The organism is Nonomuraea sp. NPDC047529 (genome assembly GCF_040642995.1).
In the GTDB taxonomy this organism is placed as follows: Bacteria; Actinomycetota; Actinomycetes; order Streptosporangiales; family Streptosporangiaceae; genus Nonomuraea.
In genome coordinates this window covers 57,672-115,209 of record NZ_JBEYTJ010000033.1, presented here as the reverse complement: position 1 = coordinate 115,209, position 57,538 = coordinate 57,672, and the positions used below count along the sequence as shown (strand labels likewise).

Annotated in this window: 49 protein-coding genes and 1 pseudogene (2 of these 50 only partly in view); 30 read left to right on the top strand and 20 right to left on the bottom strand. The window is 69.7% G+C overall.

Annotated elements, in window-relative coordinates; genetic code table 11:
* From ABZ815_RS38475 to ABZ815_RS38465, 3 genes and pseudogenes are all read left to right on the top strand, one after another.
* Positions 1-202: the 3' end of a methyltransferase domain-containing protein gene (locus tag ABZ815_RS38475; protein ID WP_357706133.1), read on the top strand. 683 nt of this gene lie to the left of the window's left edge; the window shows 202 of its 885 coding nt (coding positions 684-885); its start codon lies off the left edge, out of view; its stop codon occupies positions 200-202.
* Positions 199-777: pseudogene (locus ABZ815_RS38470) on the top strand (aromatic prenyltransferase); the annotation flags it as partial. The gene ABZ815_RS38475 and the pseudogene ABZ815_RS38470, both read left to right, overlap by 4 nt.
* 73 nt (positions 778-850) lie before the next feature.
* A complete protein-coding gene (locus ABZ815_RS38465; protein WP_357706145.1) occupies positions 851-1,141 on the top strand; it encodes an aromatic prenyltransferase in 291 nt (96 codons plus the stop codon).
* Positions 1,142-1,559: 418 nt separating this feature from the next.
* On the opposite strand, the gene ABZ815_RS38460 is transcribed toward ABZ815_RS38465, so the two are convergent.
* Positions 1,560-1,928 carry a hypothetical protein gene (locus ABZ815_RS38460; protein ID WP_357706132.1) on the bottom strand — a complete coding sequence of 123 codons (369 nt, stop codon included), beginning with the start codon at positions 1,926-1,928 and terminating at the stop codon, positions 1,560-1,562.
* A gap of 751 nt (positions 1,929-2,679) precedes the next feature.
* Here ABZ815_RS38460 and ABZ815_RS38455 point away from each other — a divergent pair.
* The 5 genes from ABZ815_RS38455 (at position 2,680) to ABZ815_RS38435 (ending at position 11,117) form a co-directional block, all read left to right on the top strand.
* Positions 2,680-4,875, top strand: a complete 2,196-nt coding sequence (locus ABZ815_RS38455; protein ID WP_357706131.1) for a TerB N-terminal domain-containing protein — start codon at positions 2,680-2,682, stop codon at positions 4,873-4,875.
* Positions 4,872-6,191 carry an ATP-binding protein gene (locus tag ABZ815_RS38450; protein ID WP_357706130.1) on the top strand — a complete coding sequence of 440 codons (1,320 nt, stop codon included), beginning with the start codon at positions 4,872-4,874 and terminating at the stop codon, positions 6,189-6,191. The genes ABZ815_RS38455 and ABZ815_RS38450 overlap by 4 nt, the downstream gene beginning before the upstream one ends.
* The gene (locus ABZ815_RS38445) at positions 6,163-9,084 is read left to right on the top strand and encodes a DEAD/DEAH box helicase (RefSeq protein ID WP_357706129.1); all 2,922 of its coding nucleotides are present in this window, start codon (positions 6,163-6,165) and stop codon (positions 9,082-9,084) included. The genes ABZ815_RS38450 and ABZ815_RS38445 overlap by 29 nt, the downstream gene beginning before the upstream one ends.
* 390 nt (positions 9,085-9,474) lie before the next feature.
* Positions 9,475-9,954, top strand: a complete 480-nt coding sequence (locus ABZ815_RS38440) for a DUF4365 domain-containing protein (RefSeq protein ID WP_357706128.1) — start codon at positions 9,475-9,477, stop codon at positions 9,952-9,954.
* Positions 9,951-11,117 (top strand): hypothetical protein, encoded by a 1,167-nt coding sequence (locus ABZ815_RS38435; protein WP_357706127.1) that lies wholly within the window; start codon positions 9,951-9,953, stop codon positions 11,115-11,117. Before ABZ815_RS38440 ends, ABZ815_RS38435 begins: the two co-directional genes overlap by 4 nt.
* 654 nt (positions 11,118-11,771) lie before the next feature.
* Here the strand turns inward: ABZ815_RS38435 and ABZ815_RS38430 are convergent.
* Positions 11,772-12,533, bottom strand: coding sequence for an SDR family oxidoreductase (locus tag ABZ815_RS38430; RefSeq protein WP_357706126.1), 762 nt, complete (start codon positions 12,531-12,533; stop codon positions 11,772-11,774).
* A 124-nt stretch (positions 12,534-12,657) separates the two neighbouring features.
* Between ABZ815_RS38430 and ABZ815_RS38425 the strand changes: the two genes are divergently transcribed.
* On the top strand, positions 12,658-13,242 hold the full coding sequence (locus ABZ815_RS38425; RefSeq protein ID WP_357706144.1) for a TetR/AcrR family transcriptional regulator: 585 nt from the start codon (positions 12,658-12,660) through the stop codon (positions 13,240-13,242).
* Positions 13,243-13,469: 227 nt separating this feature from the next.
* On the opposite strand, the gene ABZ815_RS38420 is transcribed toward ABZ815_RS38425, so the two are convergent.
* Both ABZ815_RS38420 and ABZ815_RS38415 read right to left on the bottom strand, forming a co-directional pair.
* Complete coding sequence (locus ABZ815_RS38420; protein WP_357706125.1) at positions 13,470-14,111, bottom strand: response regulator transcription factor; 642 nt, start codon at positions 14,109-14,111, stop codon at positions 13,470-13,472.
* On the bottom strand, positions 14,086-16,227 hold the full coding sequence (locus ABZ815_RS38415; protein ID WP_357706124.1) for a GAF domain-containing sensor histidine kinase: 2,142 nt from the start codon (positions 16,225-16,227) through the stop codon (positions 14,086-14,088). Before ABZ815_RS38415 ends, ABZ815_RS38420 begins: the two co-directional genes overlap by 26 nt.
* Before the next feature lie 322 nt (positions 16,228-16,549).
* On the opposite strand from ABZ815_RS38415, the gene ABZ815_RS38410 reads away from it, so the two are divergent.
* The 3 genes from ABZ815_RS38410 to ABZ815_RS38400 all read left to right on the top strand — a co-directional run bounded on the left by ABZ815_RS38410 (position 16,550) and on the right by ABZ815_RS38400 (position 19,093).
* Positions 16,550-17,191: a hypothetical protein gene (locus ABZ815_RS38410; protein ID WP_357706123.1), complete on the top strand. Its 642-nt coding sequence runs from the start codon at positions 16,550-16,552 to the stop codon at positions 17,189-17,191.
* Between the two features lie 427 nt (positions 17,192-17,618).
* Positions 17,619-18,071 carry a hypothetical protein gene (locus ABZ815_RS38405; RefSeq protein WP_357706122.1) on the top strand — a complete coding sequence of 151 codons (453 nt, stop codon included), beginning with the start codon at positions 17,619-17,621 and terminating at the stop codon, positions 18,069-18,071.
* Positions 18,050-19,093 carry a hypothetical protein gene (locus ABZ815_RS38400; RefSeq protein ID WP_357706121.1) on the top strand — a complete coding sequence of 348 codons (1,044 nt, stop codon included), beginning with the start codon at positions 18,050-18,052 and terminating at the stop codon, positions 19,091-19,093. Before ABZ815_RS38405 ends, ABZ815_RS38400 begins: the two co-directional genes overlap by 22 nt.
* Here the strand turns inward: ABZ815_RS38400 and ABZ815_RS38395 are convergent.
* Positions 19,072-19,446 (bottom strand): helix-turn-helix transcriptional regulator, encoded by a 375-nt coding sequence (locus ABZ815_RS38395; protein WP_357706143.1) that lies wholly within the window; start codon positions 19,444-19,446, stop codon positions 19,072-19,074. The genes ABZ815_RS38400 and ABZ815_RS38395 overlap by 22 nt on opposite strands.
* Positions 19,447-19,599: 153 nt before the next feature.
* Here ABZ815_RS38395 and ABZ815_RS38390 point away from each other — a divergent pair, with 153 nt between their 5' ends.
* On the top strand, positions 19,600-19,758 hold the full coding sequence (locus tag ABZ815_RS38390; protein ID WP_357706120.1) for a hypothetical protein: 159 nt from the start codon (positions 19,600-19,602) through the stop codon (positions 19,756-19,758).
* Positions 19,755-19,943, top strand: coding sequence for a hypothetical protein (locus ABZ815_RS38385; protein WP_357706119.1), 189 nt, complete (start codon positions 19,755-19,757; stop codon positions 19,941-19,943). Before ABZ815_RS38390 ends, ABZ815_RS38385 begins: the two co-directional genes overlap by 4 nt.
* A 42-nt stretch (positions 19,944-19,985) precedes the next feature.
* Here the strand turns inward: ABZ815_RS38385 and ABZ815_RS38380 are convergent, their stop codons facing one another.
* Together ABZ815_RS38380 and ABZ815_RS38375 are read right to left on the bottom strand one after the other, a co-directional pair.
* Positions 19,986-20,693 (bottom strand): site-specific integrase, encoded by a 708-nt coding sequence (locus ABZ815_RS38380; RefSeq protein WP_357706118.1) that lies wholly within the window; start codon positions 20,691-20,693, stop codon positions 19,986-19,988.
* 680 nt (positions 20,694-21,373) lie between these two features.
* Positions 21,374-22,477 (bottom strand): ABC transporter permease, encoded by a 1,104-nt coding sequence (locus ABZ815_RS38375; RefSeq protein WP_357706117.1) that lies wholly within the window; start codon positions 22,475-22,477, stop codon positions 21,374-21,376.
* A gap of 619 nt (positions 22,478-23,096) precedes the next feature.
* On the opposite strand from ABZ815_RS38375, the gene ABZ815_RS38370 reads away from it, so the two are divergent.
* The 3 genes from ABZ815_RS38370 (at position 23,097) to ABZ815_RS38360 (ending at position 26,581) form a co-directional block, all read left to right on the top strand.
* Positions 23,097-24,344 carry a hypothetical protein gene (locus ABZ815_RS38370; protein WP_357706116.1) on the top strand — a complete coding sequence of 416 codons (1,248 nt, stop codon included), beginning with the start codon at positions 23,097-23,099 and terminating at the stop codon, positions 24,342-24,344.
* Positions 24,345-24,811: 467 nt separating this feature from the next.
* A complete protein-coding gene (locus ABZ815_RS38365; RefSeq protein WP_357706115.1) occupies positions 24,812-25,270 on the top strand; it encodes a hypothetical protein in 459 nt (152 codons plus the stop codon).
* A gap of 633 nt (positions 25,271-25,903) precedes the next feature.
* Positions 25,904-26,581: a response regulator transcription factor gene (locus tag ABZ815_RS38360; RefSeq protein WP_357706114.1), complete on the top strand. Its 678-nt coding sequence runs from the start codon at positions 25,904-25,906 to the stop codon at positions 26,579-26,581.
* A gap of 18 nt (positions 26,582-26,599) precedes the next feature.
* On the opposite strand, the gene ABZ815_RS38355 is transcribed toward ABZ815_RS38360, so the two are convergent.
* Positions 26,600-27,889: a HAMP domain-containing sensor histidine kinase gene (locus ABZ815_RS38355; protein WP_357706113.1), complete on the bottom strand. Its 1,290-nt coding sequence runs from the start codon at positions 27,887-27,889 to the stop codon at positions 26,600-26,602.
* 85 nt (positions 27,890-27,974) lie between these two features.
* On the opposite strand from ABZ815_RS38355, the gene ABZ815_RS38350 reads away from it, so the two are divergent.
* From ABZ815_RS38350 to ABZ815_RS38330, 5 genes are all read left to right on the top strand, one after another.
* Positions 27,975-28,577 (top strand): hypothetical protein, encoded by a 603-nt coding sequence (locus tag ABZ815_RS38350; protein ID WP_357706112.1) that lies wholly within the window; start codon positions 27,975-27,977, stop codon positions 28,575-28,577.
* On the top strand, positions 28,535-29,227 hold the full coding sequence (locus ABZ815_RS38345) for an ABC transporter ATP-binding protein (RefSeq protein ID WP_357706111.1): 693 nt from the start codon (positions 28,535-28,537) through the stop codon (positions 29,225-29,227). The genes ABZ815_RS38350 and ABZ815_RS38345 overlap by 43 nt, the downstream gene beginning before the upstream one ends.
* Complete coding sequence (locus ABZ815_RS38340; protein WP_357706110.1) at positions 29,224-29,901, top strand: ABC transporter ATP-binding protein; 678 nt, start codon at positions 29,224-29,226, stop codon at positions 29,899-29,901. Before ABZ815_RS38345 ends, ABZ815_RS38340 begins: the two co-directional genes overlap by 4 nt.
* Positions 29,895-32,420: an ABC transporter permease gene (locus tag ABZ815_RS38335; RefSeq protein ID WP_357706109.1), complete on the top strand. Its 2,526-nt coding sequence runs from the start codon at positions 29,895-29,897 to the stop codon at positions 32,418-32,420. The genes ABZ815_RS38340 and ABZ815_RS38335 overlap by 7 nt, the downstream gene beginning before the upstream one ends.
* A gap of 286 nt (positions 32,421-32,706) precedes the next feature.
* Positions 32,707-33,627, top strand: a complete 921-nt coding sequence (locus ABZ815_RS38330) for a hypothetical protein (protein ID WP_357706108.1) — start codon at positions 32,707-32,709, stop codon at positions 33,625-33,627.
* 306 nt (positions 33,628-33,933) lie between these two features.
* Here the strand turns inward: ABZ815_RS38330 and ABZ815_RS38325 are convergent, their stop codons facing one another.
* Complete coding sequence (locus tag ABZ815_RS38325) at positions 33,934-35,751, bottom strand: glycosyltransferase (protein ID WP_357706107.1); 1,818 nt, start codon at positions 35,749-35,751, stop codon at positions 33,934-33,936.
* A 203-nt stretch (positions 35,752-35,954) separates the two neighbouring features.
* Here ABZ815_RS38325 and ABZ815_RS38320 point away from each other — a divergent pair, with 203 nt between their 5' ends.
* The 4 genes from ABZ815_RS38320 (at position 35,955) to ABZ815_RS38305 (ending at position 40,092) form a co-directional block, all read left to right on the top strand.
* Positions 35,955-36,395, top strand: coding sequence for a hypothetical protein (locus ABZ815_RS38320; protein ID WP_357706106.1), 441 nt, complete (start codon positions 35,955-35,957; stop codon positions 36,393-36,395).
* A 245-nt stretch (positions 36,396-36,640) separates the two neighbouring features.
* On the top strand, positions 36,641-37,708 hold the full coding sequence (locus ABZ815_RS38315; protein ID WP_357706105.1) for a bile acid:sodium symporter: 1,068 nt from the start codon (positions 36,641-36,643) through the stop codon (positions 37,706-37,708).
* 1,027 nt (positions 37,709-38,735) lie between these two features.
* Entirely contained in the window at positions 38,736-39,722 is a 987-nt protein-coding gene (locus ABZ815_RS38310; protein ID WP_357706104.1) for a hypothetical protein, read from the top strand.
* A 31-nt stretch (positions 39,723-39,753) separates the two neighbouring features.
* The gene (locus ABZ815_RS38305) at positions 39,754-40,092 is read left to right on the top strand and encodes a hypothetical protein (protein WP_357706103.1); all 339 of its coding nucleotides are present in this window, start codon (positions 39,754-39,756) and stop codon (positions 40,090-40,092) included.
* Positions 40,093-40,464: 372 nt separating this feature from the next.
* Here the strand turns inward: ABZ815_RS38305 and ABZ815_RS38300 are convergent, their stop codons facing one another.
* Positions 40,465-40,923, bottom strand: a complete 459-nt coding sequence (locus tag ABZ815_RS38300) for a DUF2690 domain-containing protein (protein ID WP_357706102.1) — start codon at positions 40,921-40,923, stop codon at positions 40,465-40,467.
* A 253-nt stretch (positions 40,924-41,176) separates the two neighbouring features.
* Between ABZ815_RS38300 and ABZ815_RS38295 the strand changes: the two genes are divergently transcribed.
* The gene (locus tag ABZ815_RS38295; protein ID WP_357706101.1) at positions 41,177-42,103 is read left to right on the top strand and encodes a helix-turn-helix transcriptional regulator; all 927 of its coding nucleotides are present in this window, start codon (positions 41,177-41,179) and stop codon (positions 42,101-42,103) included.
* Positions 42,104-42,355: 252 nt separating this feature from the next.
* Here the strand turns inward: ABZ815_RS38295 and ABZ815_RS38290 are convergent, their stop codons facing one another.
* Genes ABZ815_RS38290 through ABZ815_RS38275 form a run of 4 tightly spaced genes read right to left on the bottom strand, consistent with a single transcriptional unit; the run spans position 42,356 to position 46,999 of the window.
* Positions 42,356-43,729 carry an ATP-binding cassette domain-containing protein gene (locus tag ABZ815_RS38290; protein WP_357706100.1) on the bottom strand — a complete coding sequence of 458 codons (1,374 nt, stop codon included), beginning with the start codon at positions 43,727-43,729 and terminating at the stop codon, positions 42,356-42,358.
* Positions 43,726-44,520, bottom strand: a complete 795-nt coding sequence (locus ABZ815_RS38285; protein WP_357706099.1) for an ABC transporter permease — start codon at positions 44,518-44,520, stop codon at positions 43,726-43,728. The genes ABZ815_RS38290 and ABZ815_RS38285 overlap by 4 nt, the downstream gene beginning before the upstream one ends.
* Entirely contained in the window at positions 44,517-45,464 is a 948-nt protein-coding gene (locus tag ABZ815_RS38280; RefSeq protein WP_357706098.1) for an ABC transporter permease, read from the bottom strand. The genes ABZ815_RS38285 and ABZ815_RS38280 overlap by 4 nt, the downstream gene beginning before the upstream one ends.
* Positions 45,449-46,999 carry an ABC transporter substrate-binding protein gene (locus tag ABZ815_RS38275; RefSeq protein ID WP_357706097.1) on the bottom strand — a complete coding sequence of 517 codons (1,551 nt, stop codon included), beginning with the start codon at positions 46,997-46,999 and terminating at the stop codon, positions 45,449-45,451. The genes ABZ815_RS38280 and ABZ815_RS38275 overlap by 16 nt, the downstream gene beginning before the upstream one ends.
* 64 nt (positions 47,000-47,063) lie before the next feature.
* Between ABZ815_RS38275 and ABZ815_RS38270 the strand changes: the two genes are divergently transcribed.
* Positions 47,064-48,386 (top strand): MATE family efflux transporter, encoded by a 1,323-nt coding sequence (locus ABZ815_RS38270; protein WP_357706096.1) that lies wholly within the window; start codon positions 47,064-47,066, stop codon positions 48,384-48,386.
* A 556-nt stretch (positions 48,387-48,942) separates the two neighbouring features.
* Complete coding sequence (locus ABZ815_RS38265) at positions 48,943-49,236, top strand: hypothetical protein (RefSeq protein ID WP_357706095.1); 294 nt, start codon at positions 48,943-48,945, stop codon at positions 49,234-49,236.
* Positions 49,237-49,383: 147 nt separating this feature from the next.
* On the opposite strand, the gene ABZ815_RS38260 is transcribed toward ABZ815_RS38265, so the two are convergent.
* On the bottom strand, positions 49,384-49,809 hold the full coding sequence (locus ABZ815_RS38260) for a DUF2690 domain-containing protein (protein WP_357706142.1): 426 nt from the start codon (positions 49,807-49,809) through the stop codon (positions 49,384-49,386).
* A gap of 255 nt (positions 49,810-50,064) precedes the next feature.
* On the opposite strand from ABZ815_RS38260, the gene ABZ815_RS38255 reads away from it, so the two are divergent.
* A complete protein-coding gene (locus ABZ815_RS38255) occupies positions 50,065-52,374 on the top strand; it encodes an exonuclease domain-containing protein (RefSeq protein ID WP_357706094.1) in 2,310 nt (769 codons plus the stop codon).
* Between the two features lie 21 nt (positions 52,375-52,395).
* On the opposite strand, the gene ABZ815_RS38250 is transcribed toward ABZ815_RS38255, so the two are convergent.
* The 5 genes from ABZ815_RS38250 to ABZ815_RS38230 all read right to left on the bottom strand — a co-directional run.
* The gene (locus tag ABZ815_RS38250) at positions 52,396-53,007 is read right to left on the bottom strand and encodes a DUF1330 domain-containing protein (RefSeq protein ID WP_357706093.1); all 612 of its coding nucleotides are present in this window, start codon (positions 53,005-53,007) and stop codon (positions 52,396-52,398) included.
* Between the two features lie 150 nt (positions 53,008-53,157).
* Positions 53,158-53,334 (bottom strand): hypothetical protein, encoded by a 177-nt coding sequence (locus tag ABZ815_RS38245; protein ID WP_357706092.1) that lies wholly within the window; start codon positions 53,332-53,334, stop codon positions 53,158-53,160.
* 44 nt (positions 53,335-53,378) lie between these two features.
* On the bottom strand, positions 53,379-54,179 hold the full coding sequence (locus ABZ815_RS38240; protein WP_357706091.1) for an ABC transporter substrate-binding protein: 801 nt from the start codon (positions 54,177-54,179) through the stop codon (positions 53,379-53,381).
* Between the two features lie 19 nt (positions 54,180-54,198).
* Positions 54,199-57,375: a hypothetical protein gene (locus ABZ815_RS38235; RefSeq protein ID WP_357706090.1), complete on the bottom strand. Its 3,177-nt coding sequence runs from the start codon at positions 57,373-57,375 to the stop codon at positions 54,199-54,201.
* Between the two features lie 40 nt (positions 57,376-57,415).
* Positions 57,416-57,538, bottom strand: partial view of a fibronectin type III domain-containing protein gene (locus tag ABZ815_RS38230; RefSeq protein ID WP_357706089.1) — the final stretch only. 2,262 nt of this gene lie beyond the right edge of the window; the window shows 123 of its 2,385 coding nt (coding positions 2,263-2,385); the start codon falls outside the window, past its right edge; it ends in the stop codon at positions 57,416-57,418.

Genomic DNA, 57,538 nt, shown 5'->3' with positions numbered 1-57,538 from the left:
GCTCGGCAGCGCCGTCCAGGCCGTCGAACCGCTCCTGCGCCAAGCCGGCATCGCCCTGCCCGACGGCCTGGTCGTCGATGACAAGCTCGTCGCGACGCTGGAGCGGGCGGTGCAGGACAGCCGCAGCATGGTCCTGGGCAACACCCACTACGGAGCCTGGACCCGTCTCCACAACGGCCCCCACCGATCGGAGCGACCATGACCATCCCGCTCGCGTTCTCGCACGACCAGTTCCTGCGCGACATCGAGTCGACCGCCGACGCGATCGGCGCGGCCTACTCCGAATCGGTGACACGGACGGTCCTGGACACCTACCCTGACAGCTTCCGCGACGGCGCCGTCCTGTGGCGCACCACCGACACACCCGGCGGCCCGCTCAACTACCGGTTCTACGCACGCCGCCGCACCGACTCGGTCGGCACCGCGATCCGCGCCGGGCTCCTGGAGCCGGGTCACCCGCTCATCGACCTGATCGCCTCCTGGAGCGCGCTGTACGGCGACGTCTCCACCGAACTCTGCGACTTCGACGCCGCGCACGGCCTCGCCAAGACCTGGGTCTACCTGGGCGGGATGCGCCCGGTCGACCGGGTGCTCGGAGCGTCCCACGTCCCTCAGGGGCTGCGTCTGCACGAGCCGCGCCTCCGCGCGCTGGGGCTGACCGCCGTGCGGCACGTCGCCGTCGACTACCACGGCGGTACCGCCAACCTCTACTTCCGGACGTCCAGCAAGATCACGCCGGACCGGGCCGAAGAGCTGATCGCCCTGGTGGGCGGCAAGCTGCCCGAGCCGGCCCTGCTCGACGACATGGTGACCTTCACCCCCCCCCGAAGGACACACCTTCTCGGTGACCATGAGCGTGCCCGACGGCCGGATCCGTCGCGTCGGGTTCTACGCCCTCAAACTGCCTGCCGACCGGTTCCCCACCATCGACGAACGCTTGACCACCTTCTTTCGATCCGCTCCTTCCAGAGACGAAGAGGAGATGAACGCCATCGCCTGGTCCTTCGGGCCCGGCGGCAACGACTACGTCAAAGCCGAACGCAGCTACACCGGGCGCCTGGTCGAGCTCATGAAGACCTGGAACAGCCCCATGACGGCCGCGAGAGGATCAGCACTCGAGGTTGACGGCCGGCCGTCGTGACCGCCAGGACCGCACGGCCGGATGCGGTCACACCGCCGCTCGACGCCGTCCGCGCGAACCAACGCCGGATCCCACCGGTCACCGACGCCCTCGCCCAGTTGAAGCAGGCGAACCGCCGAAACGTCAACGACCTCACCCCCGCAGCAGGGCACATCGCCCGCGTCGCGAGCGACGGCCGCACCAACGCGGAGATCGGTGCCGAGCCGTACGGCAGCGCACGCATCGTCGCATGGCATCGCGATTCGGATCCGTACTTCTCGATCACGACCAGCCGGTCGTGCCCTTCGTGCAGGGCGTACAGTTCGACGTCCGGCTCCTCGTGCACATGGGTCGACGAGGGGCGCGTGGTGGAAGTGGCAACCACCCCGAAGGGAGCGGGCCACGTGGAACTCGGCGCCGCGACGAACGTTTCGATCCGTCAGTACGCGGCGTTGGCCTTGTCGTTGAACCATGTGGGCAGGCTCGCCCACCACTCGCCGGCACCGGCCTGGAACGTCAGGCCGTCGCCGGTCAGGTGCACGAGTTGACCCGGGTAGGCGGCCCAGCTCCTGAGCGAGGAGACCTTGTGGTTCACGAGGACGGGGAAGACCGTCCAGACTCCTAGCGTGAACTCCCAGCAGTCGCCCTGGTAGGTGTTGTCGGTGAACACCTGTCCGTAGCCCGCCTGCCCGTAATGGGTGCAGTTCCCAGCCGCTTCGGCGCTGGGAGCGGATGTGAGAAGGGCCGTCGCGGTCACCAGGGCGACCACTCCGGCCTTGAGGCGCATCTTCCTGATCGTTGTAGGCATCTCGATCCTCTCCCGGCTCGAATCGGCCCGATCCCTCACCGGGCGCGGCGCTTCGACACGACGATGCGTTTGCCATCTCTGAGGATGAACCGTCGAGGGACGACAGGCCATAGGCATGTTTCACGTCCCCGGCCCGGCACGCGCCAGGGGTTCGTCGAGACCAGGGGGTGTCCCCAGTGCTGCGATGAGATCGCTGCCGGACGAGGCTGGCAGCACAACCGGAACAGCGAAGGAACGGCCACCAAGTCCCAGGTGAGCGGACGAGATCCCCGGCGCTCCGTACGGACCGCGGTGGACGTTCGGTGAGGTGATGTACGCGATCACGTCCTGACCTTGCACGCGAGCGCGATCGATCAGGCTGGACGCGCACTCCCACGTAGCTGTCGTTACCCGATCAGGTCAACGATCGCATCGATCGCCGTGCCGCCAATGATGATCTTCTCAAATCAGCCCTCGGGACAGTAATCGACAACGGGAAGGGATGTGCGACTGAGCTCTTGGACCGCATGGGTATCGGCTAACTGGACTGGATGTGTGGCTGATGTCATCCAATGGCAAGTTCCGTGGTTTTCTATATCGGATAGACCGAAATCCGTTTTTAGTTCTCTTCGGAAGAATCAAAATGATAACGAGCCGTCCTGTCATGCCTACGTAAGGTATGCCGGAGGTTAAAGTGCCATCCGTGGCTGGGGATGGCTTCGCGTATTGCCTGGACGCAAGCGCTGAGCCCAGGGGGTTGGCGAGGTGATTCGTGGGTTTTCTGGACCGCTTCCGGCGTGACCCCGCCCCGGTGCCAGGAGCGCCGCCGTCGAGGCCCGTGCACCACGCATCGGACCCCCGGGGCGGTCGACACACATCGCATGCTCCCGTTCCGGCAACGCCTTCGGTACGCCCCCACAGTCCTGCGGACCCGTGGCTGCGCCCAGGAACGGGGATCAATCTCGCGGGCTACAACATCGTCGGCGGACTCCTCTACGTCGGCACTCAGCTCGCCGCGCCTTCGGGCTACACGGTGGATCCGGCGCTGATCAACCCGACATTGCCTGTCGACTTGCGTCAACCGGACTGGGGCGGGCGGGGATTGGACTATTGGCCGTCGTACAGCGACATTCCGCCGCAGTCGAGGGCCGCCTATCTGTCCTGGCTCGCGGACGGGCGGCGCTTTCCGCAGGCGCCGATCGGCTATGTATTCCTCTACTTCTATGGCCTTGAACGGCGGGTGCTGTACGACCTCCAGCGGGACCGTTCCACGGCGGCGATCGAGCTGCCCATCATTCATCAGGAGGTTCGCCGTCTTCTTTCCATCTACGGCGAGCAGAAGGCATTCAAGCGCTATGTGGGGCAGTTCGAGCAGGTGCTGGACATGCTCGCGACGGGAGCCCCTGAACGGGATCCGGCGCCGGCGCCCGCGCGCGACTACCCGCCTCCGCTACGGCTGCGTGCCGGTCTGGGATCCTTCGCGGCGCAAGGCGTACCTGTGCCTGCCCACTGGGCGTTGACCTGGATCCGCTCGCACCCGGAGTACTACCCGCGCACTCCTGCCACCCGCTGCGCCGCCGAGTTCGACGAGCTCTTCCTGCAGCGCTACGCCGCCCGTTACGGTCAAGGGCTGATCGTGCGGCCGGGCCGCAAGGAGGTCACGCTGGACTACCGGCCCGCCAGCGCAGGCTTTCGCGGAGCCGCCGCGCTGACCCTGCCCCGTATCCCCGACGTGCTCGGATACGCCGCGCCGACCCGGAAGCTGGTCGCGCTGGCCGACGAGTGCACCTCGGACCTGGAGGCATACAGCCGCTACCTCGGCCGGGTGCCCGACGGACAGCGCTCGGTCCAGGCGCAAGCGCTGCTGCCGGCCGAACTGGTGAACCTGTCCGACGGCGGCGCCGGGCAGGCGATCGCATGGGCGCGCCACCGGCTGGGCACGCAGGAGCGCGCCGTCGTGCCGGTCGGGGAGTTCTCCGCCTTCATCTCCTCACCGCAGGAGGCGAAGCCGGCCAAGAAGGACGTGGTCGCCCTGGCACAGGTGCTGGGCCGGGCGGGAGTCGGCATCGAACCTGACCCGCGCCTGGGCGGCGCGGTTCTCAGCTCGGGATCCATGGTGTTGTTCGCGGCGCCGGACGGTCCGACGGCGGCGGCCTCCGACGCCTACCAGGCGGCGACGTTGCTGCTGCATCTGGCAGCTGCGGTCAGCGCCGCCGACGGCGACTTCGACGAGGCCGAGCAACACCACCTGAGCGACCATCTGGAGCGGGCGCTGCACCTGACCCCCGACGAACGGCGGCGCCTGCACGCGCACCTGCGCTGGCTGACCGTCACCCCGGTCAAGCTCACCGGCCTGACCCGGCGCATCGCGGGTGTCGACACAGCCCAGCGCCGGTACGTGGCGGAATTCCTCACCGCCGTGGCCGCGGCCGACGGCCGCATCTCACCGGACGAGGTGAAGACCCTCACCAAGATCTACCGGCTGCTGGAGCTCGATCCCGCTCTCCTGCCGGCCGCCTCCACTCCCGCGCCGGCGACGGAACCGGTCGTCGTCCGCCCGGCAGAACCGGAACGCGGTTACGCCATCCCGCAGCAGGCCCCCGCACCCCTCGTCCGGCTGGACGAGGCGGCGATCGCGGCCAAGCTGGCCGAGACCGCGCGCGTCGGCGCGCTGCTGGGCTCGATCTTCACCGAGGACGAGGCCCCGCCGGTCGCCGCGCCGCCGCCCGCCGTCGCACCCGTGGCCGGATTGGACGGACAGCACTCCGGGCTGGTGCGCGAGCTGGCCTCGGCGGAGCAGCTCTCGCGGGCGCGGTTCGAGCAACTGGCGGCACGCTGGAAACTCCTGCCGGACGGCGCGCTGGATCGGATCAATGAGGCCGCCTACGAGCTGACGGGCGAGCCGCTACTGGATGGTGACGACCCCATCTGGGTCGACCGGAACCTGCTGGGAGAGATGCTGACGTGACATCGACCGCGATCCGTCCCCGAGAGCGGGACGCCCTGCTGCAGTCCCTGCGTGCCGGCGTCGTGCCGCGCATCGGGCAGCGCCACATCCAGGTGGGACGCGAACCCGAGGTGAAGGCACTGGTCACCGACATCGATCGCATCTCCGACGGCGGCTCGGCGGTACGGTTCGTGATCGGCGAGTTCGGCGCCGGCAAGACGTTCTTCCTCCATCTGGTGCGTTCCATCGCGATGGAGAAGAAACTGGTCACCGCGCACGCCGACCTCAACCCGGACCGGCGCCTGCACTCCAGCGGCGGTCAGGCCCGCAGCCTGTACGCCGAGCTGATGCGCAACCTGGCCACCCGCGCGAAACCGGATGGGGGAGCGCTGAGCAGCGTGGTGGAACGGTTCGTCTCCACGGCGTTGGCGGAGGCCCAGCAAACCGGAGCCGACCCCTCGCAGGTCATCCGGGGCAGGCTGGCGCACCTGAGCGAGATGACCGGCGGCTACGACTTCGCCGAGGTCGTCGGGGCCTACTGGCGCGGTCACGACACTGGTGACGAGCAGCTCAAGTCGGCAGCGGTCCGCTGGCTGCGCGCAGAGTACGCCACCAAGACAGAGGCCCGCTCGGCCCTCGGCGTACGCACGATCATCGACGACACCACCGTCCACGACCATCTGAAGCTCATGAGCCGCTTCGTCCGGCTGGCCGGGTTCGACGGGTTGCTGGTGTGCCTGGACGAGATGGTCAACCTCTACAAGCTGGCCTCCACCCAGGCCCGCAACTCCAACTACGAGCAGATTCTGCGCGTACTCAACGACACCCTCCAGGGCACCGCCGCCCACCTGGGGTTCGTCTTCGGCGGCACCCCGGAGTTCCTCGCCGACACCCGCCGGGGCCTGTTCAGCTACCCGGCCCTGCAATCACGGCTCGCCGAGAACAGCTTCGCCGCCGCCGGCCTGGTCGATTACTCCGGCCCGGTGCTACGCCTGACCTCGCTCACCCAAGAGGACCTGTACGTTCTGCTGACCAAGCTGCGCCACGTGCAAGCCGGCGGCGACGCCGCCCGCTACCTGCTGGCCGACGACGCGTTGGCCGCCTTCATGTACCACTGCGCCAACCGCATCGGCGAGGCATACTTCCGCACACCCCGCACCACCATCAAGGCGTTCTGCGACCTGCTGGCCGTCCTGGAGCAGAACCCGGGCGTCGACTGGCGGCAGATCCTGCCCTCGGTGGAGCCCCCGCCGGACACCAACCCCGACCTGGCGCCTCTCGACGAAGACACCGACGGAGGGCCCGGCGATGACGACCTCGCCTCCTTCCGGCTCTGACGCCTTCGAACGCCTGCACCCCAAGGTCCAGCAGTGGATCTGGCAGCAGAACTGGCGCGAACTGCGCGAAGCCCAGGAAGCCGCCGTCGCGCCGATCCTTGCCGGCGACCGGGACGTGCTCATCGCCGCCGCCACCGCCTCAGGCAAGACCGAGGCCGCGTTCCTGCCGATCTGCTCCGTCCTGACCGAGCAGCCGGACACCGCCGGGTTCGCCGCGGTCTACATCAGCCCGCTCAAGGCCCTCATCAACGACCAGTACGGCCGGCTCGACCAGCTGTGCGATCACCTCGGCATCACCGTGTCCCGCTGGCACGGCGACGTCGCCGCCTCCGCCAAGAGCAAGCTCCTCGACCGTCCCCGGGGCATCCTGCTGATCACCCCGGAGTCGCTGGAGGCCATGTTCGTCCTGCGCGGCTGGAAGATCCGCGACCTGGTCGCGTCCGCCCGCTACCTCGTCATCGACGAGCTGCACTCCTTCATCGGCAGCGAACGCGGCGCCCAGCTGCAGTCCCTCATGCACCGTCTCGACCTGGCGGCCCGCCGCCGCATCCCCCGCATCGGCCTGTCGGCGACCCTCGGCGACATGGGCAAGGCCGCCGACTTCCTACGCCCGCAGGCCGGTGACGACGTCACCGTGATCGTCTCCAGCAGCGACGCGCAAGAGCTGCGCCTGCAGATCCGTGGGTACGTCCAGGCCGCGCCCACGCTTGACCCGCGCGCCCGCGCCGCCCACGAGGCGCTCGGTGCGGAGGTGACCGCCGACGACGTCGCCACCGGCGACCGGCTCGCCATCGCCGACCACCTGTTCGCCACGCTGCGCGGATCCCACAACCTCGTCTTCGCGAACTCGCGCGCGGCCGTCGAGGACTACACCGACCTGCTCAACCGCCGCTGCGAGGATGCCCGCGTACCGGACGAGTTCGTCCCCCACCATGGCAACCTGTCCAAGGACATCCGAGAGCACGCCGAAGCCCGCCTCAAGGACGATGCGCGCCCAGCAACCGCCGTCTGCACCTCCACCCTGGAGATGGGCATCGACATCGGCTCGGTCACCTCTATCGCGCAGGTCGGCGCCCCACCCAGCGTCGCCGCTCTGCGGCAACGCCTCGGCCGCTCAGGACGGCGCGGCGGACCGGCCGTCCTGCGCCTGTACATCAGCGAACCCGAAGCCACCCCCACCATCCACCCGGCCGACGAACTCCGCGCCCAGCTCGTCCAGGCCGTCGCCACCATCGAGCTGCTCCTGCAACGCTGGTACGAGCCCCCGGCCGCCGAAGCCCTGCACCTGTCCACCCTCACCCAGCAGCTCTTGTCCGTCATCGCCCAGCACGGCGGCATCACCCCCGCCGACGCCTATCGCACCCTGTGCGCGCAAGGCCCCTTCCGCGCCGTCGACGGCCCGGCCTTCATCACACTGCTGCGCGACCTTGCTGGCGCCGACCTCGTCCGCCAGGAGAGCGACGGGCTCCTCCTGCACGCCGAGACAGGGGAGCGGCTGGTCAACCACTACACCTTCTACGCCGCTTTCGCGGCCCCCACCGAATACCGGATCGTCACCGAGGGCCGCACGCTCGGCAGCCTGCCCCTCGACCAACCACTTCCGGAAGGCAGCCTGCTGATCTTCGCCGGCCGTCGCTGGCGCATCCAGGCCATCGACACCCACGCCAAGCTCATCGAGGTCACCCGCGCTTCCGGAGGACGCCCGCCCCGCTTCACCGGCACCGGGCCGCTCGTCCACGACCGCGTCCGCACCACCATGCGGCGCCTGTACGAACAGACCACCGTCCCGGCCTACCTGGACGCCACCGCCCAGAACCTGCTCGCCGAGGGCCGCGCGGCCTACCGCCGCCTCGGCCTGCACGACACCCCGCTCGTCGGCTACGGCAACGACACCCTGCTGTTCCCCTTCCGGGGCGACGCCATCATGACCACCCTCGCCCTGGCCCTGCACGCCCACGGCGTGGACGTCGTCCGCTACGGGCTGGCGCTGCTGATCAGCGATACCTCCCCGCAATCAGCCGCCGACCTCCTGTCCAACCTGGCCGCAGAGGGCGTTCCCGACGCGCTCGCCCTGGCCGCACTGATCCCCGACAAGCGGGTGGACAAGTACGACGACGTCATCGGCGAGGAACTGCTCACCCGCTCCTACGCCCACCGGCTCGACGTCGACGAAGCCCAGCAGTCGATCAGTGCTCTCGCGGTCACCACCCAGCGCAGTCGAGCCGTCAGCCTGGATACGCCCAAGCCTGTCGCAGCGCCGCGTCGGCATCGCATCGGCTCTCTGCCGTACGCCGTCGTGGACCTCGAAACCACCTGCCTCGACACCCGCAGGGCCCGCATCGCCGAGATCGCCATCATCCGCCTTCACCCCGACGGCAGCGAAGACCGCACCTACTCCAGCCTGGTGAACCCCGGACGCGGCCCCGGCCCCACCCACATCCACGGCGTCACCCAAGATGACCTGGCAGCGGCGCCTCACTTCCCACAGATCGCCGGAGATATTGCGGCCATGCTCGACGGTGCGATCGTGGTCGCCCACAATGTCCGCTACGACAGCGAAGTTCTCAGCGCAGAATTCGCCCGCGCCGGCTACGCCCCCGACAACCTCATGACCTTGTGCACCCTGAACCTGGCACGCCGCTTCGGTCCGTCACTGCCCTCCCACCGCCTCGCCGACTGCGCCGCCGCCGAAAGACTCGACAACGGCACAGCGCACCGAGCCGAGAGCGACGTCCGGACATGCGCAGGCCTGCTGCAGATCTACCTCGAACGGGCAAGGTCACAAGGACTGCAGTGGTTCAGCGAGATCGGCGCGATCGGACAACTGCCAGTGACGCCGTGGTGCGCGGCACCAGTGTCTGCTCTCACTCGACGCCGGGTGATGCCGGAGTGATGCAAACCCACGATCATCCGCGGCAAACGCGGGCTCCCGGCGGTCCCGCGGCGGGACGCCCGTGGTCGGTGGGCCGAGTTGCTCCCGGACGTTCCAGTGACGATCTTGCGTTGGCGTCGTCACCATCCGAATGGCGTGAGGTGGTGCCAAGCGGCGGAACGAACTGTTGCCTACCTGCTCCCTGCCATTGTCCAGGAGGACCAGTAAGGCGCATGTGCCTGCGCTTCAGAGGATTCGGCCAGTCTGCTCGTCGGGTTTGGCCCAGAAACATCCGCGAAACGGGATTTAGGACATCCGGATGGGATGCTTAGCGAGTCGCTGATATGTGAGTAAGATCACGATCTCGTTGCGTAGAATGACATTCCGGTCGGTCGGCGGTAGCGTTTCGATGTGGGCAACTTGGACATTTCTGCTTGTAAGGAATGGTTCAGCGTGGCTTATGTAGAAGCGCTGGCATACGCTGCGGGGTACGCTGTGACCATTGTCCATGTAGACCATTTCGGGGTTGATCTGGAGCTCCGCGATCGGGCTTTGCGGGTGGATGTGCAGATGAAGTGCACTAATGAGCCGGAGATGAAGTCTGATCATATCGCCTACTCCCTCGATACGCGCACTTACAATCTGCTGAGCGACCCGGGGAGAAATGTCCCGGCTTACCTGTTCGTCGTGGAAGTGCCGTCGAGCAAAGCAGATTGGGTGAGTTGCAGCATCGATGGACTGCATCTGCGACGCTGCGGCTATTACGCCAGCATGTCGGCGCTGAAGCCAACCAGCAACAAGGCGGCCAAGTCCGTCAAGGTGGCGAGGACGAACCGGTTGACGGTCGCGTCGCTGGATCAGCTCATGCGTAAGGCGAGGGGCGGACTGTGACCAACATCGACGCGCTTGCCTCCGAAGTCACTCCAGCAGGTCTGCGGGCCTATCTGAAGGCGAACTCCTGGCATTTCCAGGGCAAGCCGCTCCCGCGTATGGAGTTATGGGCCAGGGATTCATGGGAGGTCCTTATCCCGCTGAACCGCCAGGCCTCGGACTATCCGCGGAGAATCAGGAACTTCATCGAGGACATCGCAGGCGAGCGCGGCTCCAGGACTGAGGAGGTCGCGACCGAACTCCGCTACATCGAAGATGACGTCATCGACCTGGAGTTCGATGACGATCGCTCCCGAATTCCGCTCTCTGAGGCGGCGAAGCTCATGGAAGGCGCCCGGTCGTTCGCCGTCGCCAACGCCTGTTCGGCCATGCATCGCCGCTCCTACCACGGGCGCTCACAGCCACGCCGCGCCCGTGAATATGCCAATTTCGTCGGCATGGGACACACTCGCGAAGGCAGCTTCATCATTCCCATCGTCAGTCCGATCGGCGTCATGAAGCCTGTGATCATCGAGGGTGACCAGGAGCCGCTGATCGACGTGCAGTCGGAGATCAACTACTTCCCGAGGCGCGTCACCGGCATCATGGCCGACGTCCTGCGTGAGATTCATGAGCTGGCCGTCGTCAGAGAACGGATACCACCCAAGGAAGATCTGAACCGTGCAGTCGTCGCCGGCTTGTCGGCCGACGCGTGTGCCGCCCTGGCGGCGATGGTCTCCGCGCCGAATGGCAGCGACCTGGACATCACCTTCCAATGGGCCCTGACGGCGGCCCCACCCAGGGCTGGCGGTGACACTGTCGGGTTCCCGAGGGAAGCAGCAGGAGCCATTCGAGAGATCGGCCACCTCCTCCGTGACCACGTCAGAGTGGAGGACACCGTCATTTATGGGTTCGTCAGCTCTCTTGATCGGGATCTGGACGACGAAGAAGGCGTCGTCAAGGTGAAGGCCCTGGTGGGAGACCGGGTTCGGCCGGTCAAGATAGTCTTGAGAGGGGACGCCTACCACACCGCGGTGGAAGCGCACGATCTCAAGCTCCGTGTCATCGTCACCGGGCCCATGATGAAGAGCGGCGCAGGGACGCTTTCCATGCCTCGAGTGCATCTTTTCAGAGTCGACGACTACCTTCCGCTGGAGACGAGCGCGCAGAGCCGGTCGGCTTAAGGGAGCCCCGCGACTCGCACCACTCGGGGATGCCCAAGGGATACCAGAGCGCACCCCAGCGCAAGACCCTGCGTCTCACCATGAGCGGCGGTGTCCTCCGCAAAGGCGGCGAACGCAGCGACGAAGGAAGGCCACCTCACGCCCGGGCTCCTACCTCTGCATGGCAGAACTCGCGCGCCCTGGCGGGGCCTCGTCGTCGGTCAAGAGTGAGGAGCACGTGTCCCTCACTGGCAACCCCAGGGTGGTGCACGCGCTGATGGGGAGGAATCGGATCGACGATTAGTTGCCTGGACCGGCCCGATGGCTTCGATGTGGGCGCGTTAGAGGAGGGGCCGGGCGGCGGGATCCGCATTGACAGTCCTGGCTCGGTTGCGCCACCACCGGCTGGCGCCCCAGCCAGGCTCATCGCCACGTTGACCAGCAGGCAGACGGCGAGATTCACGGTGCGAGACATCTCGGCGGATCCCTTGCCGAGGAAGGGCACCCCGGTCAGGGATCCGCTGAAGTGCTCACCGGTCGTGGTGTGTCCACGTTCTCGGTTCCGTACTGATAGACGGTTGGCTGACCGCCCCAAGGTTGCCCGAGAGCGCGCGGCGTGTCATGCAAAAGCTGACTGCGGCAGGCGTGTGGCGCTCTGGTCGCTGACTCGGCCGCTCACACCTGCGCCATGCCGCCGTCGACGAACAGTTCGACGCCGGTGACGAAGCTGGCGGCATCGCTGGACAGGAAGGCGGCGGCCCTGCCCATTTCACGGGGCTGGGCGATGCGGCCGGTGGGGTTGCCCTCGCCCATGACTTTGATAGCGGCTTCGACCACTTCGGGTCCTTGGGCCATGGCCAGTGCGCTGCGCAGCGAGTCGGTGTCGACCGCTCCAGGGCTCAGAACGTTGATCCGGATGCCGGAGCCCTGGATGTCCTGGATCCAGGAACGAATGAAGGCGCGTACGGCGGCTTTGGCTCCGCCGTACAGACTCATGCCGCGTGGTGGCCGGATGGAGGCGGTGGAGCCGATGACGACGACGGTGCCACCAGGCCGCAGCAGGGGCAGTGCGGGCTGGACGGTGAACAGCACTCCCTTGGCATTGACGCCGAAGGTGCGGTCGAACTGGTCTTCGGTGATGGCGCCGAGAGGGGCGTGGGCGCCGATGCCCGCGTTGGCCACGACCGCGTCGAGCCTGCCGTATTGAGCCATGATCTGCTGGTAGGCGGCCTGCATGGAGGCGATGTCGGTGACGTCGGCGACGATACCTGAGCTGCGGGGGCCGATCTCTGCGACCGCCCGGTCCAGAGCCTCCTGCCGGAGGTCGGTGATGACGACGCGGGCGCCCTGGTCGGCGAATTCCTGGGCGATGCCCAGGCCGACACCACTGGCACCGCCGGTGATGACGGCGATCTTTCCGTCGAGTGCGAGCGACAACTTCTTCTCCTTGGAAGGTGTACGGCCGTTGCCGTAAGCTGAAGTGGAGGAGCCGCCACTTACTTTCCACCATAAGTGGCGACGCCTCCACTTAGCAAGCTCGTTCGACAGGAGGGGCCTCGTGATGGCCAGGTCCACCGGCGGCCCGCTGCGGGCCGACGCGCAGCGCAATCGCGACAAGATCCTCGCCGCCGCGGTTCGCGTGTTCACCGAGGAAGGTCTGAACGCGCATCTGGAGCGCATCGCCAAGGAAGCCGGCGTCGGATCAGGCACGCTCTACCGGAACTTCCCGACCAGGGAGATTCTCATCGAGGCCGCCTACCGCAACGAGCTGGCCAAACTGTGCGACGCCGTACCGGAGCTGCTGGAGGCGATGCCGCCCCGCGAGGCGTTGCGCGCCTGGATGGGGTGCTTCATCGACTACGCCACCGCCAAGCTCGGCATGGCCGACGCGCTGCGGGCCCTGGTCGAGGCAGGCGCCAACCCCTACGCCCAGAGCAAGGAGCTCATGCTGGCCGCGCTGACGGAGCTGCTCGATGCCGGCGCAAAGGCAGGCACCATCCGAGAGGACATCGGCGCCGACGACATGTTCGCCGCCCTGACCGGGATCGCCCTCGCCTCGGGCAAGCCCGACCAGCGCGAGCAGGCCGAACGCCTCCTCGACCTCACCCTCGACGGGCTCCGGCCAGGGATCCGGGGCAGCGGGTGAGTTCGGCGTCGCTCGGGACCTGACCGGAGCCCCCGCCCAGCGCATTGGACCGCCACCCCAGAAGACAGGTCTTGAGGTCGGCGAGCGCCATGTCCTTGAGGCGCACAAGCCGTCCTGGTAGGCCTCGTCGTCGTCCAGTTCGGCAGTGTGGCCGCTGGACCGGAACGGCTCGCCCTGGCCCCGAGGTCTGCGGGGCCGTCCGGACAGGGGCGAGCTTGTGGAGATCGCTACGGGGTCACGCCCAGACCTGCTTGCCGTGCGCGCATGATGGCCTGTGACCGGTCGGCCACCTGAAGTTTCGTGAAGATGGCCGAGACGTGGTTGCGGACCGTTTTCTGGCTCAGCCCGAGCCGGGCCGCGATCTGTGGGTTGGTCAGGTGTCCGGCGATCAGGCCGAGGATCTCGCGTTCTCGCTGGGTCAGGCCGGGCAGCTCCGGCCCGGGCCGATCGCTCGTGAAGTAGCCGGCCAGGCGGGAGGCGAGGGCGGGGCCGAAAACGGCGCCGCCGTCGGCCACCGCCTGCACCGAACGTACGAGTTCCGCCTTACGGGCCCCTTTGAGGACATAGCCGCGGGCCCCGGCCCGTACGGCGGCGAACACCGAGTCGTCGTCGTCGGACATGCTGAGCACCAGCACCCTGACATGGGGATGGTCGCGGACCAGCAGTTCGGTCGCCGCGATTCCGCCCATCCCGGGCATGTCCAGGTCCATCAACACCACATCCGGCTGAGCACGTCCGACCAGCGCGAGCGCCTGCTCCCCGCTGCCCACCTCATCGACGACCTCGATCTCGTCGGCCCCTGCCAGCAGCGTCCGCAACCCGGCCCGGAACCCTGGGTGATCGTCAACCACCAAGATTCTGATCACCATCGTTCCCTTCCTGTCCGGCGGGCAGTTCGACCCGGACCCGGGTCCCGCCACCGGGACGTTCCTCAATCGTGCAGGATCCGCCCAATTCGGTGGCCCGTTCGTGCATCGATGCCAGCCCGACCCCTGATCCTGCAGGGCCGGCCACCCCAGGATCGGGCGGCGCAGCGGCCGGGACGGCAGGTGGGTGCTGTCCGATTCCGCAGCCGTCGTCGCTGATCTCCAGATGCAACCGCTCGCCGGCGATTTCGACACGCAGCTGTGCCCAGGTGGCGCCGGCGTGCTTACGTGTGTTGGCCAGGGCCTCGGTGGCGATCCGGTAGGCGGCCACCTCCGTGGCGGCGGGCAGGGCGGGCAGGTCGTCCGGGGCGTGCACGTCCACACGCAGCCCGGACGGCTGCCGGGCCGCGTGCGCGCGCAACGCCCCGGCCAGCCCCAACGAATCGAGCGCGGGCGGACGCAGCCCGTCCACCAGTGTTCGCACGTCGGCCAGCGCGGCCTCGGCATCGCCGACGATATCGGCCAGCAGCAGCCGCGCCCGCTCGTCGTTCACCAGGTCGTGCGCCGCATCGGCCCGCATGGTCAGCGCGGCCAGGGTCGGGCCGAGCCCGTCGTGCAGGTCACGCCGCAGCCGCCGCCGCTCCTCCTCGCGGGCCATGACCAGTTGCTCGCGGGAGCGACGCAGGTCGGCGGTCAGGCGTACGGTGTGCACGGCCACCGCGACCTGCCGGGTCAGGTCGGCCAGGACGCGCAGGTCGCGGGGGCCGAAGCCGCTGTCGCCCGACCGGGGCAGCAGGATCAGGCCGCCGACCTGTTCGCCGTTGTGCGTCAGCGGCAATCGGACCTGCTTCGCGTCGCTCGGTCGTGCCGGGTCGTTCGGCGAGTAGGCGTACCGGGCGCCCTGGGCGGTTTCCACCGCCGCATACGGCAGGCGCAGCGCCTCGGCGATCGACTTGGCGATGCCGGGCAGCACGGCGTCGGGGCCGGCGGTGTTCTCCAGCCTGCGGCCCAACCGGGTGAGCGCGGCGTACGGGTCGTCGCGCTCACCGTAGGTCAGCAGGTTGACCCAGCTCTGCAGGCGCTGGCGCAGCGGCGCGAACGTCAGCGCCACCAGCCCGGCGGCCAGGACCGAGACCGGCAGGTCCTGGGTGGGGAAGAGCGCGCCCAGATAGCCGACCACGAGAACGTACCCTCCGGTCACACAGCCCGACAGCAGGACGTAGACCAGGGTGCGATTGATCACCATGTCGATGTCGAAGAGCCGGTGTCGCAGGATCGCGACACCGATGGTGACCGGGATGAGTCCGGCGCCCAGGGCGGCGATCGACTCCCACACCGGGTCGTGGGCGGGCCACACGGCGTCGGGGACCTCGTCGGTGAGCCCGGCCGTCAGCCTGGCCGCGATCACCAGCGCCTCGATCCCGGCGCCGTACAGCAGCCATGCGACCTGGCGGCGCTGTGCGCCGCCGCTGCGCAGCACCCGCATGCCCAGCTCCGCGGCGCCCAGGACGAACACCACCGGGAGCAGCGCGACCAGCACGCGCTCCACCACCGGCGCGACAGCGGCCAGACCCGGTACGCCGAGCGGGTTGGGCACTCCGTCGCCAAGCCCTACCTGGGTGTTCTTCCCGGGGCTCAGTGCGCTCACCACGGCGGCCGCGGCCGCGGTGGCCATCGTCACCGCGATCAACGGGCGGAGGGCGGGGGAGGAGAGCCGCCCGCCGGGGAAGAACAGCGGGATCAGGGTCGCCGCGACATTGGCCGGAACCCACAGCCATGTCTGAGGCCAGGCCAGTGCCGCGGCGAACGGCAGTCCGGGGTGGGTGGTCAGGCCGAGAATCGCGTACTGTCCGCAGGCTTCGTACAGCGCGAAGCAGAAGGCGGTCAGCGCGAGCAACCGCCCGACCATGTGCCCCAGACGTCGTGCGCAGATGAGGCCGCCGACCAAGGCACAGGCTGTCACGAACAGCAGATGCGGGACCGACATCGGACCACCACCGTTGGCGACGGCCAGCGTGAGGGCTGTCGCCGCCAGAGCCAGGGTGAACGCGCACCACCACCACGCGGCCCGTCCCGCGGCCTTGACCGCCGGTTCCGGTTCTCCCGCAGCCGCCGTCACTACCCCTCCGATCAGTCGCCACACGCTATCTGCTCACGAGCCCAGCCGGCCGGGACACTGTCCCAGGACAAGGCGGACTTTCCGGTGCCGACCGCCGGGCGGCGCGGACTTGACCTGATCGATCCGCAGCAAGAGCCCTGGACGGTGAACATGTCGCGCCGCGACGCCGGGCAAGCGCATGTACCGTGTCCTTGAACGTGGCGGACCGTCCTAGGGCATAGGGGACATTCTTCCTGGCCGAACAGGACCAGAGCCCAGGCGATGCAGGACCGGTTCCGGCTTTGCTGAACGGGTGCTAGAGAATCCTGACAAGTTTCGCCGGGTGGCAGCCGGCCTCGCCCTGTTCGCCTGGCCGGTGCTGGAGTTCCTGGCCTTCCTGACCACACCCCCAGCAACTCATCACGATCCCGACATCTTCCGCGCGAACGCGACGGCGGTGCAGGTCAGCGCTCTGCTCTACGTCTGGGCGGTGCTCAGCCTCATCCCGGTCGTGCTGGCCATAGGGCACCTGCTGCGCGAACGCGCCCCTGCGGTGAGCGGGATCGGGACCGCGCTCGGACTGGTCGGCGCCGGTCTCGGGCTGACGCTGTTCACCACCGACTTCTACGACCTGGCCCTGGCCCAGGCGCTGCCCGACGCCCAGGCCGAGCAGATCACCCGACAGGCCAACGAGCTGTGGGGTTTCGTGTACGGCATGCTCCTGCCTGGGTTCGTGCTGCACATCGCCCTGCTCACGCTGCTGATGACCCTGGCCGTGGTCAAGGTCGCGCCCTGGTGGGTGCCGGTCGCTGCGCTCGCGGGCACTGTCGTGCCGTTCGTGACCATGGCGCAGGCGTCCGTAGTGCAGTCCACCGGTGCCCTGCTGCACCTGGCCGCCTACGGTTGGATCGCACTACGCGTGCTGCGCATGTCAGACATCGAGTGGCGCGGCGGGGCCACGGACCCACACGCCCTGTCCCCATGAGTTTCAGGCGGCGCCCGCTTGGTTCTGGCGGCGAGCAGTCATCCGGCGGTACCGGACATGGTCGCGATCGTGCCGCGTACGGCGGCGAGTTGATTCTGTGCCAAATCGCCTATCTTGGCATTGAATCGAACGGCCGCCGTGGTGCTGATGCGTTCACCATGGCGGCGCGGCTCTCGCCGACGTCGACGCCCACCGCGGCCGCGGCTTGCCGAGCTTGGGTGTTCAGCACCGCAGAGGGCACTGGCTGGCGGCACAGGCAGTACGGGGCTCTCATCGCGGGCAGCAGGATCAGCGGCAGGGCTGAAACTGACTGCCCTACCTCCCCTTCCGACACCGAGCTCGCCTCCTGTGGTCAGGCTGCCTCGATCCCTTCAGATCGGCCCCGGTTATGAGGTTGAGGTTTGACCTGGGGAGATGGCCCAAGGGGGTGGAGGAGCGCGTGGCTATCCGAGTAGGGACCTCATCGCGTCGGTGGCTGATCGTCTCGGCGGTACTGCTGCCGTGGCGTGACAGCCTGCCGAACACCAGTGTGGCCCTCGTCCTGGTCGTGGGCGTGGCGGTTTCACAGCTCGCCGCCTACGCCCCCCACATGCGGGTGGTCACCATCATCAGCGCAGGCTACCTGAAGCACATCTACGAGACCGCCGAACTTGCCCAGGCATCCGCGGGAGCCCACGCGATGGTCGAGCACGTCTGCGACCAGATCGTCGAGATCCTCGGCCTGAAGGGCTGTCGCTTCGAATACGGCGGCTTGACTCGGCTCCCGGGGGAGGGCGTGTTCGGTCCAACCCAGTTCCCAATGCGCTGCAAGCCCCCGCAGCGAAAATCTTGGCATCGCCTCCCTGTAAAGGATGAGATATGCGCGTATGGAGAGTTCTGATATCGGCGGTCGTGTTGTTGCTGGCCGGAGTGGTTCCGGCTCAGGCCGACGCACTGGCCGACAGCCCGACGGTCTCGGCGACGCCGATCGGGATGGAACCGCCCTCGTACAACGGCCTGTGCTGGGCAGGGGTGCCGTTCACCGCCACCATCGCGATCACCGCCGACGGCCCGGGCACCGTGAGCTTCCGCTGGGCCTGGGGCACGTGGGACTGGAGCCAGGTGGTCTTCACCGAGGCCGGCACGAAGACGGTCAGCACCTCTCCCATCAAGATGTACCGGGGCACGGGCCCGCAGAGCCTGACCATCAGGGTGTCCGGCGCCAACACGACGACAGCAGTCGTCCCGTACGAGATCGGCTGCACCGACCCCGTCCTGGGCGCACCGCAGATACAGCCCGCGAATGACTACATCGGGCGCTGCGGCTCCGACGTCGTGCACACTGTCAGCGCGCAGATCAGCTCTCCCATCGCACAGACCGTCCGCTACCGCTGGCTGGACGCCTGGGAGCAGCCGCTGCCAGGCGTGGACGCCGGCGAGCGCGAGGTCGTGTTCACCGAACCAGGCACCAAGACCGTCAGCACGCCCCTTCAACGCGTTCCCTTGCCAGGCAACTCCGGGAACGGTGTCGAGTTGCAGATCGACAGCCCCAACAACGACCAAAGCGCGTTGTACTTCCGGACGGTCTGTGTGAAAGCGGAGTTCACCTCCATGACCCGCACCGCCGGCAACTGCAAAACCGGGGCTGCCTTCAAGTTCAAGCTGGACGGCTACATCGAGAGCAACAAGATCGGCGAGATGGCCTACGCCTGGGCGCATCAGGAGAGTCTGGACGCCGACTGGGTTCGCGACCCGTGGACGCCCATGTCGTTCATCAGCACCAACAGCCCCGGCCGCCAGAACGTGACACGAACGTGGACTGCTCCCGGGGACGGGCTGGGCGCGTGGCGGCTGGAGATCCTCGGCTCCGACGGCACCGTCGTCTCACAGCCCCTCACCTACTACGTCCCCTGCGGGCTCTGATGCTCCGGCCCGGCACACCCGGCCGCCGGGCGTGCCGGGCCTCGGAGTGGGATCGTCCCGGGGAGCAGGGGGTTTTGGGACGGACTCCGGCGCTGACACGGTTCAGACGGCGAGACGGCCCAGCGCATCGTGCTCCAGCGCAGGTACAGCGTCGACCGCCCACCCCGAGCTCCGGCCTGCACCGTGCGGCGCTGCGGGGCACGACTGGCGCCACGCTCCATGTTGCTGATGGCACGTGCGCTCACGCCGGAGGCGTACGACAGTTCCTCGATGGTCGGCTTGGCTGTGTGCCGGAAGCTGCGCAACAACGCCCCGAAGATCGTCGTCGGCGACTCGCCCTCGACGGGATCCATGGCGTCCATCCCACGCTCCTCGGCTCATCCCGCGCCCTTCGTGCCTTTTCGCGGTCGAAGTTACGATGAGAACGCCTCCACGACCTGACTCGCTCTGCGCCATTCTTTTCTCCTTGTGCGCGTTTTCTTGCGTGCCGTCCTGAAGGGAGCCCCATGGCCACACTAATCGACACCAGCGCCGTGGCTCCCGAGGACCGGGCGGAGGCGATCCGGGAGGTCATCTGGCGTCAGGTCGTCCGGGTGGAGATCGATCACCACCCGGACCAGGAGCGCATCTCGGCCGTGGGCGCCATCACCAGCTCGGCCCGTTGAACATCTGCTCGGTTCGCTCCAACGCCACGGCCGTGCACCGGACCCGGCCCTTGGTGCGCGACGACCTCGAACCTTCGGTCTTCGTCAGCCTGCAACTGTCAGGCACCAGCATGGTGATCCAAGGAGGACGCGAAGCCGTACTCAACCCGGGCGTGTGCGGTGCCAAACGCGGACACTGCTGTTGAGCTGGCCGTTTGCCGGATGGTCAGGCTGCTCTGCGGTATTCGCTAATCAGCCCGGTGACGGTCCTCCGGCGGTGGATCCGGGTGGCTACGTCGATCACTTCGCTGGGGTCGTGCAGCGGAGGGCGGAGGGTGCGGCCCTGATGCGGGCGATGATGCTTGAAATGGTGTTCGTACTCGGTCAGGACCTTGCGCAGGTGCCGCTCGCCATGGATGAACTTCAGGATCGTCAGTGTCGACGGCGGCGAGCCGGTTGGTGACCAGGCCCCGGATCTCGGCGATGATCGGCACCTTTCGGGCTCGTTTGCCCTTGGTCCCCTTGTCGGCCAGCCCGCCCGGACTCGGTGTGGTCTGTCGGCGCACAGTCCAGGTCCATGTTTTGGTGTCGATGTCGCCGACCCGGACACCGGAGACCTGGCCGATGCGCGCGGCCGTGCACGCCGCGAAGATGACGATGTCTCCCCAGCCCTGATATCTGTCTCTGGAACGTTCCACGAGCGCCTGTGCCAGCCGTTCCAGTGCCGCCCGGTTGGGCAGCGCCAGGGCTCGCGGGTCGTCCAGCTCGTCCTCGGCCCGCTTGTACTCGCGCTGCCAGCCCGTCACGCGAGCAGGGGTGCGGTCGATGATGCCGTCCCGGACGGCCTGCTCCATGACGCGGACCAGGATGGCCAGGCTGTTCTTCACCGTGGAGCGGCTGCATTCGTCCGCGATCCATCCGTGCACGACCCGGTCCACCAGGCCGTTGGTGATCATCCGTACGCCCAGGTGTCCGAGAGCAGGGACAACGCGCTTGCGCCATCCCGACATGTACGGAGCGAGAGTCTTGGGCTCCAAACCACGCACCGCCAGGGGCATCGCCCCCTCGGCGGAAGTTCGCGGTCGTCGTGTGCTTGCCTGCGGGTGCAGCTGACCGGAGCAGTGGAGACGGGCGCGTTTGCGCCGATCCTGGCCTTGCTGCCGTCTTTGGCGGACCCTTGTGCGGACCATGCTCAGGAAGCGGTCAACAGCAAGCACTGCCCCGGTCGTCAAGCTGGTCAACACCGTGAACGTTCTGCTGCTGCGCTACCTCAACGCCTCCAGGACGCTCGGGCAGGCGCTGCCCTGCCCTGCCTCTGACTTCGTGCCCCTGAGCGTTGGCGTGGCCGACGAGGCTGCTTGCCTGTGCTTCCTCGTCGGTGGGTGGATATCCCAGTGGACTCGACGTGACTCACCAGACGGCACCTGCGGCTCCTGCCCCCCTCCGTGCCGTCTCGGCGACGCACTCCGGCCACGCCGGGGTGCGCGCCCTGACCTTCGAACGCCGGCCTGCCCTCGTGCCGCACCAGTCCTTTCGATCGGTCCGGAGCGCTCTTGTCGCCCCTACCGAAGGCTGAGGGTGAGTCATCTCCCGGACTCGCCGGCCCGCGGGGTGGGGACGTGCCAGGCCGGTCGGCTCACATGAAGCGACCACGCGCAACCATCTCGGTCGTCACCAGGATCGCGATCGCCTCGGCGGCCAGCAGGGCCACCAGAACAACGAGCTGCACTACTCCGGCCTCGGCCGGGCTCGCCCCACCGAGCAACATTCCGACGAAGGCGCCAGGAAGGGTGACCAGCCCAACCGTCCGGGTCTGATCCAGCGCGGGAACCAGCGCCTGGGCCGCCGCCGGGCGGCAGATCTCCAGCGCCGCCTCCCTGGGCGGGAAGCCCAACGCCAAAGCCGCCTCCACCTCTCCCCTTCGCTGTGCCAACTCCTCCACAGCCCGCCGTCCGGCCAGGGAGGTAGCGGTCAGGCAGCCACCCAGCAGAATCCCCGCGATCGGAATCACCACGATTCCGTCCAGGGAAATCGTTCCGCTCACGGCCAGCACCGTCAGTGCCGGCGCGGCGCCCGCCATGATCGGTACCGCCGCCCACCATGCCTTTCGGCCGCGAGTGATGCGCCGGCCTGCGGTGAAGGCAGCCACACCGTACATGAGCACGATGAATCCCGCCGTGGCCGCGAAGGATGCGATCACCCAGGCGATCAGTAGGGAGACCGCGCCGAGTTGTGCGGCCGCCCGCAGACAGGCGGTGAGGACCGCTCGTTCATGTCCCAACCGGCCGAGCCAGGCCACACACGCGCCCAACACGACGAGAGCGATCAAGGCCACCGGCAGGAGCGCGGTCATGGATAAGAGCGAAGAAGAACGCACAACAGACAGTGTGCCGACGTCGGTCACGGCGACGACCGCTGGGGCGGTCTCGTAGCACCTTGATCCGCAGCTGTGGAGCTGCACCACAGGGGCGGTGGCGACATCGACGTGCTGATGGGCCGGATCGAGGACGACGTGGCCCGGATGGGCGTGCTGGTGAACGACCTGCCCGCGCTGGCCCAGCTTGATCGCGAACGCCCGCTGGAGCTCGGGCCCGTCGCCCTGCTCGCAGTGACCGCCGACACGATCCCCGACGCGCGGGTTCGCGTGCCCGGTAGGCACATACGTCTGGACGGCTTCGACGGCAGGCAGGAGCCCGCTGAGATCCCTGGGCGAGGAGGCGCGCCTGCGGCAGGCGGCCACCGACCTGGACGGCAACGCGCTCGTCCATACGCCTCTGGACTGGTCGGGGGAGGCGGCCGCGCTGGAGGTGTCAGATACGGGGCCCGGAGTGGCCTTGCAGCACGTGCCGCATCTCTCCGAGCGCCTGTACCGGGTCGTCACGACCACCCGTCCCTCGCGGGTGCCGGTGAGGGACGTGCTGGTGCGGGCGCTGAGGGTGACCGGAGGCGGCCGCCGGTACCTGATGGGCACGCAGCCGCGGATCCTTGTGGCGTCCAGTCTGCGGACCCTGCTGCTGGACGACGTGCTGGGAAGGGGCGCGCGTTGCTCGGGGTGGATGTGCCGGCGTCCGGCTGGTCACGGGCCGGCGGCCTTGTGCCCGCACGGCGCGTCGACGTCGTGCTCAGTGAACGGCTGCCTCCTGTTGTAACGGGGCGGCAGGCGATCGCGGACGCCGACAGAAGTCTGGAGGCGGCTTTGGGCGCGAGGGCGCTTCGTCCTGGCCAACCGGATCGTTACGTCGCGGTGTTCTCGGCCGGCCGGTGGACTCGCTGCCGCGGTCCTGTGCGAACCAAATCGGGAGCCGGTCGAGATCATAGCTTTAGGTGTCTGTGTGACCACTGATGGTGATAATTCTGGGGTGATCAACAAACAGCAGATCGTGAGCGCCCTGAGCGCCGCGTCGCCGATCGACCTGTCCTCCAGCGCCAGCTCCAGGGCCGGCGTCACCACCACCGCCCCGCCCGCCGAGAAGTGGAGCGACCGCTGGCCGCTGCCCGGCGGCACCGCGTGGGTGTACTACGGCGAGCGGAACCAGGGCCTGACGCGACCGGTGCTCCTGGCCGACGGTTTCGGGGCCGGGGCCAGCGACATCGACGAGCTCTACGACGGCCTGGAGCGGCGCGCCTTCCCGCTGATCAGTGAGCTGCGCCGGCGCGGCCGCGACGTCGTCGTCGTCGGCTTCGACGATCGCGGCGCCTCCATCCTCGACAACGCGCAGACCGCCATCGCGGCGATCCATCGCGCCGCCGCCGAGCGGCTCGGCGGCACCCGCCTGCTTGCCGGCGGGTTCAGCATGGGCGGCCTGGTCACCCGCTACGCCCTCGCCCGGATGGAGAGGCAGCGCATCGACCACCAGGTCGGCGTGTACTTCTCCTGGGACACCCCGCACCGCGGCGCCTACGTGCCGATCTCGCTCCAGGCGTTCGCGCACTACATCAAGCCCTACGACTCGCGCTTCGCCGACCTGTTCAACAGCTCGGCCGCCCGTCAGCTGCTGGCCTGGCACCTGCCGGACTTCGACGGCGAGCCTGGCGTCGACCCGCTGCGCACGCAGTTCCTGCGCGAACTGGAGTCCGTCGGCGGGTGGCCGCGTATCCCGCGCCTGCTCGCTGTCGCCGATGGCGCGGGCAACGGCGCGGGCAACGGCACCGGCGCCGGCGAGAGCGCGCTGCTCGGCACCGGCGACCTCATCACCGGCACCGACCTGCGCACCCAGCCCAAGGCGCCCGAGACCCTCGCCGCCAGGCTCCGCGTCCTGACACCCGACGTCATCGAGGTCCAGGCGCCGGGCGTCCCGTGCGTGGACGGCGCGCCGGGCGGCATCCTGGCCGGCTTCAAGATCCTCGCCGACGCGCTCAACGCCATCGCCGAAGCCACCGGTCTCGGCCTGGACGTCGACAATGCGATCGCCGGGCACTGCTTCGTCCCGTCCATCAGCGCCGTCTCCGTCCGCGACGTCACCGAAGCCGAGCTGTACACCGACATCGACGCGCTGTCCCCGGACGAGAGCGACTTCGACGACTTCCTGTGCGCCGGCGACAACCGCGGCCACACCGAGATCACGGAAGAGGGCGCCGGCTGGCTCCTGGACCGCCTGCCCGACTAGAAGGCGCAACCAACCTCACGACAGCCCCGCATCCTCGATGGCGACACTGTCGGCGAATTGAGCAAGGGACGAAGCGGCCCCGTGATCACAAGTGAGATCACGAGGCCGCTCTTTGTCATGTTTTGCGTGGGAACGACATCTTCGGTGCCGTCGCGTGCGCCGGGTTCTGCGCTGATCCCTCGGGGATCGATGACGAATTGAGAGTGTGGTTCGCAGATGAGGATTTCGTGAGGAGTTCTCGGGCTGTCGCCGCCGCGGCCGGTCCACTGAGTGGACCGAAGATTGCCCGTCGCCGTTTCCACCAACAACATGGACGTTGTCGAGGGCCGGTTACACCCAGCGACGGTCCGAAGATCGAGTGATCGGACAGCAGGCGCTCCGGCCCGAAGATCCAGCGTCCGACCACCGTCGACGCGACTTCTACGTCCGGCGGCGGCGATCAGTCTGCTTGCGAAGGGACGACCACGATGAGCAACCGATGGGCGAAGGCCCTGTCCCGTGCCCTGATCGCAGCGGTGGCGGCGGCTGCTGTGACGATGGCGCCGGGCCTGACCGGCACGAGCGGCGCCTCGGCCGCGGCCGACCCGACATGCGGAAGCTGGACGTCCAGTCTCGTCTTCCCCGGCCTGTCGGCCCGAGCGTGTATCTGGGGGACCGGTGCCGCCTGGAAGCAGGCCCAGACGGAGGTCTTCAACGGCACGGGCTTCTCGGTGGAGGTCGAGAACCTCACCGCCCTCCTGGAGTCTCTTCCCGCGGACGCCCGTTGCGTCCACATCAGCCTCCAGAACGGGCAGACGGCGTTCTGCGGCACCCGTAGCGTGCCCGACAACAATCCCTTCCAGTTCGACCGTGCCCTGGGCTCCGCCCAGGTCACGGACCTGGTCAGGCGGGAGCAGTTCTCCTTCGAGTCCCCCTTCGTGGGGTGAGCGACGGCGGCGCCTCCCGGCGGAGTTCGCCGTTTGGCCGGCCAGGAACGCCGGCCCGTAGATGCGGTTGCTCAGCATCCAGGGCAGCAGCCTGGCCGCTGAGGTAGATCACTGCGCGTATTCGATGGCGCTGCCCTCGAAGGAACGCGGGCGTGGTGGAACTTCAGGTCGAGGTCCTCGATGGTAAGAGTGAGGATGCCCTCGGCGTGGGTGGCCGCGTTGGTCGCCGGCAGGGTCCTGGCGCTGGGCGTAGACGGTGGAGGAGACCAGGGCGGGCAGGTGGCGACGGCCGAGCTCAGCCTTGGGGGGCATGGACCCCAACCCTTGGGCTCGTGATCAACACCGGTGAACACGTGGGGCCGGTGTTCATCGGCGCCGGAATGCTGACCTGGTGAGTGCCGGCTCTGAAGACCTCCGCCCTGGGCAGATTGAGTTCACCCCCATCCCGATCGGCGCCTGCGGGACGCTGGCCGGGCTCGCCTTCATCACCCCGGTTCCTTCCGTGTCCTGCAGGCACTGGCGCAGACCGTTGATCCGACGTCCCGCCATGGCAGGTGATTGATCAGGTCCGCGACCGTGCTGACCACTGGTGGTCTTCCTCACCTTGGCAGCGCAGCTCATACCATCGACGGCATGGCATGTGTGCTGGTCGTGGAGGACGATCTGGTCATCCGCTCCGAGCTGGTCGAGGCGCTGGCCGCGCAGGGGTACGAGGCGGAGCCCGCCGCGGACGGGGCCGAGGCGGTGCAGGCGGCCGAGCGGCACCAACCGGACCTCGTCCTGCTGGACCTGGGACTTCCCGATGTGGACGGGGTGTCCCTGTGCCGGCGGTTGCGGTTGAGGGTGCCGGACACGGTGATCGTCGTGCTGACGGCTCGTACGCAGGAGTTCGAGGTCGTGGTGGCGCTCGACGCGGGGGCCGACGACTACCTGACCAAGCCGTTCCGGCTGACCGAGCTGATGGCCAGGATTCGCGCGCACCTGCGGCGACGTGGCCCGGCACCGGGAGAGCGCGTACTGACGGCCGGGCGGTTGAGGCTCGACCTGCCGGCGCGGCGCGCCTACGTCGGGCAGGAGGAGGTGGTGTTGCGGCCCAAGGAGTTCGACTTGCTGGCGGCGCTGGTCAGCCGGGCGGGCGAGGTGGTGACCCGCGAGCAGCTGATGGACGAGGTGTGGGACGAGAACTGGTTCGGCCCCACCAAGACGCTGGATGTGCACGTGTTCGCGCTGCGCCGCAAGCTGGCCGAGCACGGCGAACCGATGGAGCGGATCGTCACGGTACGGGGGCGCGGCTACCGCTACGAGCCATGACTCGCTGCCCATCCGGCGTCAGTCGTCGTGACGGGGGAGCAGCAGGCTGAACAGCGGGGGACTGGCGCGGCTGAGCACCAGCCTGCCGCCTTCGGCCTCGGCCAGTGACCGGGCCAGGGCGAGGCCGATGCCGTGGCTGTGGCCGCTGGACCTGACGAAGGGGTCGCTGTCCGGGGCCACGCCGGGCCCGTGATCGCTCACCTCGACGGCCATGCCGGGGCCCACGTCGGAGACGGTGACGGCGACCTCTCCCTGGCCGTGGCGCTGGGCGTTGTCGAGCAGGACGCGCAGAATCTGCCGGACGGCGGCGGGCTGGGCGGTCACCGGCGGCAGTGCGGGTTCCACGGTGAAGGTCAGGCGGCGGCCCGCTTGGGCCAGCGGGCCGTGCCATTCTTGCCGGATCTCCTCCATCAGCGCGTCCACGTCGAGTCGCTCGGCGGGGGTGCGGTTGTCCCGGCTGAGCCGTACGAGATCGTCGAGCACTTCCTGCAGCCGCTCGCCCCTGGTCAGCGCCGCCCGCACCGCCGGGGTCAGGTCCGTGCCGGGCCGGGACAGCGCCGATTCCAGGCCGAGCAGCAAGCCGGTCAGCCCGGTGCGCAACTGGTGGGAGACGTCGGCGCTGAAGGCGCGCTCGCGGGCGAGCACATCGCCGAGCCGGCGCGCCGTCGTCTCCAGCGCCTGGGCGGCCTGGTCGGCCTCGCGCAGCCCGGAGGGGGCGGCGCGGACGCTGAAGTCGCCGCCGCCGAGCGCCTGCGCCGCGGCGGTGAGCCGCTCCAAGGGGGCGGCGAGCCGCGCCGACTGGCGCACGGCCGCGCCCGCGGCCAGCGCGATCACGATCAGCGCCAGCCCGCCCATGAGCAGCCACGCCTGGTGGATACGCTGCTCGACCTCGGCGTTCGGCGTCGCCACCCGGATGATCAACGCGGGGCCCTCGTCGGAGGGGACGGGGGCGGACACCGCCAGGAATCCGCCCTCCACCGCGTCGTGAACCCGGCCGTCCTTGCTGGAGGCGGCCAGGCCGGAGTAGGCGGGGCCATTGCCGAACAGGCGGGCCCCGGCCTTGGTGTAGCCGCCGATGGCCAGGTCGCCCGGCACTCCCGTCGGCAGTTTCAACGGCCCCCGCGGCTCGTCGGGGACGGCGGCCGCGACCCAGGCGGCGTCACGTTGCAGGGCCGCCACAGCCTGATCGTGGTAGAGGATGTTCACCGCGATCGCCAGCGGCACCAGGAAGAGCGCGACGGCGACGGCGGTCACGCTGACGATCACCACCAGCACCCGCCGACGCAGCGGGACACCCTGCGCTGTCACCCTTCCAGGGTGGCAGACGGCAGGTAAACGTCCCGCTAACCGGTCGCTGAGCGGGCGCTTGCCGGCCTGTTCCTAGCGTGGAGACATGAAGGTACGGCGAAGCGTCATGGCCCTGGTCATGGCAGGGCTGGCGGCAGGCTGCTCGACAGTCACGCCCGCCCAGACCCAGCCCCAGTCGCAGACACACGCACAGGCGCCCACGGGCAACGACACCCCGGCTCCGCAGCCCACGGAGTCGAATCCGCCGGGTGACATCCCGGACGACACGGTGTTCGTGGCCTACCGGCATCCCGGGCAACCGTATGAGGTGAAGGTGCCCGAAGGGTGGGCGCGCACGGACCTGCCCACCGGAGCGAGCTTCACCGACAAGCTCAACAGCATCCGCATCGAGACCAGGCCCACCGCGTCCGCGCCGACCGAGGCGTCAGTGAGGAGCGGGGTGCCCAGCAGCAACATTCGCACGGTGGACACGGTGGCAAGGAAGGGCGGCAAGGCCGTGCGGATCGTCTACCGCGCAGGCAGCAGCCCCGACCCGGTCACCGGAAAGGTCGTCAAGGACGAGGTCGAGCGCTACGCCTTCTACCGGAGCGGTCGCGAGGCGATCCTGACCCTGTCCGGGCCGGTCGGCGCCGACAACGTGGATCCATGGCGCACGGTCTCCGACTCCTTCCACTGGACGACGTCGTGATCGTCCAGGCCGAAGAGCTCTACCGGTTCTACCGGTCGGGCGATGAGGAGACCAAGGCGCTGCGTGGCGTCAGCCTCGAGGTCGCCGCGGGCGAGGTCGTGCTGGTCAGCGGCCCGTCGGGTTCGGGCAAGTCCACGCTGCTGGCCTGCCTGGGCGGGCTGGACGACCCGGACGGCGGCACCGTCAGGGTGGACGGCCATCGCATCAGTCACCGGCCGGAGGCCGAGCGGGCCGCGCTGCGCGCCCGCCTGGTGGGCGTGCTGTTCCAGAGCGGCAACCTGATCGAGCACCTGACGGTGGCGGCCAACGTCGACCTGGCCCAGCGGCTGGCGGGGCGGCGCGATCGTCGCCTGCGCGATGAGCTGCTGGACGGTCTGGGCCTGGCGGCCAGGGCGCGGGCGTGGCCGAGTGAGCTGTCCGGCGGCGAGTCGGCCCGCGCGGGGCTGGCAGTGGCGCTGGCCAACCGGCCGGCGCTGCTGCTGGCCGACGAGCCCACCGGCGAGCTCGACCAGCACACCGAGGGGCCCGTACTGCGGCTGATCCGCCGGCAGGCGGGTGAGCGGACCGCCGTGGTGATCGCCTCGCACAGCCCGGCCGTGCGGCGGCTGGCCGACCGCGTCCTGGAGCTGAAGGACGGCCGAGCGACATGACCACGGAGGCCAAGGGCCGGGCAGCGGGCACGACCGCGCTGGTCACCTGCCAAGGTTTGGCCCGCTCGTACGGCAAGGGGGCGAACGCCCTGGTAGCCGTGCACAGCGTCACCTGCGAGCTGCGGCCGGGACAGCAGGTCGCGATCACCGGCCCGTCGGGGTCGGGCAAGACGACGCTGCTGCACCTGCTGGCCGGGCTGGACCGGCCCACGGCCGGCCGGATCGCCTGGCCCGCCCTCGACGACCGCCCGCGAGGCCGCGTCGGCGTGGTGTTTCAAGGACCCAGCCTGCTGCCGCCGCTCAACGTCGCGGAGAACGTCGCGCTGCCACTGATCATCGCGGGTGTCGAGGACGCCGAGGCCACGGAACGGGCGCTGATCGCGCTGGCCACGATCGGTCTGGCCGGTCTGGCCGGGTCGCTGCCCGAAGAGCTGTCGGGCGGCCAGGCGCAGCGCGTTGCGGTCGCCCGCGTGCTGGCTGCCGAGCCGCGCCTGATCATCGCGGACGAGCCCACGGCACAACTCGACTCGGACCTGGCCCGCAGAGTGGTGGACCTGCTCGTCGGGGTGGCCTCCCGGCTGGAGGCGGCCCTCGTGGTGGCCACGCACGACCCGCAGGTCGCGGCGCGGCTGCCCGCCACCTGGACCATGAGCGACGGAGCTCTCACATGCTGATCCTCATCTGGCTGCGCGGCCTGCTGATCCGCCGGACGGGCAGGCTCGCCGCGGCCGCGGCGGGCATCGCGCTCGCCGTGGCGCTTCCCGCCGCGCTCGGCGCGTTCCTCGCGACCGCGAAGGCTACCATGACGGCCCGCTCGATCCAGCGGGTTGCCGTCGACTGGCAGGTCGAGCAGCAGCCCGGCCAGGCCGTGTCCGTTCCGATGCCCGGCACGTCCAGGCCGGTGAGCTTCGCCAGGATCGACGGCTTGGAGTCCCGGCAGGCCGGGCAGACGCTGACCACGGGCGCGGGCCAGGTCCTCGGGCTGCCCGCCGACTATGCCGCCACCTTCCCCGGCGAGCTGCGCCTGCTCGCCGGGAGGCCGAACGGGCCGCTGCTGGCCCAGCAGACCGCCGCCAACCTGCACGCCCAGCCCGGCGCCAGTGTCACCGTGCGCCGTCCGGGGCTGCCGGACGCGACGGTGGCGGTCACCGGAGTGGTGGAGCTGCCCGCCGCCGACTCGCTGTTCCAGCGCGTCGGAGCACCGCCCGGCGCGCAGCCGCAGGCGCCTCCGGACAATGTGCTGCTGCTGCCGGAGAGCGACTGGCACCGGCTGTTCGACGGCATCCCGCGCGACCGGGTGCGCACCCAGTTCCACGTCCGCATCGACCACCGGCTGCCGCCGGACCCGGCCGCCGCCTACACCGCGGTCACGGGGCAGGCGCGCAACCTGGAGGAGCGCATGGCCGGCAGCGGCCTGGTCGGCGACAACCTCGGCGCGGCCCTGGACGCCGCCCGCGAGGACGCCCTGTACTCCCAGGTGCTGTTCCTGTTCCTGGGCGCGCCGGCGGTCGTGCTCGCGGCCCTGCTCGCCGGTCTCGTGACGCGGGCGGGCGCACCGCGGCGGACGGCCGATCAGGCGCTGCTGCGTACCAGAGGCGCCTCCAAGCGCACGCTGGTGCGGCTCGCGCTGGCCGAGACGGCGCTGGTGGGCGTGGCAGGAGTGCTGGCGGGCCTGGGGCTGGCCGCGCTGGCCGGGCGGGCGTTGTTCGGGGCGGCGACCGTGTCGTGGTGGGCAGCCGCTCTGGGACTGCTGGTCGCGGCCGTCACCGTGCTGCCGCCCACGCTGCGCGCCACCACCGTGGCGGCCGCTCGCCGTCCGGTCGGCGGACCGCGCCGTTCGCCCGCCTGGTTGCGGTACGGGGTGGACCTGTGGCTGCTGGCCGGATCCGCGATGATCTTCTGGATCACCAGCAAGAACGGTTACCAGCTCGTCCTGGTCCCCGAGGGCCTGCCGCAGCTGTCGGTCGACTACTGGGCCTTCGCCGGACCGGCCCTGCTGTGGACCGGCGCGGGCCTGCTGATCTGGCGCCTGACCAGGACGCTGCCCATCACCTGGGCGGTCCGGCCGCTGACCGGGGGCCTGGCGGGCACCGTCTCGGCGATGCTGACGCGCCAGCGCGCCCCGCTGGCCCGGGCGGCCACCCTGGCCGCGCTGGCCGTCGCCTTCGCCGTCTCCACCTCCGTGTTCGACACGACCTACCGCCAGCAGGCCCAGGTGGACGCGGAGCTGACCAACGGCGCCGACGTCACCGTCTCCCAGACCAGGGCGACGGCGCAGCAGTTGGCGGCCGTGCCCGGCGTCGGGCGGGTGGAGCCGCTGCAACACCGCTTCGCCTACGTCGGCTCCGACCTGCAGGACCTGTACGGCATCCGCCCCTCCACCGTGCGCCTGCACGACGCCTACGTCTCCGGCGGCACCGCCCGCGAGATCCTCGACCGGCTCGCCCGGCAACCCGACGCGCTTCTGGTCAGCCAGGAGACCGTCAACGACTTCCAGCTCCACCTCGGTGACCAGGTGCGGCTGCGGACCGAGAACGGCAGGACCGTCCCCTTCCACTACGCCGGCGTCATCACCGAGTTCCCGACCGCGCCCCGCGACAGCTTCCTCGTCGCCAACGCCTCCTACCTGGCCCGCACCATGCCCGCCGACACCATGTACCTGATCAGTACCGACGGGGCCCAGCCGAGGCAGGTCGCCGCCGCGCTGCGCGGCAGGCTCGGGCCGACGGCGAAGGTCACCGACGTGCAGACCACGCGCCAGGTCGTCGGCAGCAGCCTCACCGCCGTGGACCTGGCCGGCCTGACGGCCATCGAACTCGGCTACGCGCTGGCGCTGGCGGCCCTGGCCACCGGTCTGCTGCTGGCACTCGGCTTCGCCGAGCGGCGCCGCACCTACGCGCTGGCCCGGGTGCTGGGGGCGACCCCGCGACAGCTGGGCTCGTTCGTGTGGGCCGAGGTGGCGCTGGTCGGGGTGGCCGCGGCCGTGCTCGGGACACTGTGCGGGTGGGCGCTGTCGAGGATGCTGGTCGCCGTGCTCAGCGGGGTGTTCGACCCGCCTCCCGACGCGCTGGCCGTGCCGTGGGCGTACCTGGCCGTGCTGGCGGTCCTCGGCGTGGTGGCGTTGCTGGTAGCCGGGGCGGCGACGGTACGGGCCGCCCGCCGGCCGCCGATGACCGTGCTGCGCGACCTGTGACCCGTCAGCGGCCCGTACGGGGGAGGATCCCACCCGGCCGTATGTTCTTCGGCGACGGGATCTTGAGCGTAGGTTCATTCAGCGCCCCATGCCATCGACGCCCGGGGCGATCTTTTGCCGGGGACGGCACACAGCATGACGACAGCATGAAGGCGGCGTAGGAGTTCGGCCGAAGATCGCGGGCAAACCTAGATTCGAGCTTGTATCGCCACATCGACCAGGAAGGCACATGAGATCGCCGGGTTGCGCCTGCCAGAGGGCCGCCTTCGTGGTAGTCGGCGCCGCGATGCTCATCGCGGTGCCGGTCAGAACCGTGAACGTGGCGGACGTCCGAAGCCGCAATGACGTACATGCCCAAACGCGCGCCAACCTGTGGGAGTCGGCGCGCAGTGCGGCCTTTGCCCACGCAATGTACCGTGTCTACGCCGCCCGGGCTGCCCAGGAAAGGCTCCCGCACGTGCGGGACCTGCTCAACCAGGCGGCAGGCACCGAGTTGCACGAGCGCTTCACCGGGCAGGCCAAGCTGATCGGGCTGGTCGGCGACAACGCCGCAAACCTGCGCGACGCCATCACCCGCGACTCATACCTGGCGAGCCTATACAGGAGGTTCGCCGCCGAAGCCGAGCACGACGGCGAGACGAAAGCGGTCCGGGTGTTCACTGATCAGGGTCGAACCGTCGCCGCCCGGCACGACACCATGACGCAGGCACTCACGGCGATCGTCCACCCGGCGTCGGGTATGGCGATCCCGGCGGCGGTGCCCGTCTCGCCGCAGAGGCCCCGGATCCGCAGTCATGCCGTGTCGGCTGCCCGGACGCTGGGCAATCTGGTCACCGCGCTGGTGCAAGAGGCATTCGCCGATGCTAGATACACCCTCTACGTACGGCGGGCTCGGCAGACGGGCGAACCGCGGCTGGCCATGCTGTTCGGCAGCATGGCCGGTGGGGAGCGCACAGAGCAGTTCGCCGAGCAGGCTCAGCTCGCCGGCCTGATCCACGACACCAGGGCGAACGCGTGTGAGGCGATCGGCGGTGAGATGTACAACGGTCGGCAGATGTATCCCGGCTATGCCAGGCAAGCCGCCAGGGTTGGCGACCACGCCGTGGCGGCCCTGTTCACCAGTACCGCCCGCGATGAGGTGAAGCAGGCGCAGACGCTCACCAGCGCCGTGTCCCGGCTGGGCACTCGCTGTCCGGCCTCGGGCTGAACCAGATCATCCACCGCCACCGCCACGCTCACTGCGGGTGCAACCGTTCTTGCGCTCGCGGCCCAGATGTCGCCGTTCGCGAAGGAAGCCTCCCCGCCTCAGGAAATGTCGCCCTCCGGGGGTGTCCACCACACCGACTCGGCCACCACTGGCTTCAGCGCGCTACGCCACGTGCCGGACACATCCCTCCCCGAGGTCCTGAGCACAGGTCTACGTCGGCCGGCGTCCTGCGTAACTCGTGCGCGGGCCTCGCTGGGGCGGCCACGGCACTCGTCGCCCGCCGATGACGGTGCCGCGCGACCTCGATCAGCGGCCCTTCTCCAGCTCGGCCAGGAGTTCGGTCCAGCACCGGCCGACGACCGCAGGGGTGTAGCGCTGTGAGGTGGTCAGCGCGGCCGTGCCCATCGTCCGGCGACCGGCCTCGTGGTCGATGAGCAGCCCGATCGCCGCGGCCAGGGCGGTGACGTGGTGCCGCGGGACGAGCAGCCCGTCGTGGCCGTGGGTGATGATCTCGCCCGGCCCGTGCGGACAGTCGAAGGCGACCACCGGCACTCCCTTGCTCAGTGCTTCCAGAACCGTCATCGGGAATCCTTCGCGGCGGGAGCTGAGCACGAAGATCGAGGCGTCGTCGAGTTCGGCGCCGACGTCCGCAGAGGGGCCGGGGAACTCGGCCGTGCGGGACAGGCCGAGCTCGCCGGCCAGCTTGAGCAGGCGGGCGCGCTCGGGTCCTGAGCCGACGATGCGCAGCCTCCAGCCAGGACGGGCGGCACAGACCTGTTCCCAGGCGCGCAGGAGCAGGTCGAAGCCCTTGACCTTGGCCAGGCGGCCGATCGCGACGACGGTCTCGGCGTTCAGCGGGGAGGGGCCGCCGGTGAGAGGTGGCGTGGCGTTGGGGATGCGCAGCAGGTGCCGCGGCGCACGTGGGCCCAGTGCCACCCGGTAGGCGTCCAGATCGGCCTCGGTCAGGGTGACGAGCGCGTCGAGCCTGCCGTATCTGCGGGCGATCAGGTCCCGGACGGCGGGCCTGTGGGAACCGAGGCCGGTGTGCTCCTGCCCGATCGTGATGACGCCCGGCGGGGCCAGCAGGGCGGCGGCCAGGTTGAGGCCGGGGCGTGTGGTGATCAGGACACCGGTCCGCAGGCCGCGCAGGAACCGCAGCAGAGCCAGATCGGTACGCAGGTCGAACCTGTCGTAGGCGGCCTCCTGCCGCGGGATGAGCCTGCTGCGGAGCAGCCGCGCACGCAGTGCGCCGCGGGGCCGGTGGCCTGTGCGGCCGTCCAGGAAGGTGATGCGAACGCCGGGCGGCACCTCGAAGAAGGGCTCGTCCCTGGTCCTGGTGACACTGACGATCTCGACGTCATGATGGGCCGCCAGCATTCCGGCGAGGTTGAAGGCGGTCCTGATGGTGCCGCCCATGCCGTACGCGTGCAGCAGGAGGATCTTCACCTGCCGGGTGCTGCGCGGACCGGCCCTGCGCGCCCTGCGGCGGTTGTCCGCCCGCAACAGGAGTACCCCGACCCGTCGCGCGTTGACGGCCAGGTGGATGGCGGCCGGGGTGAGGATGATCGAGCCCAGGGTGTCGCTGGGATAGTGCGCTCCGAGGTAGACCCTCGCGATCATCTGACCGGCCACCAGCGCTGCGCCCGCCACCACTACGGACCGGAAAAGGCGGGTCTTCCTGGCCAGCAGCGCCCCGGCCACCACGAGCGACAGGGTCAGGCACACATGACCGCTGGGAAAGCTGTCAGAACCGAGCTCCCGCACCAGCGCGTCCACCGCCGGGGGCCGGGGACGGGCGACGACCATCTTGACCAGCGCGCCCACGCCCCACCCCGCCGCGATCACCGCCAGCACGCCCAGGGCGGCGCGGGTCCGTCCCGTGACGGCGACACCCACGACGAGGAGGACGGACAGGGCCGTGCCCACGACGGTGCCGAAGCCCACGTTCAGGACCTGCGCCATCGCGGTGAGCCATGGGCCGCGCAGCGACTGCACCGCCTGGCTCACTCTCATGTCCACCGCTGTCCACGCCGGCGTGCGCGCGGCGAAGCCGACGACCACCCCCAGGCCCAGGAACGCGGCGGAGACCGGCACCGGGACGGTCGTTGTGCTGCCTGATCTCATGAACGCACGGTAGAGAGAGGCGCGACAGCGCCCGCTCAGCACTCGGTTAGCGCGGCGCTTACCTTCCCGCAGGCGCAGGCCGGAGCAGGTACGGGGTTCCGGCCAGTATTAACCCCACGTTGTGGTCCGCCGAACCTGCCGCTGTCCCGCGTCTCCGCAGACTGAGGGCGTCAGTACGACGTCAATGCATCGGAGATATTTCAATGCGTAAGTCCATGCTCATCCCCGGTCTTGCCACCGTGGTCGTCCTCGTGGCGGGCGGCGGAGCTGCCGCGTACGCCTCCTCCCTTGACCAGAGCCCCGCCCCCACCTCCTCCCAGTCCTCCGCCGCCCCCTCCGAGCAGGCCCCCGAGAACGAGGCCGCCACGCCCGCGGAGAGCGCGGACCCCAACGAGGGCACGCAGGAAGACGCGCAGGGCCAGCAGGCCGAGGCCGAGGACGGCAACGACGACCAGGGCGCCGAGAAGGCCGAGGCTGAGGACGGCCAGGACGACCAGGGCGCCGAGAAGGCAGAAGCCGAGGACGGCCAGGACGACAAGGGGCAGGAAGCCGGCTCCGAGACCCAGGAGGGCAAGCAGGGCCAGGCGGGCGACCAGCACGAGCAGGAGGGCAAGGGCGACGCCTCCGAGCCCGAGGACGGCTGAGCCAGGCGCCGGGCCCCGCCGACTCGTCGTCGGCGGGGCCCGGTCCACTCCTGAACTGTTCGGCTCCCGCCTCTGCCGTTGCCGCGGCAGGTCAGCGGTACTGCGGGCCTTCCGGCAAGTCTGTCCGGCCGCACGTCAAGACCCTCCGCCACCACGGGCGCCGGCTCGGCCGGGCGGCCATGGCCTACAGCCAGTTCTCGCCCCCCGAAGTTCGGGTCACTGACCGTAATCGATAGGTTGCTCAAATGATGAGCCGGGTGGTGGGCGCGGTGCAGCGGCGGCTGCTCGCGTTGATGATCATCTGCTACCTGCTGGCTGCCGTGGCGCCGCGGCCGGGCGAGGCTATGCGGGCGATGGCGCTTGGATCGGGCAGTCCGGTCAAGGTGCCCATGGTCTTGCTGGCAGTGATGTTGTCGACCGCCGGGCTCGGGGTGCGGATACGGGATCTGCGCACCGTGGCGGGGCGGCCCCTGCGGTTGGCGTCGGGCGTGGCGATGAACGCGCTCCTGCCCGTGGTGCTTTTGCCGGTTGCTGCGATGTGCCTGCGGGCCTGGCCCGATGCCGCGGAGGTGGAGTGCCTCGCGGTCGGTCTGCTGCTGGTGCTGGCCATGCCGATCGCCGGCGGAGCGGCGTCATGGGGGCAGAACGCCGGAGGCAACGTGCCCTTGGTGGTCGCCATGGTCGTGGGCTCGACGCTGCTCAGCCCTGTCACGGTTCCGTGGGGGCTGACCGTGTCCGCCGCCCTGGTCGGCCCAGGGGGCGCCCGCAGCCTTGATGACACGGCCCGGCTCGACGGGCTGGCCGGGACAGCGGGCGCGGGCGCATTCGCGCTGGCCCTGATCGTGCTGCCCTCTCTGGCCGGGATCCTCGGGCGGGCCATACTCGGGGAGCGGCGAGCGGCACGCATCGCGCCGGTCATCAAGCTGGCCAACATCGTGAACATCCTGCTGCTGTGCTACCTCAACGCCTCCGGCGCGCTCGGGCAGGCGTTGTCGCCCCCCGACCTTGACTTCCTGGCCCTGGCCGTCGGCGTGGCCGGTGCGGTCTGCTGCCTGTCCTTCCTCGTCGGCAGGTGGATGTCCCGATGGACCCGATGCGACACTCCCGACGGCATCTCCCTCACCTTCGCCACCGGCATGAACAACACCAGCGCGGCGGCGGTCCTGGCCACAAGCTGGTTCGCGCACCGTCCGCAGGTCCTCGTGCCGATCCTGGCCTACAGCCTGCTGCAGAAACTCGCCGCCAGCCTGTTCGGAACCCGGCCGCCATCACCGACTGTGGCCCCTGTCGTCTCCCCGCCCGCGCCGTCTTGACGGCCGTCCGGCTACGCCGGAACCGTGGTTTGGTCTTGTACTCCGACCGGTTCGCTCATCACCGGCGGGCTCCGCTTGGCCATCGTGCAGGTCGTCGCTGACGCCCACGGCTGACATCGCCGTGGTCGCCTGCAACCGCTTTGCCACGTACGTGGAACTGCCGGGCCGCGGCGCTGCAGTCTCACATGTCAGCCGACAACGCGGAGAAGCGGAGAATCGGCCATGGTGGGCAGACCTCCAGCGTTCGGTGATGGCGGCGACCAAGCTTCCGCTCTGGGTCGGAGGCGCGTAGGTCCTGGTGCAGGTGGCTTCGGCGTGGGTGAGCCAGGGGAGTGGTGTCCAGACGGCGGCGGAAGGCCAGCTGGATGGCCCGTACGGTGACGTGCGCGGCGGCAGTGTCGGCCACGGTGATGTCTTGATCGGGGTGGGCCTCCAGGCAGGCGAAGGCGCGGAGCAACGTGCCCGGGCATGCGTCGGGCCACGGCGCTTTCGCTGCTCACTCGGCCGATGGTCGCGGCGAACAGGAGCAGAGCTATCAGCGGGAAATCCGTCAGGATGGGGCTGGCACTCAAGTCCGGCCAAGCGCCCTACGACCTCCAGCATGGCGAACACGTCCAGCTCATCCACGTGCCCGCGCGCAGGCCCACCTCCGAGCCGCTCACGCTTGCGAGGAAGCCGTGGTGATACCCAGGCACCGGCAAGCCGGTCGCGTGGCCATGGTGTTCGAGCTTCAACGTGAGGCCGGTATGGCCGCTGCCGAGAGCCCCAGCTGACCCGGCCGATAGTGGTGCAGGATCGGCGGCGGTAACGACATCCGCCGCCGGCCCGAAGAAGATCCTGAGGTCAATGGGACGCCGGTGAACAGGCATGACGCGAAGGAGACGTCAGGGTGGGTTTCTCGTTCAAGGTCATGCCAGGGGTACGCCTCAGGGTCAGCAGTCGCGGCCTGAGAGCCGGGATCGGACCCAGCTTCGCGCGGATGCATGTGGGAGCCGGTCGTACCGGGCTCTCTTCCTCGGTGGGGCCGATGAGCTTCTACACCAGCCTTGGCGGTGGCCGCCGACGTACCACAACGGGGCGCCGTCCCACGGCCGGCAGCCTGCAACGGCAGATGGCCCAGGCCCAGCGCGCCGCCGCGCAGGCAGAGAAGGCCGCCGAAGCCGAACGGCTGGCGGGCGTCTTCATGCAGATCCTCGACCTGCATCGGGCCGAGTTCCCGCCCGCGCAACCACCTGTCGCCGCATCTGTCCCGTCGCCGGACCTCACGGCCTTTCTGGCCCCTCGGGAGCAGCAGGCGCTGGCCGGAATCGGCGTGTTTCAGCGCAGGGCCCGCGCTGAGGCCAAGCAGCGTGCGCGGCAGGCCGCCGAGGCCGACATGCGGAACTGGTGGACGCAGGCCAACGCCGAGCGCGACCGGTACCAGTGGGAGCTCAACCGCCAATGGCAGCGCCTGTGCGGGAACGATCCAGACATGGTCCTGCCGGTTCTGGCGGAGGCTTTCGAGGACAACGAGGCGCCTGCGGCGCCTGTAGCGCTGAACGGCTCGGAGGTGTCTGTGGTGATCCTTGCGCCGGGGCCGGACTTCGTCCCTGAGCGTTTCCCCTCACGTACCGCTGCGGGCAACCTCTCGCTGAAGAAGCTCACCAAGACGGAGCGCGCGAGCTACTACACCCTGACGTTGTGCGGATACCTGCTGGTCACATTGCGCGAGGCGTTCGCCGTGGCTCCTGGCCTCAGCGCCGCGCGCGCGGTGGTGCTGCGCACCGATCGCGTGGACGCGTACGGCCGGACTCAGGTGAGCTGCATGCTCGCGGGACGTTTCGAGCGGCGCTCCTTCGACGGTGTGCGATGGGACGCCGTGAACGCGGCCACCGTGGTCAACGACACCGGCGACAACCTGATGTTCAACCAGAAGGGGGCCGCAAAGGAGCCGCAGCCGCTCGATCTCCGGTTCGAGCCGGAGCTGCAGGCTTTGGTGAACGCGGTCGACATCACCGAACTGACCGCTCGCTGATTCGATCCCCAGGAACTGGTCTGTCGCCTGCATGGCCGCGGCCTCGGCTATCAGACGTGCTGAAAGCCCGGGCGCGCCCCAGGGCGAGCGGAGCGTCGGCGATGATGGCGTCCAGACGCATGCGGTGCTGGACGTGGCGGCCGATGCCAGGATCATGGGGCAGCCGTCGGCCGGCACCTTCCTCGATACCGGAGCCATGCGCTGGCTGAGCGGGGCCTCGGTGTTCGGCGAGTGTGCCGCCACCTCGATGACCGCCGGCCAGTCGCAGAACCGATCGTCTCGGCTGTCGCGCGGTGGCGGGCATGACTTAGAGTGCCGCTCCATGAAGAGGAACAAGCCATGGACGCCGGCGGCATTCAGGCTCTGCTGAGGTGCGCTGACACCGGCGCCGCCGAAGTCGAAGCTGCGCGCGGACCCGGTGATGAGGGCGGTGGCTTCGTGGCGCACAGGGGTTCGTCAGGTGGGCGGCCAGCGGCGCGACGGCTCTCGACCTGGATGGTTCTCGTGTGCGTGCCTTCATCCACCGCCGCTACCAAGACCGAACCACCTTCCCGTAGCCGCCGTCCGCCTCTCCAGCGGACGGCGGCAGCAAGGGCGGGTGGCCGTCAGGGCAATCGGTGAGTGCTGGTTCACGGCTGGGCGGGGGCCCACGAACGTCGCCGATTGTCTGCCCTTCAGGGCTCATCGATGACCCTGTTCGACGACAACCTCGTCCCGGCGCGTGAACGGTGGTCGCGGTGGTTCACCCGTGCTTCGCGTCCGACGGTTGGAAGCAGGGGCTGTGATCAGCGAGGTTGCCGACGCGTATGCCCATCTGGCCGGGCACCATGTCGGTGTAGGCGTCGGTGTAGCCGCGGGGAACCCGGAAGGTCTGCGTGTACGGCGCGTAGCAGGCCTGCACGTAGAACCACGTTCCCGCCCGTGCGCCCGTGATCCGCGCCCAGGAGGCGCCGCATGCCGGGCTGTGGCGTAGTTCCAGCAGGCCCAGGCTGGTGTCGTACCGGATGATGCTCTGGGCGTCATTGTTGCAGTGCTTGCTGATGGGATCCTGTCCGTTGCACCTTTTCCCCCAGCATGCCCTGGTCGTGTCGCCGATCGACTTGTCTCTCTCCCCGCGGCCCGGCCCGTCCTGGGCGTAGGCCGCGGAACCGGTGAAGACTAGGCCGAGGGCCAGGGCGGTGATGGCGAAGGATCGTTGCATGCTGCTTCCTCTCAGTCGGCGTACGACCATGCGGGCAGGTCCCGCACGACGTTTGTGACCTCGACTCTCGCCAGCGACCGGTAGCGAGGGAAGATCTCCAGGCACTGACGAACCAAAGCCCGAACAAAGAGAAACAATCAAACATCCGCCCGGGCGTGAGCCCCGGCGCGCTCCGGGCCGATTGACCGATCTCACGGAAGATCGGATACTGCCGGCTACGGTGCCCGTCACGGGACGGGCAGGCTTCGACTGCGTGATCGAGGTAGCGATGGGCAGGCGGGAGGCGAAGGTACCGGACGGGCCTCTCCAGGAGTTCGCCCTCGACCTTCGCGAACTGCGGATCGCGGCCCCAGGGGCCCCGACGTATCGCGAACTCGCGCAGAAGGCGAACTACTCGCCCTCAGTGCTGTCCCGCGCTGCGGCCGGGCACACCCTGCCGACGCTGGACGTCACCCTCGCCTTCGTGGCGGCCTGCGGCGGAGACGTCGAAGCATGGCGCCGGCGCTGGACCAGCCTGTACGTCACGATTCAGCGCGCCTACCCCGACCTGCTCGCCGGAGCGGGAGAGGTGCAGGACGAGACCGACGCACTCGGCGGTCCCATACCGGCGGAGACCACGACCACTGCCGTGGCAGGCACAGCCCTGGGCCGGATCATCGGACACCGATGGCCGGCGGTCCTTGTCGTCGTGGCGCTGGCCTGCGCCGTCACTCTCGCCGTGACAACACCGTGGGCACCGGAGGAGAGGCACCAGGCCGTCCCTCCTGCGAGCGTCGTTCCGTCGCCGACGTCGGCCTACCAGCCGGTCTACCTTGACCGGCGCCTACCGCTACCGGACTACAACTTCTATTTCGACCTGCAGACCGGTGTGGTCGCCGAGGGGGACGGCGCATGGTCGATGAGCACCAACAGCGGAGGGGACGGCCACGGCGCCTTCGAGCTTCCCGACGACACTGACGTCTACATCTCCTCCCAGCCTTCTTTGACCCCCGACCGGTGCAGCGTGCAGGCCACCCCTGCCCCGTCATACGGCGTACGCTTCCGGCAGGTTCCTCCAGGGACGGTCTTCTGCCTGCGCTCCCGCCGGACCGGGGAGATCGCCGTGATCAAGGTGATCGAGACCGACGACGGCAACTACGCCGCGAAGATCGCCCTCGACCACTACCAGCGCCGCCGGTGAGACCGGCGGGCAACGGCCTCCCTGTCCTCGCAGGTGGGGGCATCGTGCTGGCGCTCGCTGCTCCCTCCCTGTCGAGCCGGCGGTCCGGGCGGCCCGTGCGGCGGGCTCGATGGTGCTGGCCCTGTCGGGATCAGTAGCGTGCCTGGCACTGATCCTCATGGGCGCGGAGGCGGCGTCGGCGCTGCCCGTCCCCGTTTCCCTGGCCATCGGGCGCGTAGGCCGTGGGCACGACCGTTGGCCGGCATGTCCCGGTTAGACCGTGACCACACTGTCGGCGTACTCCTGGACGAGCCGGAGATCGTGAGAGGCGAAGATCACGGCCGTGCCCTGCGTTTCCCGCAGGCCGGTCAGGAGGTTCATGACCGCGCGGGCGGTGCCGTCGTCCAGGGCCGAGGTGACCTCGTCGCAGATCAGCACGTCGGGTTCGGCGGCCAGTGCGCGTGCGATGGAGACGCGTTGGCGCTGGCCGCCGGACAGCTCGTGCGGATATCGGCCGGCATGGCCGGGGCTCAGCCCGACCTGTTTCAGCAGTTCGTCCACGCGCTCAGGTCCCGCGGCGCGGGGGCGTCGGCGGTGCAGCCGCACCGGCCGTAGCAGGGCGGCGCCGACGGTGGCCGAGGGGTTCAGCGCGCCCATCGGGTTCTGCGGTACGAACTGCACCCGGCGCCGCAGTTCCTGCCCGCGGCGCCGCACGTCAGGATGCAGGGGGAGACCGTCCAGCGTGAGCGAGCCGCCCGCGCGCGGGTGCAGGCCGACCAGGGTGCGCAGCAGCGTGGTCTTGCCCGAGCCCGAAGGGCCGACGACGCCGACCGTGCTTCCTGAGGGCGCGTGCAGGTCGATGCCGCGCAGCACCTGCAGCCGTGCGGGCCCCACATGTGCGGCCAGCCCTTCGGCGCGTAGTCCCGTCTCATGACCAGGTGTGCCGCGGCGCGGCGGCCTGGGGGCGGACGCTTGGGAGGGCGCGCCACCGGGCAGTTCCAGGACGTCGTCGGCCACCTGGGCGACCAGTTCCCGGTCGTGGCAGGACATCACCACCGCGATTCCGCGTTCTGCGGCCAGCCGCCGCAGCAGCGCGCCGATGTCCGCGCGTGCGGTCGGATCGAGCCCCGCGGTGGGCTCGTCCAGGAGCAGCAGATCAGGCCGGCGGGCCAGCCCCCGGGCCAGAGCGACCCTGCGCTGCTGGCCACCTGAGAGCTCGACGGTCCTGCGCCTGAGCAATCCGGGGACGTCGCCCAGACCGACCTCGCCGAGCAGGCCGGCGACGTCGTCACGGGTCAGGCCGGCGCCGGTCTCGGCGACGACGGAGGCCACGCGCATCCTGGGGTTGAGCGCCGAGCCGGGATCCTGCCCGACGAAGGCCAGTCGGCTGCGCCGCAGCTCGCGGAGCGCGTCAGAGCCGCAGCCGAACACGTCCGTGCCGAGCACCCGCACGTCTCCTGCCTGACGGGTGGTGCGCGGGGGGAGGTCGCCGAGCAGCGCGCGCAGCAGGGTGGTCTTGCCGGAGCCTGAGGCGCCCACCAGGGCCAAGACACGCCCGGAATGGGCGGCCAGGCTGACGCCCGCCAGCAGCTCGGGCCCGCCGGGGGCCGCCACGGTCAGCCTGGTCACCACCGCAAGCGGGGTCACAGGAGTGCCACCTCCGATGTACGTGCCTTGGGGGCGAGTGCGCCGGTGGCCAGGTTGACGCTCATCGCCAGCGCGGCGATCGCGATGCCAGGCGCCAGCACGGCCCACGGGTTGAGGACGAGCCCGGCGCTGTTCTCGCGGATCATCAGTGCCCAGTCGGCGGCCGGGGGCTGGGGGCCGATCTGGAGGAAGGCGGCAGTGGAGATCACGTAGACGCCTTCCACGAAACGGAGCCCGAACAGGGCCAGGACGGTGGAGCGCAGGTTCGGCAGCACCTCGCGGATGATGAGATGCCAGGTGCGCTCGCCACTGGCGATGGCCGCTTCGACGTAGCCGGTGGTCACGACGGGCGCCGCGGCGGCGGCCATGAACCGGACGGCGAAGGGGACACCGAGTGCGACGGCGGCGGTGACGAGGGCGAACGGGCCGCCGCGCGGCCAGGCCTGGGTGACCAGCAGGATACCCAGGACGGCGGGCAGCAGCATGAACACGTCTGTCGCCCGTTCGATGAAGCGGCCGAAGGCCGGACGTAGCGCGCCGGCCACGCCCAGGATCGCGGCGATGGCCGTGACGAGCAGTGCGACGGCGATGGAGGACAGGACCAGGTCGCGCCCTCCGTACAGGAGCCTGCTCAGGACGTCGCGGCCGAGCTGGTCTCCGCCGAGCAACGTGCCGTCGGCTCCGGGCGGCCCGTAGGGGATGGTGACCGGCTGGTCCATCGGCAGGGGAGCCAGGAGCGGTCCGCCCAAGGCCAGCAGGAGCAGGACCAGTGCGGGCAGCAGACGCGTCACAGGCGGCCTCCTGCGGCCCAGGAGCGGATCAGGTCGGCGACCAGCAGCACACACGTGATCGCGAGCCCGGTCAGCGCCACTACTCCGGCGATGATCGGGCTGTCGCGGTCTGCTACGGCTCCGGCGAGGAGCGTGCCGACCCCGGGATAGTTGAAGATGGTCTCTACCGCGACCGCGCCGCCCAGCAGCATGCCGGTGGAGGTCGCCGCGCCCACGGCGATGGCGGGCAGTGCGCCGGGCAACAGGTGGTGGCTGAGGACGCGCCGGGGCTGCAGACCGTCGAGGACCGCGGCGGCCACATGCGGTGCTCGCGCCTCGTCGGCGATCGCACCGCGAACGATCCGTGCATTCCATCCGATCTGCGGGATCGCCAGTGCCAGCACCGGTAGTACCAGCATCGTCCATGAGGCAGGGGACCCGTCCGCCCCGGCAAGCGTTGCCGCGGGCAGCAGGTCTGTCCACAGCGCGAACACCAGCACCAGCGCCACCGCGATCACGAACTCGGGCAGGGCCAGCACCGCCGTGGCGGAGGCCGAGGTCACCCGGTCGGTCACCGATCCCGGGTGCAGTGCGGCCCAGCAGCCGACGGCGAGCGCGGTGACGACGGTGACGGCTAGAGCGATGCCGCCCAGCAGCAGCGTGTTGGGCAGCGGCCCCGCCAGCAGGTCCCAGACCTTCTCCCCGCGGGCGGAGACGCCGAGGTCCCCGGTGGGCAGCCCGGCCATCCAGCGCAGGAACCGTAGGAACACCGGCTGGTCGAGGCCGAGCAGGGTGCGGCGCCGGGCGATGTCGGCCTCGCTCTCCCCGCGCTCGGCGGTCGCGTCGGCGGCGTCGCCCGGCAGCGCCTCCACGACGACGAAGACCAGCGCGAGCAAGGCCGCGAGCAGTCCAGCCCGGCGGGCGAGCAACCAGCCGAGCCGCAGCACCGTCAACGAGCCAGCCATACCCGCTCAAGCTGCACGCGTCCGTACCCGGGAAGCTTCGGCAGGTCCCGTACGGCCGCTCCGGCCAGGTCGATGCCGTCGGCCATGCCCCACAGCACGTAACCGGAGCGCTCGTGCTCGATCTCCTGCAGCGTACGCAGAGCCTTGGCCCTGGCGGCCTCGTCCAGGGTGCCCACGGCCTCCTTGTACGCCTGGTCGAACGCGGCGTCGCTCCAGCCCGACTCGTTCTGTCCCGCGCCGGTCAGCAGAAGCTTGCTGGCGAAGAACAGCACCGAGTCGTTGGTGCCCCAGTACGTGGTGTAGAGGTCGCCCTTGAGCCAGGTCTTGTCCCAGAACGCGCCGGAGTCCTGCTTGACGACTTCGATCTGCACGCCCGCCTCACGCACCTGGGTGGCGAACAGCGCGGCGGACTCGGCGAGCCCCGCGATGTCGTCGGTGGTGTGCAGCGGGTAGGTCTTGGACAGGTCGAAACCGGCCTCCTGCAGCAGCTGTTTGGCCCGCGCGAGATCGCGTGCGCGCTGCGGCAGGTCCTTGGCGTAGATGGGGTCGCCCGTGCCGAGCACGTCGTTGGCGACCTTGCCGTACCCGCTGAGCACCTGCTTGACCATCGCCTCGCGATCCACGGCCAGCCGGAGCGCCTCGCGGACCCGGGGGTCGGCGTACGGGCTGCCCTTGGAGGTGCGCATGACGATCGGCATCGCCATGTCGTCGGGCCGGCGCAGCACCTGCACGCCAGGCCGGCCGGCGGCGACGCGGGCGGCGACGGCGCCCACGTTGGAGGCCACGTCGATCTGCCCGGCCAGCAGCGCGTTGGCCATGGCCTGCGGACTTTCGAAGATCTTCACCTCGATCGCGTCGAGGTACGGCTTGCCCCCGTGCCAGCTGTCGTTGCGGACCAGCCGGGCGTTGCCGTCGCGGTACCAGTCGAGCTTGAACGGGCCGGTGCCCGGCGCGCCGGCCACCTCCGTGGTGTCCTTCTTCATCACGAACGTCGTCAACCGCATCATCAGCGGCAGGTCGGCGTTGGGATAGTCCGAGGTGAGCACGACGGCGTCCCCGTCCGCCTTGATGTTCGCGGACGTGACGCCCGGCAGCCGGGAGGGACCGGCGGGGGTGTCGCGCAGGCGGCGCAGCGACCAGACGACGTCCTCGGCGGTCACCGGCGTGCCGTCGTGGAAGGTCGCGCCCGGCGCCAGCGTGAACCGCCAGGTCCTGACCTCCTTGTCGGCCTTCCACGCCCCGGCCAGCCGGGGCGCGGTGTTGGCGGTGGCGCCCGGGACGGTCAGCGTGTCGTAGAGCAGACTGATGATCAGATAGTCGCTCTCGTTGGCCTGCGTGCCGTGGGGGTCGCGGGTGATCGCGCTCGCCTTGCCCAGCGCGCCGACGCGCAGGGTGCCGCCGGTGGCAGGCTTCGCCTGAGCCGGTTGGCTCGCGAGGGCGGCGCCGGGCTCCGCCCCGCTGCCACAGGCCGCGAGCAGCGCCGCTAGGCTCGCTCCTCCCGCGGTCATGAGAAGCTGACGCCTGCTCAGGTTCACTTCGTCCTCATTCGCACCGATAGTCTTACTTAGGTTTGCCTATCCTAAAGGGAGAGAAAACGGCGTGACAACGTCCCCCCTGCGCCACGACGTACGCGAACTGGCCGGACTCGCCGTACCCCTCGCCCTCACCCAGCTCGCCCAGGTCGCGCTGACCACCACCGACACCCTCATGCTCGGCCTGCTCGGCGTGCAGGCGCTGGCGGCGGGCGGGCTGGCGATGGTCATCTTCAACCAGCTGCGCACCATGGGCGTCGGGCTGGTGACAGCGGTCGGCAACCAGGTCGCCGCCGCCCACGCACGTGAAGAGGATGTCGGTGACCTGGTCCGCGCCGCGATGGCGCTGGCGACCATCGCGGGTCTCGTCGGCGGCGCGGCCATGATTCTGATCGGCGAGGCCGTCGCCCTGCTGGGGCAGGAGCCGGCGGTGATCGAGCGGATGCGGCCGATGTTGTGGGCGCTGGCGCCCGGCTTGCTGCCCTGCCTGTGGTTCCAGGCGCTTCGGCAGTTCACCGTCGGCATGCGTCGCCCGCAGGCGCTGTTGCGCATCACCCTGGCCTCGATCGTGGTCAACGCCGCGCTCAACGCCGCGCTCGTCCATCCGCTCGGGCTGGCTGGGATCGGGGCCGCGACCAGTGCCGTCTACCTGGCGACCTTCGTCGCGTTGTACGTCTCCGCCCGCCGGGACCCGGAGCTGGCCCCGGCGCTCACCCTTCGCTTCTGGCGGGCCCGTCCCGCGACCGTGCGCCGGCTCACCGGGCTTGGACTGCCGATCGCCGCCACCTACGGGTCCGAGGCAGGGTTCTTCTCCGTCGTCGCCCTGATCATCGGCGCGTCCGGCACCGCTGCCCTGGCCGCGCACACCGCCGTCAACCAGCTCGTCTACATCGTCTTTCAGGTGTCCGTGGGTCTGTCGCACGCCGCCTCGATCGGCGTGAGCAGGCAGATCGCCCTGGGACAGGCCGGTCAGGCCCGGCGCATCGCGCGAGCCGCCCTCGCCTGCGGGGCTGCCGTCATGGCGATCGTCGCGGTGCTGTACCTCGCGCTGCCCGGCCTGATCCTGCGCCCCTTCCTCGGCGCGGAAGGCGGAAAGGCGCTCGCCATCGCCACCGGCCTGCTCATGGTGGCCGCCGTCATGCAGTTCGTCGACTGCGCCCAGAACATCGGCGTGGGTCTGCTCCGTGGTCTCGACGACACCAAGAGCGGTTTCCGGCTGACCTTGGTCGGCTACTGGCTCGTGGGTCTTCCCCTCGCGGCCCTGCTGGCGGGACCGGCCGGACTGGGCGCGGTGGGCACCTGGCTGGGCCTGCTCGGCGGCCTCACCGCCACAGCCGGCCTGCTCCTGCGCCGCTTCTCCCGCAGGCTGGCCGCACTACCGGTGCGGTAGCGCCGGCCGCGGCTGCTCGGCCGGCAGTGGTCCTTCGGCTTCCCGCCGCGCAGGTCGGACTGAGTCCGGAGGGCAGGACAGCGACGCTGGCACCCTGACGGGCGCGGGCGTCACCGCCGAGGTCCTCGACGTGCAGCGGCCGATCAATGCGCCTGGACTTCTCCTGACGGGGCGGCCTGTCGGCGGCCACCCGCAGCGAGGTGGAGGAGGTCGCCAACCTGGCGATCCGCCGCGACCTGCCCGTCGCCGCGCGGTACCTGCCGCTGGCCGAGGCGCGGGACGCTCGCGCTGACCGCCGAGTCCTCCGCCGGCGCCGGGCAGCGCCGCGTCGAGGCGGTCACCGGCATCGAGGCCTTCCGCTACCTGGCCCGCGAGCGCGACCTGCTCACCCGGGTCACCGAGCAGCTCAACGCGCCCGGAGAGGAGGCGCCCGACCGCGTGACGGCGCTGGTCAAGCGCATGAAGGCGGCCGAGCGGCAGTCCCAGCAGCTACGCGACCGGCTCCTGACGGCCGACGCTGAACGCGTGGCCCGGCCAGGCGGCCGACCTCGGCCCAGTGCTGTTCGCGACCGCGCACACCGACCTGGCGCCACGCCCGCTGGCCGAACTGGTCCGTGCCCGTCTGCCGCACGCGCGGCCCGGCGTCGTCGCGGTCGCCTCACCCGAGGGCTTCGTCGTGGCCGTCAACGAGCCCGCAAAGGTGTCCAGGGTGTCGGCCGCAGCGCTGGTCAAGCTCGTCCTGGACGGCCGGGGAGGCGGCAACGCCGCCCTCGCCCAGGGCAAGCGGCCCGCCGACAGCGAGGCCACCACGGACCGCCTCACCCGGCTCCTGGCCGAGTACTCGGGATGATGCCTGCCAAGCGCCGGCACTGGCTGAGAACGGCGTCGTCACCCAAGCAGGGTTGATCTCCCTCCTGTCTGTCTGGAATGCGCAGACCGTCAAGGGCGAGGGGAACCGTGTCGGCAGGCGCGGGCGGGTATCCCCTCGGCGAAGGCGTCAATACCAGGGGCTGCACAGGTTGGCGTCGTCGGGGGCGCGGGGGATGTACTTGTTCTCGGCGCACACGCGAGCAAGTTGGGTGCCGTCGACCATGCTGGTGAAGCGGTTGTCGTCGCCCCCGTATTGCAGATCGACTCTGGCCGTGCTCCTCCCGTCCCAAGTCTGCGCCCACATCCAGAGTGGGGGACGGCTGGCGCTGGGGTATCGGGCCCAGTTGGCCGCGCAGTTGGCGGAGTAGCGCAGTTCTACGTAGGCATTCCAATCAGGAACCTTCCACGACGTCACGGTCCGGACCTCGTCGTCGCACAAGATCGGTGATCGGTCGACACAGGTGGACCCCACACACGCGGGCGGGGGCGGCCATGGCTGGGCCGCGGCGGGGGAGACCGGCGAGATCGTGACGCCGAGAACGGCCGCGATCATGACAGTGGCACGGGTTGTGTAACGCATTTGCCACCCTTCGCTTGCTGAGGAACAACGTGGTTGCGCGATCGGTCGCCAAATAGCCCTTGCCGGGCAGTTCGGCGTTAGGGGCGCGGAGGCGTGCACCGCGCTACCCGGCAGAGGCAGCGAGATGGGCAAGGCGATCATCACAGGAAGCAGGCGGCGTAACGGCCACCGTGGCACGCAGCGAAGGGACATGTCTCCCCCGGAACAGGGGGCGATACATCTACGGAAATGCAGGGATGCTGCATCTGCCTGCGCAAGCAGGGCGTCCCGTCGGCCCGGCACAACCAGGAAGAGGCCCAGTGCTCACCAGCCGGCGGCGAAGAAGTCGATGCTGGTGTCCTGCCAAGCCAGCGCGTACAGCTCGACCCGCGCGCCCGCGCCGCCCACGAAGCGCTCGGCGAGGAGGTGACCGCCGACGATGTCGCCACCGGCGACCGGCTCGCCATCGCCGACCACTTGTTCGCCACGCTGCGCGGTTCCCACAACCTCGTCTTCGCGAACTCCCGCGCGGCCGTCGAGGACTACACCGACCTGCTGAACCGCCGCTGCGAGGGCGCCCGCGTACCGGACGAGTTCGTGCCCCACCACGGCAACCTGTCCAAGGACATCCGCGAGCACGCCGAAGCCCGTCTCAAGGACCGCTCCCACCCGGCCACCGCCATCTGCACCTCCACCCTGGAGATGGGCATCGACATCGGCTCGGTCACCTCCGTCGCACAGGTCGGCGCCCCACCCAGCGTCGCCGCCCTCCGGCAACGCCTCGGCCGCTCCGGACGGCGCGGCGGTCCTGCCATCCTGCGTTTGTACGTCAGCGAACCCGACGCCACCCCCACCATCCACCCGGCCGACGAACTTCGCGCCCAGCTTGTCCAGTCCATCGCCACCGTCGAGCTACTCCTGCAACGCTGGTACGAGCCACCGGCCGCCGCAGCTCTGCACCTGTCCACGCTCACCCAGCAGCTCTTGTCCCTCATAGCGCAGCACGGCGGCATCACCCCGGCCGACGCCTACCGCGCCCTCTGCGTACAGGGCCCCTTCGGTGCCGTCAACAGCCCCGCCTTTGCCACGCTACTGCGCGACCTTGCCGCCGCCGACCTCATCCGCCAGGAGAGCGACGGGCTCCTCCTGCATGCCGAAACAGGGGAGCGGCTGGTCAACCACTACACCTTCTACGCCGCCTTCGCCGCCCCCACCGAATACCGCATCGTCACCGAGGGCCGCACGCTCGGCAGCCTGCCCCTCGAACAACCGCTTCCGGCAGGCAGCCTGCTGATCTTCGCCGGCCGGCGCTGGCGTATCCAGGCGATCGACACCCACGCCAAGATCATCGAGGTCACCCGCGCCTCCGGAGGACGCCCGCCCTGCTTCACCGGCACCGGCCCCCTCGTCCACGACCGTATCCGCACCACCATGCGGCGCCTGTACGAACAGACCACTGTCCCGGCCTACCTCGACGCCACAGCCCAGAGCCTGCTCGCCGAAGGCCGCGCCGCCTACCGCCGCCTCGGCCTGCACGACACCCCGCTCGTCGGCTACGGCAACGACACCCTGCTGTTCCCCTTCCGCGGCGACGCCATCATGACCACCCTCGCCCTGGCCCTGCACGCCCACGGCGTCGACGTCATCCGCTACGGACTCGCGCTACTGATCAGCGACATCACTCCGCAGGCCGCCGCAGACCTCCTGGCCAGGGAGGGCGTTCCGGACTCCCTCGCCTTGGCCGCACTGATCCCCGACAAACGCGTGGACAAGTACGATGACGTCATCGGAGAGGAACTCCTCACCCGTTCCTACGCCCTCCGCCTCGACGTCGCCGAAGCCCAGCAGTCGATCGATGCTCTCGCGGCCACCACCCAGCACAGTCGGGCGGTCAATCTGGACACGCCCAAGCCTGCCGCATCACCACGCAGGCACCGCATCGGCTCACTGCCGTACGCCGTCGTGGACCTCGAAACCACCTGCCTCGACACCCGCAAGGCCCGCATCACCGAGATCACCGTCATCCGACTTCACCCCGACGGCAACGAAGACCGCACCTATTCCAGCCTGGTCAACCCCGGAAGCAGCCCCGGCCCCACCCACATCCACGGCCTCACCAAGGATGATCTGACAACGGCGCCTCACTTCCCACAGATCGCCGGAGATGTCGCGGCCATACTCGACGGCGCGATCGTGGTGGCTCACAACGTCCGCTACGACAGCGAAGTCCTCAGCGCAGAATTCGCCCGCGCCGGCTACGCCCCCGACAACCTCATGACCCTGTGCACCCTGGCCCTGGCACGCCGCTTCGGAGCGCCAGGATCTTCCCGTCGCCTCGCCGACTGCGCTGCTGACGAAGGAATCGACAACGGTACAGCGCACCAAGCCGAGAGTGACGCCCGTACATGCGCCGCCCTGCTGCAGATCTACCTCGACCGAGCAACGGCACAAGGACTGCAGTGGTTCAGCGAGATCGGTGCGACGGGACAACTGCCGGCAAGGCCGTGGTGCGCAGCACCAGCCTTTGCTCTCGCTCGACCTCGCGTCACGCCAAAGTGACAGAAGCGGAGTCCACCCGGGTCATCGAGGACAATCGTGCCAAGTCCGGCGAGGAGTACCGGTTGCAGGCCGAGGCGAGCACCCGGTGCACAGCGCCCAAATGCAGCGCTGACGGTACGGCTGCCTTGAGCCGGCGGGCACGCGCCTCGGCTTGCGCTCGTGACCGCCGCACCAGGGTGCGGCGGTCACGGCCGGCTCAGAGGTCGAGCCTGCGCGTCCTGCTGTCGTGTACGACCAGCAGCCGTAGACCCGCAGCAGCAAGGAGACGGGGAGCAGCCGTCGATGGCCTATGCAGGCGAGGTCGTCGCCTCCAGTAGGGCGTTGACGGCCGCCTTGGGACGTAGTTCTCGGGCACGCCGTCGACCAGGATGAGGTCGGTCTCGATGGGGCGTGAGCGCAGCCGTGCGATCTCCCGGTACGCGAGAGAGTCCCACCACGCCCGCGCCTCGGCCGTCCCTGGAAGCCAAGCCTCACGACATGCCCTGGCCAGCTGCCCTCCTTCACCTCGTGCTGAGTGGCGTGGACGAGGTAGCGTCCGCCGTACGGTTCGAAGGTGGCGGGGAGCCGTTCGATGTACTCGGCGATTTCCGGGTGAGGGGCTGCCTTCTGCAGGTGGGTGAGGACGTAGGCCACCTCGTCCAGGGCCGCGAGCCGAAGCGCGCTGCCCGCCAGTTCTAGATGGGACGGTGATGGACGTACTCCACCACTGTCCCGTCGGGGTGCCAGGCGTTGAAACCGGCTCCGGTCGGCACGTCCTGAAGCGGGAACACGATCTCTGCGCCCTCAGCCACCAGCCGCTCGTAGTACGGCCGCTGCGAGCAGCACGGCCCGCCGGCAATCCAGGTCGTCGAACGGCGCGACGCCGGAGAGCGCTAGGTAGGTCGTGACGCGTTCGGAGAAGTCGCTGACCTGCGCCGACTCCCGCAGGATTCGGCCCAGGGCCGGGTCGCCGACGAGCATGATGTCCGGCCGCCGGGCAGCCGTCAGGTCGGCGGCGGCGACGCTCAGGGTGAGGTCGATCCTGTCGGGCAGCGCCCTGCGTACCGGATCGGTCTCCGGCTCCCAGCGGGGGTTCCTGACGAGGCTGACGCGGCTGCCGCTCGCGTCGGCCGAGAACCGATACGGGCCCGCGGCCACTGGGGGACCTGGTACGCCGACTCGCTCCTCCCTCTCGGGACCGGGGCGGTCGCGGGCGCGGCGAGCAGCCGGGTGAACTCCGCTGACGGTCCGGCCAGGTGGAAGACGAGGGCGTTCTTGTCCCGTGCCTCGATCGAGCCGAGGTCCGCGCTGTCGTGCTTCGCGCGGGCCCGGGCAAAGGTTCCCTCCGGGTCGAGGAGTTCGGCCAGCTTAGAGGAAGATCCCAGGGCGCGGCTCCGCTCCATACCGTACTCGATGTCGGCGGCGGTGACCGGAGTGCCATCCTCGAACTTCACCCCTTCGCGCAGGGTGAAGGTGTACTCGGTGCCGTCGGCGGACACCGCTGGCGGCGCCGCCGCTAGGTCGGGCACGACCTCGCGGGCCGTGGCGTCGCGTCCCTGCGGATGTGCCATGAGCGTCCGCAGGTACAGGCGCTGCACGTTCTCCATGAACGGGCCGGCGGCGCCGGCGGGGTCCCAGGAGGGGGGTCTGCGGTTGGTGGCGATCGTCAGCGTGCCCCCGCTCAGGACCGACACCCGCGCCGCCCGGTGCGGCGGGGCGGATGCCGGGTCCTGGTGCGGGTCCGGTGACAGGCCGGCCAGCCAGCCAGCGGTGGCCAGCAGCGCGCCGGCCGCCGCGAGGGCGGCGACGTACGTCTTGCGCTTCATCGTCCTGCTTTCCCGCCGCTCAGCTCACGTGGATGAGCTTGTCGGTGTTCTCCAGCCTGCTGACGGCATGGCTGATCTGCGGCATGTCCTCGGAGTAGGTGCCTGCGGCGATCGCCTTGGAGGCCACCTCGTACCGCTCGGCCAGCACTTTGGAACGGCCCAGGGCGAAGCCCAGGAGGCAGTTCGCGACCGGGTCGGCCGTGCGGGCGGCGTCCGGGATGTCCGTGGGGCAGGTGGCGGGCAACGACTGGCCGCTCATCGGGTCGTACTCGGTGGGGGAGGAGGTGCAGTGCCCGTCGCCGAGGGTGGACGGGTCGGGCAGGCACGAGGCGTAGACGTCCCGCGCGTCCTGGAACATCCTGGTGATCATGAGGTCGTCGCCGAGGTCGGACGGCAGGCGCTGGGCGCTGAACAGCGCCATCTTCATCAGGTCGTCCTGCTCGATGGTGTTCGCCCAGCCGATCCTGGAGTACTCCTGGAGCAGCGTCGTGGCCTTGGCGACCGCCTGCCCCGCCTTGTTCAGCGGTGAGGCGACGGTCTCCAGCTCGCGGGCGACCTTGGTGTAGTAGGCGAGCTGCCGGCCGGCGATGAACTGCACGACCTGGCCGCGCAGCTGCGGGTAGATGTTCGGGTCCTCGCCGACGGGGACGCAGTCGTTGAAGCCGTCGATCCAGGCGGCGTACTCCCACCGGCCCGTGCCGTTGTGGTCCGGGTACCCGTCGTACTGCTTCCAGGTCTTCACGATGGCGTACGGGCCCATGTCGCAGGTCCGGTCCGCAGTGGTGCCGTAGGTGTACTCGCAGCCGTTGTGGACCTGGGGGTAGACCCTCACCCACGACTGGACGTCCTTGACGGACGAGCCCTGCTCCATCCGGACCTTGAAGCTGATCCGCAGGTCGGCGTAGCGCGAGAAGCCGTAGCGTCCGCGGCTGACGATGCGCTCGTTCACGTACTCGACGTCCTGGCAGAGGTAGACGTCCGGGGCGTTCGCCATGTCGAGGTGGTGGCTTGCCAGGACGTACAGGCTGGGAAGGTTGGCGAGGGTGACCACGGGCGGCCGTTTGAGCGCGACCGGGTCGTTCAGCTCCTGCCCCTCGGGCGCGCAGGGGCGAACGTAGCCGGGGTCGCCCATCTTCTCCACCGGCTGCTCGGGGTTGCCGAAGAGGTTGAACAGGTGGTTGTTGTCGAACTCCTTCTGCGTCTCGCGCAACAGGTCGTTCAGCTTGCCGACGGCCGTGTCGTAGCCGTTGACGAGGCCGGTGAACAGCTTGTTGGTCCGGGTGCCGTCCTCGCGCGGCGTGGACAGGGGTCTGCTGAAGGACTGGTTGGCCTTGAGGATCTCGCGGCCCTGCGCGACGACGGCCGCCGCCCTGTCGGGCGAGATGTCCCGGTGGGCCTCGGAGTTCTCCGAGGCCAGCACCTCGTAGCCGCGGGCGAGCGCCAGCCAGGCGGCGGGGTTGGGCACGGTGCCGAGCGCCGGGCCGGTGTAGCCGTACTTCTGGCGCGCGTACCAGTCCAGGTAGCCGATGGCGCCGTTGGCCTTGTAGATCCGCAGGGCGTCGTCGATCTGGCTCTCCTTCCAGGCGCCGTCGCTCTTGGCGGGGCCGACGAAGGGCGCGTTGGTGACCGCCTGGGTGAGGGCGGCGCGGAGCGGGATCTCGACGTCGTGGACGTAGCGGTCCTTGGGGATCTGCTCGCCGTTGTGGCCGGCGGCGTAGTGCACGTACCCGTCGAGCACCGTCGTGGCGTCGCGCAGGGCGATCTCCTGAAGGGCGGCGAAGATCTCGGTGCCCCACGCGTCGAGCCGGGAGCTGAGCGCGGAGATCTGCAGGTTCACCTGGTAGAGCTGCGTCTGCGTGATCCGGCCGAGCCGGATGACCTCGTCGAACTGGGCCAGCATGTCGCCGTAGATGACCGACAGCTGGGCGTCGATGGAGTCGAAGCGGGCCTGCATCTGCTCGCCCAGCTTGGCGATGTCGTCGCGCAGGGCCATGATCTCGCCCTGGACGCCGCCCGGCATGGAGTCGGTGAACAGCGGCATCAGCGCCTGCACGCCGGCCAGCACCGCTCCGACCATGTTCGCGGTGGCGACGTTGCTCAGCACGCCCATGCCCATGCTGAGCGCCGCGGGCACGAAGTCGCTGACCGCCTTGCCGATCTGGTACGCCGCCGTGGCGACGATCTCCAGGTCCTTGGCGAAGTCGGCGTCGACCCAGCTCGCGAGCTGGCTGAGGATGCTGACCGCGAGGTAGGAGTTCTGCAGGACCGCGTCCCAGTCGACCTTGCTCTCGACGATCTCCCCGTAGGTGTCGAAGTCGATGGGCGGGGCGTAGTCGGTCAACGACACGTGCTCGGGCACCTTGTTCCCGGACAGGCCGGCCAGCGCCACCTTGACCTGCGCCCGGTGCTTCTTCATCACCTTGGTGGTCTCGGCCGTGATGGCGTCCTCGAACGCCTGCGGTTCGTTGGAGTAGTCGATCGCGGTGATCTCGCGGACGTTGAGCGGGATGTTCGGGTCCTGCTCGATCTCGGCGAGCGTGGCGCGTGAGCTGATGCCGAGCCGGGCGCCGATGTTGCGGTCCCACGCCTCGCCGAAGGCGGGCTTCACCTTGGCGAAGTCGGCGACGCTCTCGTAGATCTGCCGCTTGTACGGCCCGAGGATCTGCATGAGGTCGGCGGCCAGGCGGTCACCTGCGGCGTTCTTCTTCCACTCCGCCGTCTTCTCGTACTTGCCGATCTCGTCCTGGAGGAAGGACGAGCCGACCTTCTTGAGCCCTCCCACGACGGGGTTGCCCGATCCGGCGACGTCCATGACGGCCTTGACCCCGGCCGCGATCTTGGCCGGTCCGGAGCCGGTGGTGTCGTACTCGGCCTCGTTCCAGGTGTCCGTCACCACCCGCATCGCGTGGTCCGCCTGCTCGGCCGTGGCGTCGGGGTTGTCCACCATCCAGGCCATCATGTAGAGCGACACGTAGGCGTCGCGCACCTGGTTGGTCTTGGCCGTGACGAGGACCTGCGTGGCGAACATCCGCTGCCGCAGCTTCTCCTGCCTCTCCGCCTCCGAGGAGGCGGAGACCGTCCTCACCGGGGCCGCCGTGACCCGTGGCGCGATCAGCGCCACCAGGGCGAGGACGACGATCGCCGTCAGGGTGAGCGCGAGAGGCCCGCGCCTGTTCAACCGCGTTCGTGCACGCATGTTCGTCTCACTCTTCGAGGGAATGCCGTGGGGCGCAGGGCTAGCCGCGGCGTGAGCCGAAGCTCACGGATCTGGTGGTCGTCCGGCCGCTCGCGTCGTACGCGATCAAGGTGTACGTCTTGGCCGACACGTCGTTGTAGGTGTCCGTGAACGTCCCGGTCTG

Coding starts and splice junctions, on each gene's coding strand:
- ABZ815_RS38465 (WP_357706145.1), top strand. CDS start 851: ATGAGCGTGCCCGACGGCCGGATCCGTCGCGTCGGGTTCTACGCCCTC.
- ABZ815_RS38255 (WP_357706094.1), top strand. CDS start 50,065: ATGCAGGGATGCTGCATCTGCCTGCGCAAGCAGGGCGTCCCGTCGGCC.
- ABZ815_RS38310 (WP_357706104.1), top strand. CDS start 38,736: ATGAGCTTCTACACCAGCCTTGGCGGTGGCCGCCGACGTACCACAACG.
- ABZ815_RS38315 (WP_357706105.1), top strand. CDS start 36,641: ATGATGAGCCGGGTGGTGGGCGCGGTGCAGCGGCGGCTGCTCGCGTTG.
- ABZ815_RS38420 (WP_357706125.1), bottom strand. CDS start 14,111: ATGGTGATCAGAATCTTGGTGGTTGACGATCACCCAGGGTTCCGGGCC.
- ABZ815_RS38445 (WP_357706129.1), top strand. CDS start 6,163: ATGACGACCTCGCCTCCTTCCGGCTCTGACGCCTTCGAACGCCTGCAC.
- ABZ815_RS38305 (WP_357706103.1), top strand. CDS start 39,754: ATGGCCGCGGCCTCGGCTATCAGACGTGCTGAAAGCCCGGGCGCGCCC.
- ABZ815_RS38425 (WP_357706144.1), top strand. CDS start 12,658: ATGGCCAGGTCCACCGGCGGCCCGCTGCGGGCCGACGCGCAGCGCAAT.
- ABZ815_RS38390 (WP_357706120.1), top strand. CDS start 19,600: ATGGCCACACTAATCGACACCAGCGCCGTGGCTCCCGAGGACCGGGCG.
- ABZ815_RS38235 (WP_357706090.1), bottom strand. CDS start 57,375: ATGCGTGCACGAACGCGGTTGAACAGGCGCGGGCCTCTCGCGCTCACC.
- ABZ815_RS38460 (WP_357706132.1), bottom strand. CDS start 1,928: ATGCCTACAACGATCAGGAAGATGCGCCTCAAGGCCGGAGTGGTCGCC.
- ABZ815_RS38400 (WP_357706121.1), top strand. CDS start 18,050: ATGCGCGTATGGAGAGTTCTGATATCGGCGGTCGTGTTGTTGCTGGCC.
- ABZ815_RS38325 (WP_357706107.1), bottom strand. CDS start 35,751: ATGAGATCAGGCAGCACAACGACCGTCCCGGTGCCGGTCTCCGCCGCG.
- ABZ815_RS38380 (WP_357706118.1), bottom strand. CDS start 20,693: ATGATCACCAACGGCCTGGTGGACCGGGTCGTGCACGGATGGATCGCG.
- ABZ815_RS38395 (WP_357706143.1), bottom strand. CDS start 19,446: ATGGATCCCGTCGAGGGCGAGTCGCCGACGACGATCTTCGGGGCGTTG.
- ABZ815_RS38340 (WP_357706110.1), top strand. CDS start 29,224: ATGACCACGGAGGCCAAGGGCCGGGCAGCGGGCACGACCGCGCTGGTC.
- ABZ815_RS38260 (WP_357706142.1), bottom strand. CDS start 49,809: ATGATCGCGGCCGTTCTCGGCGTCACGATCTCGCCGGTCTCCCCCGCC.
- ABZ815_RS38240 (WP_357706091.1), bottom strand. CDS start 54,179: ATGAAGCGCAAGACGTACGTCGCCGCCCTCGCGGCGGCCGGCGCGCTG.
- ABZ815_RS38365 (WP_357706115.1), top strand. CDS start 24,812: ATGAGCAACCGATGGGCGAAGGCCCTGTCCCGTGCCCTGATCGCAGCG.
- ABZ815_RS38330 (WP_357706108.1), top strand. CDS start 32,707: ATGCTCATCGCGGTGCCGGTCAGAACCGTGAACGTGGCGGACGTCCGA.
- ABZ815_RS38245 (WP_357706092.1), bottom strand. CDS start 53,334: ATGCTCGTCGGCGACCCGGCCCTGGGCCGAATCCTGCGGGAGTCGGCG.
- ABZ815_RS38360 (WP_357706114.1), top strand. CDS start 25,904: ATGGCATGTGTGCTGGTCGTGGAGGACGATCTGGTCATCCGCTCCGAG.
- ABZ815_RS38300 (WP_357706102.1), bottom strand. CDS start 40,923: ATGCAACGATCCTTCGCCATCACCGCCCTGGCCCTCGGCCTAGTCTTC.
- ABZ815_RS38335 (WP_357706109.1), top strand. CDS start 29,895: ATGCTGATCCTCATCTGGCTGCGCGGCCTGCTGATCCGCCGGACGGGC.
- ABZ815_RS38350 (WP_357706112.1), top strand. CDS start 27,975: ATGAAGGTACGGCGAAGCGTCATGGCCCTGGTCATGGCAGGGCTGGCG.
- ABZ815_RS38320 (WP_357706106.1), top strand. CDS start 35,955: ATGCGTAAGTCCATGCTCATCCCCGGTCTTGCCACCGTGGTCGTCCTC.
- ABZ815_RS38280 (WP_357706098.1), bottom strand. CDS start 45,464: ATGGCTGGCTCGTTGACGGTGCTGCGGCTCGGCTGGTTGCTCGCCCGC.
- ABZ815_RS38345 (WP_357706111.1), top strand. CDS start 28,535: ATGGCGCACGGTCTCCGACTCCTTCCACTGGACGACGTCGTGATCGTC.